The 56460-nt window shown below is 69.0% G+C and carries 50 protein-coding genes (1 of these 50 only partly in view); 21 read left to right on the top strand and 29 right to left on the bottom strand.

The genetic code is table 11. The annotated features are described in order from the left end of the window. The 8 genes from ACTHK2_RS02940 to ACTHK2_RS02975 all read right to left on the bottom strand — a co-directional run. Positions 1 to 911: CgeB family protein (locus ACTHK2_RS02940; RefSeq protein ID WP_440244200.1), on the bottom strand; the 911-nt coding region annotated here is incomplete at its 3' end. After that, a complete protein-coding gene (locus ACTHK2_RS02945; RefSeq protein ID WP_440244201.1) occupies positions 868 to 1482 on the bottom strand; it encodes a 5-oxoproline transporter, DUF969 family subunit in 615 nt (204 codons plus the stop codon). The genes ACTHK2_RS02940 and ACTHK2_RS02945, both read right to left, overlap by 44 nt. Before the next feature lie 13 nt (positions 1483 to 1495). Further along, on the bottom strand, positions 1496 to 2302 hold the full coding sequence (locus ACTHK2_RS02950; RefSeq protein ID WP_440244202.1) for a LamB/YcsF family protein: 807 nt from the start codon (positions 2300 to 2302) through the stop codon (positions 1496 to 1498). After that, a complete protein-coding gene (locus tag ACTHK2_RS02955) occupies positions 2299 to 3309 on the bottom strand; it encodes a biotin-dependent carboxyltransferase family protein (RefSeq protein WP_440244203.1) in 1011 nt (336 codons plus the stop codon). Before ACTHK2_RS02955 ends, ACTHK2_RS02950 begins: the two co-directional genes overlap by 4 nt. Further along, the gene (gene pxpB / locus ACTHK2_RS02960; RefSeq protein WP_440244204.1) at positions 3306 to 4037 is read right to left on the bottom strand and encodes a 5-oxoprolinase subunit PxpB; all 732 of its coding nucleotides are present in this window, start codon (positions 4035 to 4037) and stop codon (positions 3306 to 3308) included. Before pxpB ends, ACTHK2_RS02955 begins: the two co-directional genes overlap by 4 nt. Continuing rightward, a complete protein-coding gene (locus ACTHK2_RS02965; protein ID WP_440244205.1) occupies positions 4034 to 4450 on the bottom strand; it encodes an HIT domain-containing protein in 417 nt (138 codons plus the stop codon). The genes pxpB and ACTHK2_RS02965 overlap by 4 nt, the downstream gene beginning before the upstream one ends. Continuing rightward, entirely contained in the window at positions 4447 to 5121 is a 675-nt protein-coding gene (locus tag ACTHK2_RS02970) for a dienelactone hydrolase family protein (RefSeq protein WP_440244206.1), read from the bottom strand. Before ACTHK2_RS02970 ends, ACTHK2_RS02965 begins: the two co-directional genes overlap by 4 nt. 77 nt (positions 5122 to 5198) lie before the next feature. After that, on the bottom strand, positions 5199 to 7316 hold the full coding sequence (locus ACTHK2_RS02975) for a diguanylate cyclase (RefSeq protein WP_440244207.1): 2118 nt from the start codon (positions 7314 to 7316) through the stop codon (positions 5199 to 5201). Positions 7317 to 7525: 209 nt separating this feature from the next. On the opposite strand from ACTHK2_RS02975, the gene rimO reads away from it, so the two are divergent. The 7 genes from rimO (at position 7526) to ACTHK2_RS03010 (ending at position 15141) form a co-directional block, all read left to right on the top strand. After that, positions 7526 to 8845: a 30S ribosomal protein S12 methylthiotransferase RimO gene (rimO, locus tag ACTHK2_RS02980; RefSeq protein WP_440244208.1), complete on the top strand. Its 1320-nt coding sequence runs from the start codon at positions 7526 to 7528 to the stop codon at positions 8843 to 8845. An 86-nt stretch (positions 8846 to 8931) separates the two neighbouring features. Next, positions 8932 to 9720 (top strand): DUF3025 domain-containing protein, encoded by a 789-nt coding sequence (locus tag ACTHK2_RS02985; RefSeq protein ID WP_440244209.1) that lies wholly within the window; start codon positions 8932 to 8934, stop codon positions 9718 to 9720. Between the two features lie 196 nt (positions 9721 to 9916). Further along, positions 9917 to 10858 (top strand): ABC transporter ATP-binding protein, encoded by a 942-nt coding sequence (locus tag ACTHK2_RS02990; RefSeq protein ID WP_440244210.1) that lies wholly within the window; start codon positions 9917 to 9919, stop codon positions 10856 to 10858. Continuing rightward, positions 10855 to 11589, top strand: a complete 735-nt coding sequence (locus ACTHK2_RS02995) for an ABC transporter permease (protein WP_440244211.1) — start codon at positions 10855 to 10857, stop codon at positions 11587 to 11589. The genes ACTHK2_RS02990 and ACTHK2_RS02995 overlap by 4 nt, the downstream gene beginning before the upstream one ends. Positions 11590 to 11603: 14 nt before the next feature. Continuing rightward, entirely contained in the window at positions 11604 to 13484 is a 1881-nt protein-coding gene (locus ACTHK2_RS03000; RefSeq protein WP_440244212.1) for a Gldg family protein, read from the top strand. Next, positions 13481 to 14722 carry a DUF4340 domain-containing protein gene (locus ACTHK2_RS03005; protein ID WP_440244213.1) on the top strand — a complete coding sequence of 414 codons (1242 nt, stop codon included), beginning with the start codon at positions 13481 to 13483 and terminating at the stop codon, positions 14720 to 14722. Before ACTHK2_RS03000 ends, ACTHK2_RS03005 begins: the two co-directional genes overlap by 4 nt. A 38-nt stretch (positions 14723 to 14760) precedes the next feature. Beyond that, complete coding sequence (locus ACTHK2_RS03010) at positions 14761 to 15141, top strand: DUF423 domain-containing protein (RefSeq protein ID WP_440244214.1); 381 nt, start codon at positions 14761 to 14763, stop codon at positions 15139 to 15141. A 387-nt stretch (positions 15142 to 15528) separates the two neighbouring features. On the opposite strand, the gene ACTHK2_RS03015 is transcribed toward ACTHK2_RS03010, so the two are convergent. The 4 genes from ACTHK2_RS03015 to ACTHK2_RS03030 all read right to left on the bottom strand — a co-directional run bounded on the left by ACTHK2_RS03015 (position 15529) and on the right by ACTHK2_RS03030 (position 18378). Further along, positions 15529 to 16128 carry a M15 family metallopeptidase gene (locus ACTHK2_RS03015; protein WP_440244215.1) on the bottom strand — a complete coding sequence of 200 codons (600 nt, stop codon included), beginning with the start codon at positions 16126 to 16128 and terminating at the stop codon, positions 15529 to 15531. A 10-nt stretch (positions 16129 to 16138) separates the two neighbouring features. Beyond that, the gene (locus ACTHK2_RS03020; RefSeq protein ID WP_440244216.1) at positions 16139 to 16924 is read right to left on the bottom strand and encodes a DUF3887 domain-containing protein; all 786 of its coding nucleotides are present in this window, start codon (positions 16922 to 16924) and stop codon (positions 16139 to 16141) included. 304 nt (positions 16925 to 17228) lie between these two features. Continuing rightward, positions 17229 to 17417 (bottom strand): Arc family DNA binding domain-containing protein, encoded by a 189-nt coding sequence (locus ACTHK2_RS03025; RefSeq protein WP_440244217.1) that lies wholly within the window; start codon positions 17415 to 17417, stop codon positions 17229 to 17231. An 82-nt stretch (positions 17418 to 17499) separates the two neighbouring features. Continuing rightward, the gene (locus ACTHK2_RS03030; protein WP_440244218.1) at positions 17500 to 18378 is read right to left on the bottom strand and encodes an SPFH domain-containing protein; all 879 of its coding nucleotides are present in this window, start codon (positions 18376 to 18378) and stop codon (positions 17500 to 17502) included. 109 nt (positions 18379 to 18487) lie between these two features. Between ACTHK2_RS03030 and ACTHK2_RS03035 the strand changes: the two genes are divergently transcribed. Beyond that, complete coding sequence (locus tag ACTHK2_RS03035) at positions 18488 to 20173, top strand: M64 family metallopeptidase (RefSeq protein WP_440244219.1); 1686 nt, start codon at positions 18488 to 18490, stop codon at positions 20171 to 20173. 101 nt (positions 20174 to 20274) lie between these two features. On the opposite strand, the gene ACTHK2_RS03040 is transcribed toward ACTHK2_RS03035, so the two are convergent. Together ACTHK2_RS03040 and ACTHK2_RS03045 are read right to left on the bottom strand one after the other, a co-directional pair. After that, complete coding sequence (locus tag ACTHK2_RS03040) at positions 20275 to 21141, bottom strand: NAD(P)-dependent oxidoreductase (RefSeq protein ID WP_440244220.1); 867 nt, start codon at positions 21139 to 21141, stop codon at positions 20275 to 20277. Beyond that, on the bottom strand, positions 21138 to 21983 hold the full coding sequence (locus ACTHK2_RS03045; RefSeq protein WP_440244221.1) for a dienelactone hydrolase family protein: 846 nt from the start codon (positions 21981 to 21983) through the stop codon (positions 21138 to 21140). The genes ACTHK2_RS03040 and ACTHK2_RS03045 overlap by 4 nt, the downstream gene beginning before the upstream one ends. Positions 21984 to 22074: 91 nt before the next feature. On the opposite strand from ACTHK2_RS03045, the gene ACTHK2_RS03050 reads away from it, so the two are divergent. Beyond that, positions 22075 to 23097, top strand: a complete 1023-nt coding sequence (locus ACTHK2_RS03050) for a GlxA family transcriptional regulator (protein WP_440244222.1) — start codon at positions 22075 to 22077, stop codon at positions 23095 to 23097. 1 nt (position 23098) lies between these two features. Here ACTHK2_RS03050 and ACTHK2_RS03055 read toward each other — a convergent pair whose 3' ends face one another. Then, positions 23099 to 24538 carry a transglutaminase-like domain-containing protein gene (locus ACTHK2_RS03055; RefSeq protein WP_440244223.1) on the bottom strand — a complete coding sequence of 480 codons (1440 nt, stop codon included), beginning with the start codon at positions 24536 to 24538 and terminating at the stop codon, positions 23099 to 23101. A gap of 185 nt (positions 24539 to 24723) precedes the next feature. Here ACTHK2_RS03055 and purT point away from each other — a divergent pair, with 185 nt between their 5' ends. Together purT and ACTHK2_RS03065 are read left to right on the top strand one after the other, a co-directional pair. Further along, the gene (gene purT, locus ACTHK2_RS03060) at positions 24724 to 25905 is read left to right on the top strand and encodes a formate-dependent phosphoribosylglycinamide formyltransferase (RefSeq protein WP_440244224.1); all 1182 of its coding nucleotides are present in this window, start codon (positions 24724 to 24726) and stop codon (positions 25903 to 25905) included. Positions 25906 to 25980: 75 nt separating this feature from the next. Next, positions 25981 to 26247, top strand: a complete 267-nt coding sequence (locus ACTHK2_RS03065) for a hypothetical protein (RefSeq protein ID WP_440244225.1) — start codon at positions 25981 to 25983, stop codon at positions 26245 to 26247. A gap of 10 nt (positions 26248 to 26257) precedes the next feature. On the opposite strand, the gene ACTHK2_RS03070 is transcribed toward ACTHK2_RS03065, so the two are convergent. The 4 genes from ACTHK2_RS03070 to ACTHK2_RS03085 all read right to left on the bottom strand — a co-directional run bounded on the left by ACTHK2_RS03070 (position 26258) and on the right by ACTHK2_RS03085 (position 29260). Continuing rightward, positions 26258 to 26959, bottom strand: coding sequence for an arginyltransferase (locus ACTHK2_RS03070; RefSeq protein ID WP_440244226.1), 702 nt, complete (start codon positions 26957 to 26959; stop codon positions 26258 to 26260). Positions 26960 to 27099: 140 nt separating this feature from the next. Beyond that, positions 27100 to 27486, bottom strand: a complete 387-nt coding sequence (locus ACTHK2_RS03075) for a hypothetical protein (RefSeq protein ID WP_440244227.1) — start codon at positions 27484 to 27486, stop codon at positions 27100 to 27102. 53 nt (positions 27487 to 27539) lie between these two features. Next, complete coding sequence (gene tesB, locus ACTHK2_RS03080) at positions 27540 to 28409, bottom strand: acyl-CoA thioesterase II (RefSeq protein ID WP_440244228.1); 870 nt, start codon at positions 28407 to 28409, stop codon at positions 27540 to 27542. Positions 28410 to 28696: 287 nt separating this feature from the next. Beyond that, on the bottom strand, positions 28697 to 29260 hold the full coding sequence (locus tag ACTHK2_RS03085) for an N-acetylmuramoyl-L-alanine amidase (protein ID WP_440244229.1): 564 nt from the start codon (positions 29258 to 29260) through the stop codon (positions 28697 to 28699). A 125-nt stretch (positions 29261 to 29385) separates the two neighbouring features. Between ACTHK2_RS03085 and ACTHK2_RS03090 the strand changes: the two genes are divergently transcribed. The 7 genes from ACTHK2_RS03090 to ACTHK2_RS03120 all read left to right on the top strand — a co-directional run bounded on the left by ACTHK2_RS03090 (position 29386) and on the right by ACTHK2_RS03120 (position 36581). Beyond that, positions 29386 to 29898 (top strand): hypothetical protein, encoded by a 513-nt coding sequence (locus ACTHK2_RS03090; protein ID WP_440244230.1) that lies wholly within the window; start codon positions 29386 to 29388, stop codon positions 29896 to 29898. After that, the gene (rlmKL, locus tag ACTHK2_RS03095; RefSeq protein WP_440244231.1) at positions 29898 to 32090 is read left to right on the top strand and encodes a bifunctional 23S rRNA (guanine(2069)-N(7))-methyltransferase RlmK/23S rRNA (guanine(2445)-N(2))-methyltransferase RlmL; all 2193 of its coding nucleotides are present in this window, start codon (positions 29898 to 29900) and stop codon (positions 32088 to 32090) included. The genes ACTHK2_RS03090 and rlmKL overlap by 1 nt, the downstream gene beginning before the upstream one ends. A 75-nt stretch (positions 32091 to 32165) precedes the next feature. Further along, positions 32166 to 32615 carry a hypothetical protein gene (locus ACTHK2_RS03100; RefSeq protein WP_440244232.1) on the top strand — a complete coding sequence of 150 codons (450 nt, stop codon included), beginning with the start codon at positions 32166 to 32168 and terminating at the stop codon, positions 32613 to 32615. 385 nt (positions 32616 to 33000) lie between these two features. Beyond that, a complete protein-coding gene (locus ACTHK2_RS03105) occupies positions 33001 to 33609 on the top strand; it encodes a class I SAM-dependent methyltransferase (RefSeq protein WP_440244233.1) in 609 nt (202 codons plus the stop codon). A gap of 87 nt (positions 33610 to 33696) precedes the next feature. After that, positions 33697 to 34980: a class III poly(R)-hydroxyalkanoic acid synthase subunit PhaE gene (phaE, locus tag ACTHK2_RS03110; protein ID WP_440244234.1), complete on the top strand. Its 1284-nt coding sequence runs from the start codon at positions 33697 to 33699 to the stop codon at positions 34978 to 34980. A gap of 14 nt (positions 34981 to 34994) precedes the next feature. Further along, positions 34995 to 36062 carry a class III poly(R)-hydroxyalkanoic acid synthase subunit PhaC gene (locus ACTHK2_RS03115; protein ID WP_440244235.1) on the top strand — a complete coding sequence of 356 codons (1068 nt, stop codon included), beginning with the start codon at positions 34995 to 34997 and terminating at the stop codon, positions 36060 to 36062. A gap of 189 nt (positions 36063 to 36251) precedes the next feature. Further along, complete coding sequence (locus tag ACTHK2_RS03120) at positions 36252 to 36581, top strand: lipid-A-disaccharide synthase N-terminal domain-containing protein (RefSeq protein WP_440244236.1); 330 nt, start codon at positions 36252 to 36254, stop codon at positions 36579 to 36581. Between the two features lie 214 nt (positions 36582 to 36795). Here the strand turns inward: ACTHK2_RS03120 and metH are convergent, their stop codons facing one another. The 3 genes from metH to ACTHK2_RS03135 form a co-directional block, all read right to left on the bottom strand. Beyond that, positions 36796 to 39486, bottom strand: a complete 2691-nt coding sequence (metH, locus tag ACTHK2_RS03125) for a methionine synthase (RefSeq protein WP_440244237.1) — start codon at positions 39484 to 39486, stop codon at positions 36796 to 36798. 97 nt (positions 39487 to 39583) lie between these two features. Then, positions 39584 to 40675, bottom strand: coding sequence for a homocysteine S-methyltransferase family protein (locus tag ACTHK2_RS03130; RefSeq protein WP_440244238.1), 1092 nt, complete (start codon positions 40673 to 40675; stop codon positions 39584 to 39586). After that, positions 40672 to 41598, bottom strand: coding sequence for an ArsR/SmtB family transcription factor (locus tag ACTHK2_RS03135; RefSeq protein ID WP_440244239.1), 927 nt, complete (start codon positions 41596 to 41598; stop codon positions 40672 to 40674). Before ACTHK2_RS03135 ends, ACTHK2_RS03130 begins: the two co-directional genes overlap by 4 nt. Positions 41599 to 41707: 109 nt before the next feature. On the opposite strand from ACTHK2_RS03135, the gene ACTHK2_RS03140 reads away from it, so the two are divergent. Then, positions 41708 to 42538, top strand: coding sequence for a hypothetical protein (locus ACTHK2_RS03140; RefSeq protein ID WP_440244240.1), 831 nt, complete (start codon positions 41708 to 41710; stop codon positions 42536 to 42538). Between the two features lie 141 nt (positions 42539 to 42679). Continuing rightward, the gene (locus ACTHK2_RS03145; protein ID WP_440244241.1) at positions 42680 to 43840 is read left to right on the top strand and encodes an acyl-CoA dehydrogenase family protein; all 1161 of its coding nucleotides are present in this window, start codon (positions 42680 to 42682) and stop codon (positions 43838 to 43840) included. 312 nt (positions 43841 to 44152) lie between these two features. Here ACTHK2_RS03145 and ACTHK2_RS03150 read toward each other — a convergent pair whose 3' ends face one another. From ACTHK2_RS03150 to ACTHK2_RS03180, 7 genes are all read right to left on the bottom strand, one after another. Then, positions 44153 to 45952 carry a hypothetical protein gene (locus tag ACTHK2_RS03150; protein ID WP_440244242.1) on the bottom strand — a complete coding sequence of 600 codons (1800 nt, stop codon included), beginning with the start codon at positions 45950 to 45952 and terminating at the stop codon, positions 44153 to 44155. A 796-nt stretch (positions 45953 to 46748) separates the two neighbouring features. Further along, the gene (locus ACTHK2_RS03155; RefSeq protein WP_440244243.1) at positions 46749 to 47099 is read right to left on the bottom strand and encodes a GFA family protein; all 351 of its coding nucleotides are present in this window, start codon (positions 47097 to 47099) and stop codon (positions 46749 to 46751) included. A 112-nt stretch (positions 47100 to 47211) separates the two neighbouring features. After that, positions 47212 to 47967, bottom strand: a complete 756-nt coding sequence (locus ACTHK2_RS03160) for a class I SAM-dependent methyltransferase (RefSeq protein ID WP_440244244.1) — start codon at positions 47965 to 47967, stop codon at positions 47212 to 47214. Between the two features lie 161 nt (positions 47968 to 48128). Continuing rightward, entirely contained in the window at positions 48129 to 48914 is a 786-nt protein-coding gene (locus ACTHK2_RS03165) for a lytic transglycosylase domain-containing protein (RefSeq protein ID WP_440244245.1), read from the bottom strand. Positions 48915 to 49038: 124 nt separating this feature from the next. Further along, positions 49039 to 50040 (bottom strand): DUF3187 family protein, encoded by a 1002-nt coding sequence (locus ACTHK2_RS03170; RefSeq protein ID WP_440244246.1) that lies wholly within the window; start codon positions 50038 to 50040, stop codon positions 49039 to 49041. Further along, on the bottom strand, positions 50033 to 53212 hold the full coding sequence (locus ACTHK2_RS03175) for an efflux RND transporter permease subunit (RefSeq protein ID WP_440244247.1): 3180 nt from the start codon (positions 53210 to 53212) through the stop codon (positions 50033 to 50035). The genes ACTHK2_RS03170 and ACTHK2_RS03175 overlap by 8 nt, the downstream gene beginning before the upstream one ends. A gap of 110 nt (positions 53213 to 53322) precedes the next feature. Further along, positions 53323 to 54513: an efflux RND transporter periplasmic adaptor subunit gene (locus ACTHK2_RS03180; RefSeq protein ID WP_440244248.1), complete on the bottom strand. Its 1191-nt coding sequence runs from the start codon at positions 54511 to 54513 to the stop codon at positions 53323 to 53325. 434 nt (positions 54514 to 54947) lie between these two features. On the opposite strand from ACTHK2_RS03180, the gene ACTHK2_RS03185 reads away from it, so the two are divergent. Next, positions 54948 to 56460, top strand: partial view of an NAD-glutamate dehydrogenase gene (locus ACTHK2_RS03185; protein WP_440244249.1) — the 5' end (the start) only. It continues 3431 nt past the right edge of the window; only the first 1513 of its 4944 coding nucleotides appear in the window; it begins with the start codon at positions 54948 to 54950; its stop codon lies beyond the right edge, outside the window.

Raw genomic sequence — 56460 nt, forward strand, 5'->3', positions numbered from 1 at the left:
CGCGCTTCGAGCAGTGCTTCGAGCTGCGCGGCACGGTGCGCGTACGTGTGCTCCGCCAGGATGTGCCGGTACGCGGCATCCCCCACCGCGCGTGCCCGCGCGGGCGTGAGCGCCTCGAGCGCGTGCGCGACCGCCTCGCCATCGCGCGCGACGATGATCTCCTCGCCCGGCTCGAGGACGAGCTCGATGCCGACCCACTCGTCGGTGATGATGCATGCGCGAGCGCCAGCAGCTTCGAACACGCGTGTTGGCGGCGAGAAGCCGTAGCGGGCCATGCTCTCGCGGTTCACGTTGAGCACCGCACGCGGCGTGCAGTTGAAGGCGTTGTGCTCGTGCGTGTACACGTGCCCGATCGCCGACACGTTCTCGGGAATCGGCTTGTCGGCCCATCCACTCCCGCCGAGCAGGAAGCGCCTGTCGGGGAGCAGCGACGCCGCGCGAAGGAAGAACTCCTCCACACGCGCCTCGCGATCAGGGAGACGGTTCCCGAGGAAGCCGAGATCGCACTCGAAGCGGGGGTCCGGCGCTACCGGGTGATGGGTGGACGGATCGAGCGCGTTGTAGATCGGCACGCATTGCCGCGCGCCGAGCGCTTCGTACGCCTCCACCACCGGCGGCCCACCGCCGTATGTGAGAACGAGATCGTAGCGCGGGATGTGGTCGAGGAACGGGTCGTCCGGGTTCGAATGCACGCGATCGAGCGTCGCGGGCGCGTCGACGTCCCAGAAGGCGACGAGCGTGTCTGGGCACTGCAGCGACAGCACCTCGCGCTCGAGCAGCTCGTCGTACACGCCGACGCCGCTCGCCTTGACGACGAGATCCGCGCCGCGCGCCTGCTCCAGCACGCGCAGCGCCGCGTCGTCATCGTCACCCGGGTACACGACGACGCGTGCCCAGTCGGGATCGTCCATGTCGCGGTGCTGCTGCCGCCCGTACGCATCCGGCTCGTAGAACGTCACGCGGTGCCCACGCTCCTGCGAGGAACACGTCCTCGCCGAAGAAGCGACCGACGTTGTCGGTCGCCGCCGCGAGCGCGCGCACGCGCTCGCGTGAAGCCTCATCGAGCGCCGTTCCTTCCTGCGTCGCGGCCGCTTCGCTCATCGGCGCGAGCAGCGGCCGCACCGTCTGCGCATGTCCGGCGAGATCGATGAGGCCGAACATCGACAGCAGCTGGCGCAGGCCGAGGTAGGACACGAGCAGGCGCGCGAGGGTGAGCGAACGGAAGCCGGCGATCCAGCCGCGCGCCCGCTCGCGCAAGCCGTGGCGCTCGAGCAGGCCGATCACCGGCAGCGTGAGCACGAACAGCAGCAGGGTACGGTTGCCGACGAACGCGGTGCCGAGCAATGCGAGCAGTTCGCCGAGTGGCTTGCCAGCGGCGACGCCGCTGACCACGCCGGCCACCACGACGACCAGCGCCGGATTCTTGCGCAATGCGAAGCCGAGCACGACGACGGCGACGCCGAGCAGGGGCCAATGGTTCATCAGGCACGCTCGTTCATCGGGCACGCGCGTTCATTGCGCGGGCTCCTGCGGCGTGCCCGGGCGCCGGGCTCGCGACTGCGATGCCGGCATCGACCAGGGCGCCGTGCAGGCGACGCGCGAACGTGCCGGCATCGGCGCGATCGCCGTGCACGCAGATCGTGTCGGCGCGCACATGCAACGGCGTGCCGCCGCGCGCGCCGATCGCTTCGCCGCGCGCAAGCGCGAGCGCCTGCGCGACCGCGGCGTCGACGTCGTGGATGACCGCGTCCGCTTCGCGGCGCGGCACGAGCGAGCCGTCGGCCGCGTAGCGGCGAGCCGCGAACGCCTCGTTCGCGACCGCGAGGCCGGCGCGTTCCCCAGCGCGCGGCAGCTCGCTGCCGGCGAGTCCGACCAGGCGCAGCGCGCCGTCGAACGCGCGCACGGCCTGTGCGATCGCGTCGGCGTGCGTGGCGGCGCGCGCCGCCATGTTGTAGACCGCGCCGTGCGGCTTGACGTGTGCGAGCCGACCGCCGGCCGCGGTCGCGAACGCGGCGAGCGCGCCGACCTGGTACAGGGTCAGCGTGTACGCCTCGTCGGCCGACACGCGCATTTCGCGTCGCCCGAAGCCGGCGAGATCGGGCAACGACACGTGTGCGCCGATCGCGACTCCCGCATCGCGCGCGAGCGCGACGGTGCGGCACATCGTCCCCGGATCACCCGCGTGGTAGCCGCAGGCGATGTTCGCCGAACTGATGTACGGCATCACGGCGTCGTCGTCGCCCATCGTCCAGGCGCCGAACGATTCGCCGAGGTCGCAATTGAGGTCGATCGTGCGGTTCATCGTGCGACGTGCATTCCTTCCAGCCGTGCGGCGATGCGCGCGCACAGGCGATCGAGTTCGTATTCGCGCGCAAGATAGCGCGTTTGCGCCTCGTCGAGGTCGATCGCGGTGAAGCGCACGCCGTCGCCGGGGCGGCGCTGCGCGAGGCGCGGCAAGTCGATGGCCGCAACCTGGCCGATGCGTGGATAGCCGCCCGTGGTCGGATGCTCGGCCATCAACGCGATCGGTTGCCCGCCAGGCGGCAATTGCAACGTGCCCGCGGCGACCGGTTCGCTGACGAGTTCGAGCGGCGCGCGGAGCGCAAGCCGCGGACCATCGAGGCGCAGGCCCACGCGATTCGAATCCGCCGCGACGCGGAACGGCCCGCCGAGCAGCGCCTCGCGCGACGCCGCATCGAGCTCCGCCGCATGGCTTCCCGGCACGAGGCGGATCGGCCGCGACGGATCGGCATCGAACCAGGCGCGTGGGTCGAGCGAGAACCCGCCGAGTGCGCGCAACGGCGATGCGCGTCGATGTCCCGGCGCGGGTATTGCGAGCGCTTCGTCGAAACCGTCACTGCGGACGCCGATGCGTTCGCCGTCGCGCAGCGGCGCGCGGCCGAGGCGCGCGTTGACGTCGCTCGACGCACTGCCGAGCAGGCGCGGTGCGTCGACCCCGCCGGCCACGGCAATGCAGGCCCATGCGCCGCGCCGCGCGTGGCCGAAGTCGAGCACGGTGCCGGCTTCGATGTGCACGGGACACCACGCAGGCAGCGGCGTCGACGCGGCGTGAGCGTCGAACGGCGCGCCCGCGACGGCGATGATCGCGGCCTCGGTGAAACGCAGCCGAGGGCCGAGCAGTCCGATCTCGAGCACCGCGGCATCGGGCGCGTTGCCGGCGAGCGCGTTGGCGAGGCGCAGTGCGATGGGATCCATCGGCCCCGACGCGCCGATGCCGAGCGCCGCATGGCCGTGGCGGCCGCGGTCTTGCACGGTGGTCAGGAGGCCCGCGCGCAGCACTTCGATCATCGCGCCGCCTCGCGTTCGATCGCATCGGACTCCGCACGCGTGATCGGGCGCAAGCGCACGACGTCGCCGGGCGCGAGCACGCACGCAGGTTCGCGCTGCGGATCGAACAGCACGAGCGGCGTGCGCCCGATCAGCTGCCAGCCGCCCGGGAGTTCGGACGGATAGATCCCGGTCTGCGCGCCGCCGATCGCGACCGAGCCGCGCGGCACGCGCGTGCGCGGACGCGCGCGACGCGCTGCATGCAGCGACGCATCGAGGCCGAGCAGGTACGGAAACCCCGGCGCGAAGCCGAGCATCGCCACGCGGTAGTCGCCGCCGGAGTGGCGGGCGATCACTTCGTCCGCGGTGAGACCGAGCGCGGCGGCGAGCGCATCGAGGTCGGGGCCGTGCTCGCCACCGTAGCACACGGGTATGTCGACCTCACGCGATGGCTGCGCCGGCACGATCGACGTCACCGCGAGTGCGTCGCGCACTGCGTCGGCGAATCGGCGCCAAGGTGCGAGGGTGCCCTCGCGCCAGACGCCCGGCGAATAGTGCAGCGCGAGACTCGCATACGCGGGTACGACGTCGACGACGCCGGGCAGCGCCGCCGCGCGCAAGGTGGCTGCCGCCGCATGCACGCGCGCATTCGAGGCCGCATCGATGCGATCACCGAAGCGCAGCAGCAGCGCAGTATCGCCGAGCGGCTCGACGTCGGGACAGGCCGGTTGCGCGCGACGCGGCGTCAAGCGAGCAATGCACCCATCGCGCCGCGGATCGCGTCGATGCGCGCGGCGAGCATCGTCGGCTCGTAGCGCTGCGCTTGCCCTTCTCCCCATACCGGCCGCGGCCATGCCGCATCGTTCGTGTAGCGCGCGATCACGTGCACGTGCAGTTGCGGAACGACGTTGCCGAGCGCGGCGATGTTCATCTTGTCGGGACGCAGCAGCGCCTCGAACGCACGGCCGACGCCGTCGAGTTCGGCGAGCAGGCTCACGCGGTCGACCGCATCGAGGTCGAACAGTTCGCGCGCGCCGGCAATGCGTGGCACGAGGATCAGCCATGGGAAACGGGCGTCGTCCATCAGCAGCAGGCGCGACAGCGCGCCGTCGCCGATCGCGTGCGTGTCGGCGGCGAGGCGCGGATCGAGGCGGAAGCTCATGCGGCCCCTGCGAGGTGGCGGTCGAAGAAGGCGAGCGTGCGCTCGAGCGCGAGTCCGGCGCTCGGCGCGTCGTACGCGCGCGGGTCGACCGAGCGGTCGAACGCATGCCCGGTCGGGTAGGTGTATACCTCGGCGCCGGGCCAGGCTTCACGCTGGCGCTGCACCGCTTCGGCCGGGATCGAACCGTCGCGTTCGCCGAAATGGAACATCACCGGTGCGCGCAGCGGTTCGTCCAGATGGGCGACATTGCGCGCGCCGTAGTAGCTCACTGCGGGCATCGCCAGGCGCTGGGCCGCGAGCAGGGCGACCGTGCCGCCCCAGCAGTAGCCGACGCAGCCGATGCGGCCGGCGGAGGCGATCGCCTCCATCGCGGTCGCGACATCCTCGACCGCGAGATCGAGCCCGATCTCGCCGACGAGTTCGCGGCCGCGGCGGAATCCCTCCTCGTCGTAGCCGAGCTCGACACCCGTTTCGACGTGGTCGAAGAATGCCGGTGCGATCGCGACGTAACCGTGCGCGGCGAATCGATCCACGACGGCGCGCATGTGCGCGTTGACGCCGAAGATTTCCTGTGCGACGACGAGCCCGCCCTTCGGCGCGCCGTCGGGGCGTGCGAGATAGGCGCCGATGCACTGCATGCGCGAAGTGTTGAGCTGGATCGACTGGCCCATGCGACGCTCCCGCGGTACGGAAAGCGTTACGGTATTTGCAACCGCGCCCCGCGCACAACCGGTCGGCCGTCGTGCATTCAGGCCGCGTAACGGTGCACGCGGTTGCGGCCGTCGTGCTTGGCCGCGTAGAGCGCGCGGTCGGCGGCTTCGAGCAGGGCGGCGACGTCGGCGTCGCCGCCCGTATCGGACAGGAATGCGATGCCGATGCTCACCGTGGCGATCGCCCGCAGCTCCGGCATCAGCCAGGCGAGCTGGCCGGCGACATGCGCGCGCATGCGCTCGCCTGCGGCCATGACGTCGGCCGGCGCACGCGCGCGCATCGCGGCGATGAACTCCTCGCCCCCGAAGCGGCCCAGCACGTCGCCTTCTCCGAGGCAGTCGCGCATCGCGTGCGCGCCGACCGTGAGCGCGCGGTCGCCGAGGAGGTGGCCGCGCAGGTCGTTGATCTGCTTGAAGTGATCGAAGTCGACCAAAAGCACGGCGAATTCCTCGCCCGCAGCGCGCGCCTCGCGCAACGCGCGTTCGATTCGCTCGAGCGCATCGCGGCGGTTCGACACGCCGGTGAGCCAGTCGGTCGTCGCGGCCTGGTAGAGCTCCGCGGCCTGCCGTTCGAGCTGCGTGTTCGCCTCGCCGAGGGCGGCGCGCTGGCGCTCGATCTCGACGTTGCGCAGCTCCAGCGCGCGATTGAGGCGGCGCACGCCGCGGTAGCGCCAGACCAGCGCGAGCAGGGCGAGCGCCAGGCCGGCGAGCGCGATCGCGCCGAAGCGCCGCTGCACTGCCTGCGCCTGCAGCCGGGCCGCCTGCAATTCATTGTCCTTGCCGAGCATGGCCAGGCGCTGGTCGGCGTCGGAACGCGCATGGCGCACCTCGAGTGCGGACAGCTGCCGGCTCGCGCGGATGCCAATGAGTTCCTCCCGCGCGGCCGCGGACTTGTGCGCGTAGCGCAGCGCTTCGGCGTCGTCGTGTTCGGCGCGCGCGAGCTGTTCGCGCAGCGCATAGGCCTGCGCGAGCTGCGAGCGCAGGCGCGTCGCCTCTAGCCCGGCGACCGCTTCGTCGATGAGGCCGCGCGCGCGCAGGTATTCGCGCTGGGCCAGCGCGATCTCGGTCTGGTGCAGCAGCGCACGCGCGACCAGCTCGCGCTGGCCCAGCGTGCGGCCGATCTCGAGCGCGCGGTCCAGGTGCCCGATCGCGGCGGCCGTCTGCTTTTCGCCGAGCAGGGCACGGCCGAGCTCGAGGTGCTCGAAGCCCTGGTGCGGCAGGTCGCCGAGCGCGGTGTCGATGGCGAGTGCTTCGCCGGCGGCCTTGCGCGCGCCAGCATGGTCCTCGATGTCGTTGAGCAGGCTCGCGTACGCGCCGGTCGCGGACGAGTACATCGAAGGCACGCCGCTGTGGATCGCCGCTTCGATCGCGCGGTCGAAATAGGCACGCGAGGCCGCGGTGTCCTCGATCTCGCGGTAGAGCAGGGCGAGGTTGCGATAGACATTGGACAGGCGGTCGCCCGAGCGTCCGCGTTCGGCGACCGCCTGCAGCTGGGCGTCGAGCGCCCGCGCGAAGTCGCCGCGGTCGCGCCAGATCGTGCCGAGGTCGGACAACGCGCGCATCGCCCCGATGCCGTTGCCGGTCGACTTGAACAGGTCGAGCGAGCGTTGCTGGTGCGCGACCGCGTCGTCGAGGCGCCCGCGCCGGCGTTCGAGCACGCCGAGTGCATTTTCGGCCTGCGCTTGTGCACTGACGTCGCCATGGCGACGCGCCAGCACGAGCAGGCGCCCGGCCAGTTCGCGCGAGCGCTGGTAGTCGCCGAGCGCGAGCGAGCTTTGCGCGACGAGGGTGGTGAGCAGCATGATCGCGGCGACGTCGCCGCGCTGCTCCGCCGCGGGCAACGCGCGCGACCACAGGCGATCGGAAACGTCGGAGAGATCGAGCGCAGCGCAGATGTCGCCGGCTGCCGCGAGCAGGTGCTGGCGCGCCCACGCGCCGCCGATCGCGTCGGCGACCTGGACGGTGGTGTCGTCGGCGAGCGTGATGTCGACGGCCGCGGCGATCTGGCGGCTGCCCGTCACGAGGTTGGCGAGGGGATGTTCTTCGGCCGATGCGTTGGCCGCGCTGGTGGCACAAAGCAGGGCGAGCAGTGCGCGGGCGGGCGAGCACGCCCGCCGCCGTCGGCGGTCGGGTGGCAACGGGTTACCCGGGTGCATCGTGCAGCTCTCTCCGGTCGTCCGAACCGGGCCGGCGCAGGTTCCCCCTTCGCGGCCGCGGTGCCATCTTAAGACCGCGCGCGGAAAAAGTCCGGGTGTGCCGCTGCAAATACAGCGAAACTTGTGTGTCGCGACCCGGGCGCACCGATCCGGCGCCGCATCGCGGTGCGGCTGCTAGACTATGCGGCTGCCATTCCGCCGGGTTTCCCATGTCACGCCGCAATCCCAAGGTCGGCTTCGTCAGCCTCGGCTGTCCGAAGGCCCTCGTCGACTCCGAGCGCATCCTGACCCAGTTGCGCATCGAGGGCTACGACATCGTGCCGAGCTACGGCGCGGCGGACGTCGTCGTGGTCAACACGTGCGGATTCATCGACGCCGCGGTGACCGAGTCGCTCGAGGCGATCGGCGAGGCGCTCGAGGAAAACGGCAAGGTGATCGTCACCGGCTGCCTCGGCAAGCGCGCCGAGGTGATCCGCGAGGCACATCCGGACGTGCTGTCGATATCCGGCCCGCAGGACTATGCGAGCGTGATGAATGCGGTGCACGCGGCGCTCCCGCCCAAGCACGACCCGTTCCTCGATCTCGTGCCCCCGCAGGGTGTCAAGCTGACGCCGAAACACTACGCGTACCTCAAGATTTCCGAAGGCTGCAATCACCGCTGCACGTTCTGCATCATCCCATCGATGCGCGGCGACCTCGTTTCGCGGCCTGTCGACGAAGTGCTCGTCGAAGCGGAAAAACTCGTCAAGGGTGGCGTCAAGGAACTCCTCGTCGTGTCGCAGGACACGAGCGCCTACGGCGTCGACCTGCGCTACGCCGAGCGGGAATGGCGCGGCAAGGCGCACGCGACGCGCATGACCGGCTTGTGCGAGGGGCTCGCCGAACTCGGCGCGTGGACGCGCCTGCACTACGTGTATCCCTACCCGCACGTCGACGACGTGATCCCGCTGATGGCGAACGGGCGCATCCTGCCGTACCTCGACATCCCGTTCCAGCACGCGAGCCCGCGCATCTTGAAGCTCATGAAGCGGCCCGGCGCGGTCGACAAGGTGCTCGCGCGCGTGCAGGCGTGGCGCAAGGCGTGCCCGGATCTCACCCTGCGCAGCACGTTCATCGTCGGCTTCCCCGGCGAGACCGAGGCCGAGTTCGAGGAACTGCTCGACTTCCTGCGCGAAGCCGAGCTCGATCGCGTCGGTGCGTTCGCCTATTCGCCGGTCGACGGCGCCAGGGCGAACGAACTGCCCGATCCCGTGCCCGAATCGCTCAAGGAGGAACGCCTCGAGCGCTTCATGGAAGTGCAGGCGGAGATCTCCGCCGCGCGCCTCGCACGCAAGGTCGGTACGCGCCAGCAGGTGATCGTCGATGAAGTCGACGAGGACGGCGCGATCGCGCGCTCGAAGGCCGACGCGCCCGAGATCGACGGCATCGTGCGCATCGACGACGGCCATGCGCTGAAGCCGGGCCAGATCGTCGAAGTCGGCATCATCCATACCGACGAGCACGACCTGATCGGCCGCCTCGCGGCCTGATCGCATCCGGGCGTGCCGCAGGCGTGAATGCCCGGCCCGATCCCCCTTCGCCGCCGCCTTGCGCGGAAGCGACGCGCACACACCCGTTGCTGCGTGCATGGGTCGATCCGGCGGCGCCGCTGCCGGGGCTCGACGAACTCGAGTCGCGCCGGCACCGCGTGCAGGACGAGGACGGCGTCGAGCGTCCCGCCTTCGTCGCGCAGACGCGCGGCCTGCTCGACGACGGCCTGCACTACGAGACGCGCATCGCCGCGAAGCGGGAGGTCGCGACGCGCGAGCACGACGCGCACGATGCGTTCAACGCCCTCGTCTGGCTCCGCCACGCGCCGCTCAAGTGGGCGCTCAATGCGCGCCAGGCGGCCGACGTCGCGCGCGTCGGTACCAAACGGCGCACGCGCGCCCAATGCGCGCTGACCCATTTCGACGAGGCGGGCGCGATCGTCTGGCTCTCGTCGCCGTGCCTGCTCGCCGCGTGGGACGCGCACGACTGGCCGGCATTGTTCGTCGACGGACGCGACGCATGGGGCGACGGGATCGCGGTCACCGTGTTCGGCCACGCGCTGATCGAACACGTCTGGGACGGCCACGCGTTGCCGGTCGCGAAATGCCTCGTGGTCGAGGCCGGGGACGAGGCATTGCGCGCGCATGCACGGGGCGCTCCGCTGCTCGCGTGTTGGCCGCAGGCGGAGGCGGCGCTCGCCGCGGCGATCCGTGCGGGTTCCCTGCTCGTCGATCCGCAGGAGCTGCGGCCGCTGCCGCTCGCCGGCATCCGCGGCTGGCACGAAGGCCGCACGTCGGACTTCGTCGCCCAGGCGCCGTGCTTCCGGCCGTTGCGCGCCGGTCGACGCTATCCGCCCGCCTGGCCGTTCACTTGATCGCTTCGGGAACTTTCGCCGGTCTTTGCGGTATCTTTCCGCGCGCCCTGCGTCCGGGGTCCCTGCGATGCCGGCGGGCTCGGCCCGCTCGCGACGTCGTCGGCCGACGCAGTGCGCCGAAACCATCCGGGGTAGTCGCCCGCGCGGCTCACGCGTGCGTGGGCTGCCATGTCCGTCAACAGGTGCATTGAAGACGATGATCGAAACCCGACAACTCACCAAACGCTACGGCGATTTCACCGCCGTCGATGCGATCAGCTTCAAGGTCGAGCCCGGCCAGGTGCTCGGATTTCTCGGTCCCAATGGTGCCGGCAAGTCGACCACGATGAAGATGGTCGCGGGCTTCCTCGCCCCGACCTCGGGCGGCGCCACGGTCGCCGGCTTCGACGTCGAGCAGCAGCCGCTCGAGGCGAAGCGCGTGCTCGGCTACCTGCCGGAAGGCGCGCCGAGCTACGGCGAGATGACCGTGCGCGAATTCATCGACTTCATCGCCGACGTGCGCGGCCTCGCCGGCGAACGACGCTTCCAGCGCATCGACGACGCGATCGGCCGCCTGCACCTCGAGCGCGTGCTCGAGCAGCCGATCGACACGCTTTCCAAGGGCTTCCGGCGCCGCGTGGGCCTGGCCGGCGCGATCCTGCACGACCCGAAGGTACTCATCCTCGACGAGCCGACCGACGGCCTCGATCCGAACCAGAAGCAGGAAGTGCGCACGCTGATCAACTCGATGGCGCGCGACAAGACCATCATCATCTCGACCCACCTGCTCGAGGAAGTGCATGCGGTGTGCACGCGCGCCATCATCATCGCCGGCGGCCGCGTGCTCGCCGACGCGACGCCGTCCGAGCTCGAAGCCCGCTCGCGCTACCACCAGGCCGTCTCGCTGACCGCGGGCAACCTGCAGGAGGCGAAGGACGCGCTCGCCAGGGTCGCCGACATCGCAGCGATCGAGGTCGACCCGCAGGACAACCGCATCACCGCGTTCCCGAAACCGGGGCGTTCGATCTTCGCCGCCGTCGGCGATGCACTGAAGGCGCAGAACGTCGTCGTGCGCGAACTCGCGCTCGAGGCGGGGCGCCTCGACGAGGTGTTCCGCACGATCACCCAGGGTGCGACGGGCAAGGAGGCGCGCACATGAGCGGTACGATGACGATTTTCCGGCGCGAACTGCGCAGCTACTTCTCGACTCCGGTCGCCTACGTCTTCATCGTGATCTTCCTGCTGCTGTCGGGCGCGTTCACGTTCTACCTCGGCAACTTCTACGAACGCGGCCAAGCCGACCTGCAGGCGTTCTTCACGTTCCATCCGTGGCTGTACCTCTTCCTCGTTCCCGCGGTGTCGATGCGCCTGTGGGCGGAGGAGCGCAAGTCCGGCACGATCGAACTGCTGCTGACCCTGCCGATCACCATGTGGCAGGCGGTCTTCGGCAAGTTCCTCGCCGCGTGGGCATTCATCGCGATCGCACTCGCGTTGACGTTCCCGATCTGGCTCACCGTCAACTACCTCGGCAGTCCCGACAACGGCGTCGTGTTCGCGAGCTACCTCGGCTCGCTGCTGATGGCCGGCGCATTCCTCGCGATCGGCTCGTGCTTGTCGGCGTCGACGCGCAACCAGGTCGTCGCGTTCATCCTCACCGTGGTCATCTGCTTCCTGCTGCTGCTCGCCGGTTACCCGCTCGTGCTCGACGCGATCCGCGCGATCGCCGGGCAGGGCCTTGCCGACGCGATCTCGGGCCTGAGCTTCCTGACCCACTTCGCGTCGATCAGCAAGGGCGTGATCGACCTGCGCGACCTCATCTATTTCGTCCTGATGATCGGCGTCTGGCTGTACGCGACCGCGGTCGTCATCGACATGAAGAAAGCGGCCTGAGGAGGGAACCGACGATGCAACTCAATCGCAAGGCCCTTTCGGGTACCGCACTCGCCGTGCTCGCCGCGCTGTTCGTCGCGGTGATGCTGCTGGTCAACGTCGCGTTCCGCGGCGCACGCGCCGACCTCACGCAGAACCACCTGTACACGTTGTCCGACGGAACGCGCAACATCCTCAAATCGATCGACGAGCCGATCGACCTGTACCTGTTCTTCTCCGACAAGGCGAGCGAAGGCATCCCGCAGCTGCGCAGCTATTTCACGACCGTGCGCGAGATGCTGCAGGAAATGGCGGCGCGCTCCGGCGGCAAGCTGCGCCTGCAGGTGATCGACCCGCTGCCGTTCTCCGAGGACGAGGATCGCGCAGCGAGCCTCGGCCTGCAGGCCGTGCCGGTGTCCGCGTCCGGCGACAAGGTGTTCCTCGGCATCGCCGGCACCAACTCGACCAACGGCCACGCTTCGATCCCGTTCCTGCAGCCGGACAAGGAAGCGTTCCTCGAGTACGACATCGCCAAGCTCATCCATGAACTGGAGACGCCGAAGAAGCCAGTCGTGGGTCTGCTCTCGGGCCTGCCGATCTCCGCAGGCTTCGATCCGCAGACGCAGCAGATGCGCCAGCCGTGGGCGATCTACCAGCAGTGGACGCAGCTGTTCGACGTCAAGCCGGTGGATGCGGCGACCCTCAAGGCGGTCGACCAGGACATGGACGTGCTCATCGTCGTGCAGCCGAAGAACCTGTCCGACGATGCGCAGTACGCGATCGACCAGTTCGTGCTGCGCGGCGGCCACCTGCTCGTGTTCGTCGACCCGAGCGCCGAACTCGACAGCAGTGGCGCCGATCCGTCCAACCCGATGGCCGGCATGATGGCCGACCGCTCGTCGGACCTGCCGAAGCTGTTCAAGGCGTGGGGCGTCGAATACGACCCGCACAAGGTCGTGATCGACCGCGCGCGCGGCCTGCCGATCAGCCTCGGCGAAGGCACCGCGCCGGTGCGCCATGCGGGCATCCTCGGCCTGTCCCAGGCGGACCTCAACCACGACGACGTGCTGACCGCGAACCTCGACAGCATCAACGTGTCGACCGCTGGCTCGTTCGACCTCGCCAAGGACGCCAAGGACGAGAAGCTCGTGCCGCTGCTGCAGACGACATCGGATGCGATGAGCGTGCCGGCCGATCGCCTGCGCATGCTCGGCGACCCGTCGTCGCTGCTGCAGGGCTACAAGGCGGCCGGTTCGCCGTTCGTTATCGCGGCGCGCCTTTCCGGCAAGTTCAAGACGGCGTTCCCCGAGCGCACCGACGCCGGCGCGCTCAAGGAGTCCAAGGACGACAACGGCCAGATCGTGCTGGTCGCCGATACGGACCTGCTCAGCGACCGCATGTGGGTGCAGGTGCGTCCGTTCCTCGGCCAGCAGATCATGAATCCGTTCGCCAACAACGGCGACTTCGCGGTCAACGCGCTCGACAACATGGCCGGCTCCAGCGACCTCATCTCGATCCGCGGCCGCGCGACGTCGCAGCGTCCGTTCACCACGGTCGAGGCGATCAAGCGCAACGCCGACGAGCGCTTCCGCGCGAAGGAGCAGGACCTGCAGCGCGAACTGTCCGAAACCGAGCGCAAGCTGACCGAACTGCAGAGCGCGAAGAGCCAGGACCAGGCGCAGATCCTCTCCGCCGAACAGAAGGCCGAGCTCGAGAAGTTCCTCGACCGCAAGCTCGAGATCCGCAAGGAGTTGCGCCAGGTGCGGCGCCAGCTCGACGCGGAGATCGAATCGCTCGGCACGCGCCTGAAGATCGTCAACATCGTGCTGATGCCGCTGCTCGTCACGCTCGCTGCGCTCGCGTTCGCGTGGTGGCGCCTGCAGCGTCGTCGCGCCGCCCAGGGAGCCCACGCATGAACCAGAAGACCCTGATCGGACTCGCGATCGCGGCGCTCGTCGCGATCGGCGCCGCGATCGCGCTGAACCATTCCAGCCGTCCGCAGAGCGGGCAGGCGGAAACCTCCGCATACCTAGTGCCGGAGCTGCGCGATCACGTCAACGACATTGCCAAGGTCGTCGTCACCGGTGCCGAGGGCAAGGTCGCGGCGACGCTCGAGCGGGGCCCGAACGGCTGGACGCTCACGGAGAAGGGCGGCTATCCGGCCGACACCGGCAAGCTGCGTGCGTTCCTGCTCAAGCTCGCCGATGCCCGGCGCGTCGAGCAGAAGACGTCGAACAAGGACAAGTACGCGCTGCTCGGCGTGGAGGACGTGACCGCGAAGGACGCCAAGGGCGTGCAGGTCGAACTCGACGGCCTGGCCAAGCCCGTCGTGCTCGTCGTCGGCAACAGCGATCCGCGCGGCGGCACCTACGTGCGCGTCGTCGGCCAGCCGGAAAGCTGGCTCGTATCCGGCTCGCTCAATGTCGACCGGAACGGATCGGACTGGTTGCGCAAGGACCTCGCCGACATCGCGGCGACGCGCATCGAGTCGGTCGCGATCACGCATGCCGATGGCGGCAAGGTGTCGATCGCGAAGAACGCCGAGGGCGACCCCAACTACGTGCTCGCCGGCGTGCCGAAAGGGCGCGAGGCGGGCTCGGAGTTCGCGATCAACGGCCTCGCTTCCACGCTGGCGGGCTTGCGCTTCGACGATGTCGTCGCGGCGAAGGACGCCGCGCCCCCGGAACAGGTGCTGAAGGCGCGCTACGCGACGTTCGACGGCGTCGTGATCGACGTGACCGCGTGGGAGAAGGACGGCAAGCACCATGCGCAGTTCGCGGCGTCGCTCGATGCGGCGCAGGCGGACAAGGGCATCGCAGCCGCGCAGGCGAAGGCGAAAGCCGACTACGATGCGGCGACTGCGACCGCGGACGCGGCGAAGAAGGACGGCAAGACCGACGAGGCCGTGCCGCCGGTGAAGCCGGCATCGGTCGAGGATCCGGCCAAGGATCGCCAGACGCGCCTCGCCGCATTGAACAAGGAAGTCGCCGACCTCGAGGCGCGCTTCTCCGGCTGGACCTACGTGCTGCCCGCGTACAAGTACGCGAACATCAACAAGTCGATGTCGGACCTGCTCAAGCCGGTCGAGGACAAGAAAGCGGCGGCCGCGGCGAAAATGCCCGCGAAGCCGGCGAAAGCCGCGGCAGCGCACTGAGCGCAGGGCTCCGGTTCCGGCCGGAGCCTGCGACAACGATGGCGAACCGCCTCACACGCGTATCGATCGGCGGCGGCGCGATCGCCGGCGCCGCCGCGGTCGCGCTGGGCGCGTTCGGCGCGCACGCGTTGCGCGGCGTGCTCGATGCCGCCGCGCTCGCGACCTGGCGCACGGCGGTCGAGTACCAGTTCTGGCACGCGCTCGCGCTGCTCGCCTGCGGCATGCTCGCGCACCAGCAGGAAGGCCGTTCGCTGCGCATCGCGACGTTCGCATTCGCCACGGGCACCGTCCTGTTCTGCGCGAGCCTCTACCTGCTCGCGCTCGGCGCGCCGCGGTGGCTCGGTGCGATCACGCCGCTCGGCGGCGTCGCGTTCATCGTCGGCTGGATCGCGCTCGCGATGGAGGCCCGGCGAATCTAGGGCTGGTTGCGACCCACTGCGCCAAGAGGTGCGGGCCGCCCCGTACGCGCGAAGCGCGTGGCGCTGAGGCGCTCGGCGTACCGCGGCGGGACTCGCGCTTCGCGCTCGACCCGCCCTACACGGTTCCCTATGCGCGCTTGCTCGTGCAGGGCGGTCCGCGCAAAGCGAGTGCTGCCGAGGCGCTTGGCGTACCGCGGCGGGACTCGCGCTTCGCGCTCGACCCGCCCTACACCGTTCCTTATGCGCGCATGCTCGTGTAGGGCGGTACGCGCAAAGCGCGTGCCGCCGCGGGTACACGATGCGTTCCAAGATCGCGGCGGGACTCGCCGCTGCGCGGCTCGACCCGCCCTGCGCGGTCGTCGCGGACGACCGCGATGCCCCGGCCGTTCAGTCCTCGGCCCCGGTCCTCGGTCCTCGGCGCGTGCGACGCCAACACCAGTGCCACGGCTCGTACGCGATGCCGTGCAGGTTGTCGCGCGGGTAGGAGAGGGCGAAGCCGAAGCGCGCCGCATTGGCGACGAGCCAGGCGAAGGCGGCGGAGTGCTCGAACTCCTCTTCGAGCGGCACGAACCCCGGCGCGGTGAGATCGACGGCGCGCCCGCTATGGTGTTCGCTGTAGCCTGGCGCGGCGCTCACGCGCAGGATCTCGTCGATCGACTGGCCGCGTGCGAGCTTGCGTTCGAGGATCCCGAGCTGGTACTCGGCGGAGCGGAATGCCGAGACGAGCTGCAGCTCCACGCCGTCCGCGGCGGCGGCGGCGGAAAGGCGCGCGTACGCGCGTGCTGCGCGCGGCGCGAGCCATTGCCGGCGCTGGTGGATGTCTTCACCGATGCAGAAGAGCTCGCGCGGTTCGCGCACGATCGCGAGGCGGCGGACGCGCCCGTAATCACGCGGCACGCCGAGCGCATGCGCCTGCGCGACGAGCGCGCGCCGCCGCGCGGCGTCGCAGCGCACGGGCGCGGAACCCTCCTCGGCGTGGTTGTTCACGATCGCGAACTCAGAGCGGCTTCACATAGAAGCCGGCGATGCGGCCGTCGCTGCCGCAGGCGACCTGTGCGTACAGGTTGGCCGTGTCGAAGATGAGCGGAATGGTGATCGCGATATAGCCGTCGCCCTTCATCGGATGCGACTGGCCGCGTGCCTGCAGTTGGCCGAACTGGAGGAGCGATTCCCACGCCTGCTGGAACTTCGGCGGCGGTAATGCGCTGCGCATTTTCGCGTCGAAATCGCGCGTCGCGCTCGCGTAGTCGGCCTTCTGCGCGGCATCGAGCAGGGCGGCCGCACGCGCCTCGCAGGCGGCGACGAGGCTCTTCTCGTTCGCGTTCGCGGGCGGTGGCGGAGCGAGCGGCGAAGGACGGATGGCCGCCGCGTCTTCCGCGGTTTTCGGCGTCGCCTGCGGTGCTGGCTCGATCGTTGCCGCCGCTTCGCCGGGTGGCGCTGCAGGCTCGGTCGTGTCGGCGGCGACGGGGGGTTCGGCCGCGGCTTCGGCAGGTGACGCTGCCTCTGCTGGCGTGGCGTCATCAGCGGCGGATGCTTCCGCTTGCGCGTGCGCGGCCTCGCCGTCCGCGGCCGGTGGCTGCGCAGCGACGGGCGCGACCAGCGGTTCGGTCGGCTTGCCATCCTTCGCGCGCGCCATCGCGTCGACGTCGATGGCCTGCGGAGCGTCTTCCTGCGTCGCCGCATCCTTCGCCGGGGGAGGCGCACGCTTGTTCTTCGGCGCCGCCTGTGCGGACACGCACGCGAGCAGGGCGAGGACGAGCGGCACGAGGAATCGTTTCGTCATGAACGGGTCTCCGGCGGATGACGCACGCTACCACGGTCGCCTGTATTGGGGCTGAGTCGCGCAGGGTGCCCGGCCCCGAACACCAGCGTGGCGATCGCGACGAGCATGATCCATGCTTTGACTGGCGCGCCGCGCGTGCCTGCGAGCGCTCGCGCAACCAGGCCCGTCACGAACAGCCGGACGAGGACTTCCTCGGTGATGGCGCCGGCGCGGGGCGAGCCGGCCCTTCATCGCGAACGCGAACGAAGCCGTGGGCGCCGCCATGGGATTCGAGCACGAGCGCGATGCGCCGTTGCGGCGTGCATCACGAGGCGTCGTCCGGGATCGCGCGCGGCTTCGCAGCGGGCTGGAGGCGTCCGGCTTCGCGCAAGTCTTCGCGCAGCACGTGTTCGATCTGCGCGTGGAGCGTGCGCTGGTCGTCATTGGCCCAGCGGTGCATCGCGTCGAGCACGGGCGGCGCGATGCGCAACGGATACGCCTTCTTCTCGCTCATGCCGTGCTCTCCTGCGCGGCCGACGGCACGCAACGCGACGGCGCGGGTACGCATGGCTGCATGGCGCGGATGGGCGGCATCGTCAACCCGTGTACAGCGTTCCGGTGTTGACGACCGGCTGCGTGCCGCGCTCGCCGCACAGCACGACGAGAAGATTGCTCACCATCGCCGCGCGCCGTTCGTTGTCGAGCTCGACGACGCCGCGCTTGCCGAGTTCGGCGAGCGCCATCTCGACCATGCTGACCGCGCCTTCGACGATGCGCCCGCGCGCGGCGACGATGGCGCCGGCCTGCTGGCGCTGCAGCATCGCCTGCGCGATCTCCTGCGCGTAGGCGAGGTGGCTGATGCGTGCTTCGACCACGTCGACGCCGGCCTTGCCGAGGCGCTGGTGTATCTCCTTGCGCAGGTGCGTGTTGACCACGTCGCCATGGCTGCGCAGCGAAGGCGAGTCGCTGTCGTGCCCGTCGTACGGATAGCTTTGCGCCATCTGGCGCAATGCCGACTCGCTCTGGATCTGCACGAAATTCTCGTAGTCGTCGACGCAGAACACGGCTTCGGCGGTGTCGACGACCTGCCACACGACCACCGCGGCGATCTCGATCGGGTTGCCGTCGGCATCGTTGACCTTGAGCCGGCCCGATTCGAAGTTGCGCACGCGCAGACTCACCGCGCGCTTCGAATAGAACGGGTTGGTCCAGCGCAGGCCTTCCTCGCGTACGGTGCCCGCGTAGTGGCCGAACAGCTGCAACACCTGGCCCTGGTTCGGTTGCACCTGGAAGAAGCCGCCGGTGGCGAACAGCAGCACGGCCAGAACCAAGGCCGCCGGCACGAGGACCGATGCGGGGGAGGGCGGATTCGCATCCATGGCGAAGACGGTCGCGGCGATGGTCGCCGGTATCGCGACGACGAGGAAAAGCACGACCGGAATGCCGGCCAGCGAAAAGGCGCTGCGTTCGTTCATGGCTCGATTCTCCCGTTGTCCCGACCGTATGATATCAATTGGATATCATATTGCAAGCTGCGTCCGCGGACCCTCGTGCTAGGCTTGGGTACTTCGGAGGGAGAACGTCATGCGATGCATCGTCGGCCGCATCGGCCTGTTGCTGCTCGGCCTCGCAAGCGGAATCGTGCAGGCCGCGCCAGCGCACTACATCGTGTTCTCGCGCAGCGCCGACGGCGTCGTCGAGCCGGTCTACTACACGAAGGTGGAACTCGCGGGCGGGCGCGACGACGCGAGCGCGGTCGCATCGGACGCGGTGCGCGGCGAGCAGGTCCAATGGCACGCCTGGAAGGATGGCGTGGATCTGGGCGAGCGCAGCGTTGCAGTCCCCGACCTGCGCGGCGAGTTCGCGCGCGATCCGCAGCGGGGCGACGGCACGATCGTGGCGGTGCGGCCGGTCGCGGATCTTCGCCACTTCGTGCTGCGCATCCCGCTCGACGCCGCCGATACGGTCGAGTTCGGCGGTGCGCAGGCGAGTCAACGATTCGATCTCGCCGCAGTGGCTGCGCGCGCGGACGACCTGCGCCTCGCCGCGCGCGTGCCGCAGGCCTGGATCGATCGGGTGCAAGGTGGTGGCAGTCCGGCCAACCGCGTCGACATGCTCGTGGTCGGCGACGGCTACACCGCGGGACAGCACTCGCTGTTCGACGCCGATGCGGCGATCCTGCACGACGCGTTCTTCGGACTCACGCCGTACAAGCAGTACCAGAGCTTCGTGAACTGGACGACCGCATTCGTCGCCTCGAACCAGGCGGGTGCGGACCACCCGCCGTACCAGGTCGGCTGCACGCAGGCCAGCTGCTGCTCCGATCACGACGCGATCGGCGATCCGCACGCGGGCCAGTTCGTCGACACCGCGTTCGACGCGACCTTCTGTGCGTTCCAGATCCAGCGCCTGCTCGTCGTCGACGACGGCTCCGTACTCGCGGCGGCGGCCGCGTATCCGGACTGGGACAAGATCGTCGTGGTCGTCAATGACGACACCTACGGCGGTTCCGGCGGCGACATCTCGGTGACATCGACGCACGCGCAGGCGCCGCAGATCGTGCTGCACGAATACGGCCACAGCTTCACCGGGCTCGCCGACGAATACAGCACGCCCTATCCCGGCTTTCCCGCGTGCAGCGATACCGGCGGCACGCCGTGCGAGGCCAACGTGACGAACCAGGCCGTCGCGGCGCAGGTGAAGTGGAACAGCTGGTTCTCGCCCGGCAATCCGATCCCGACGCCACCGGGAACCTCGGGTGTCGGCCTGTTCGAGGGCGCGCGGTATCTCGCGAGCGGCATGTACCGCCCCGTCGATACCCAATGCCTCATGCAGTTCCTCGGCGTGCCATTCTGTCCGGTCTGCCGGCAGGAGTACGTCCGGACGCTGTATCGCGGAGGCTGGGGTGACCCCGCGACAGGCATCGACCTCATCGAGCCGGGCAGCGAATCACCATCGACCGCCACGCCCGTACACTACGTGCCCGGCACGAACCAGCCGTTCAGCGTGGCCCTGCTGCAGCCGACGATCGGCACGCTCGATGTGCACTGGTATCTCGACGGCAATCCGATCGGTGGCGCGACCGCGCCGACGTACGTGTTCAGCCAGGCGGGCGGGACGCCGTCGTCGCACACGCTCGAGGTGCGCGTGAAGGACACGACGAACTTCGTCTCGGCGGCGATGGCCGGGAGCCTGCTCGACCACCAGCGTAGCTGGACGATCGAGGTCGACGGCGACGTGATCTTCCGCAATGGGTTCGACGGCGCGTAAGGGGTACGGCATCGCGGCCCGTCCCGCAGAAACCGCGTGTAGGCCGACAACGTCCTTCTGCAGGAGCGGCTCGAGCCGCGATGCTATTGAACCCTCAACCCTCAGCTCGATCCTGCCAGCACCCGGATCACCCCCGCCATGTCCAACCCGCCGAGGCCTTCGTCGCAGGCGCGCCGGTAGAGTGACGCGCATGCGCGCATGAGTGGCGCCTGTGCGCCCGCGTCGTCGGCCTGGGCGAGCACGCGTTCGGCGATCGTCGCGACGTCGCGAACGGCCGCTTGCGGCGAGAATTCGTCATGCACGAGTTTGTCGAGCTTGATGCGCGAGACCTCGCTCGCCATCGGGCCGGCGTCGAGTACCTCGCGCAGCAACGCGACGTCGACGCCGGCGGCGCGCCCGGCGTGCACGGTCTCGGCGAGCGCGGCGACGATCGCGATGAGGTAGTGGTTGACCGCGAGTTTCATGCGCAGCGCGCCCGGTACCGCGCCGCAGCGGAACAGGCGCCGGCACAGCGGCGCGAGCAGCGGCTGCACCGCGTCCAGCGCATCATCGTCGCCCGACAGCATGCCGACGAGTTCGCCGCGCTCGGCCTGCACGCGCGAACCGGATACGGGCGCTTCGACGTAGCGGGCCCCGCATGCGCGGAGATCGCGTGCGAGTGCCGCCGAATACACCGGCGCCGTCGTGCCGAGGTGCACGATCGTGCGCCCGCGCACGCGCGAGCCGAATGCAGGCGCATGTCGACCGAGCACGGCATCGAGCGCGGCTTCGTCGAACAGCATGAACATGACGACGTCGCATTCGCGGCACAGCGCGTCGATCGAACCGGCGCGCGCCGCGCCGAGCTCGAGCAGCGGTGCGCAGCGTCCGGCAGTGCGGTTCCAGACATGCAGCGGTCGGCCTGCACGCAACAGGTTGGCCGCCATCGGCAGCCCCATCGTGCCGAGCCCGGCGAAGCCGATGTTCATATCACCGTTTCCGGGGCGAACGGCGCCGGCCCCCACAGGCGCTCGCGCAGGAAAGCGATCACCTCGACGAACGCGCGCCGCGTCGGCGAGCCCTCGACGTCGACGAGGTGCGCCGTGAAGACGCTGTGCGCGCAACCGACGACCTCGGAGAAGAACGGCGGCGGGTCGCGCCGGGCGGCGTCGTCGGGCAGCACGCGCGCGACGAAGCGCGGGCCGAGCGCGGTCGCGTAGGCGGCGAAGCGCTCGGCGCGGCAATGCCGATCGCCATCGAAGCGGTATGCGAGTACGGCGAGGTCGTCGCGCTCGAGTCGTTCGCGCACGGCGGCGAGCTCGCCGGCGTCGCTTTCGAGCGCCGCGGGATCGTCGAGCGGCAGCGACGGCTGCGCGAGCACCGGTGCGAGCACGGCCGGTTCCAACATCATCGCGAGCGCGAAATTGCCGGTGAAGCACATGCCGACCGCACCGACGCCGGCACCGCCGCACTCGCGATGGGCGAAACGCGCGAGCGCGCGCAGCCAGCGCGTGACAGGGCTCGAGCCGCGCCCGGCGAGCGCATGGAACTCGGCGCTGATGCACGCGCGGCGCATGATCGCGAGGCCCTCTTCGGCGCGCGGATGGGCGCCGTCGCGGCCGAACAGCGAAGGCATGTAGACGGTGAAACCGGCCTGGCGCACCCAGCGCGCGAAGCGCGCGACATCGGGACTGATGCCGGGCATCTCCGCCATGACGATCACGCCCGGTCCCTGGCCGGATACGTAAACGCGGCGGGCAACGCCGTCGAGTTCGATCGTGCGCGCGTCGAAGTCGTCGAGCGGGTCCTCGGCGCGGTCGTCGTTGGCCATCGGTCGGCTCCGTCGGTGAAGGCGACCATTTGAGCCGTGCACGATTCGGCGTGGTAGTGTCTGAAATGACCTCTTCCGGGCGGATTCGGACATGAAGGATTTCGAGCTGCTGCTGCTCGACGGCACCAACCCGAGCGGTGTGTCGATGACGCGGGACATCCTTGCCGCGGCGGCACTGCTCGCCGGGCGCAGCGGCGAGGCGGCGCCGCGCTGGGGCCTGTACTCGATCGCGGGCGGGCGGGTGGACCTGCAGGGCGGCATCGGAGCGCAGACGACGCGACTGCCCGCGCGGCGCGCACCGGCGCGCTCGGTGCTGCTCGTGCCCGGCATCTGGGTGGCCGATGCACGCGAATTGCGCGCGCGCCTCGCCGCCGACGATTGCCGTCGCGCGATCCGCCATGTGGCGGCGCATGTCGCTGCGGGTGGCCAGGTCGCGGCGTCCTGTTCGGCGGTGTTCCTGCTGCAGGCGGCGGGCGTGCTTGCGGGTCGTCATGCGACGACGACGTGGTGGCTCGCGCCCGAACTCGCGCGCCTCGCCCCGGACGTGCGCGTGGAAGCGAACCGCATTCTCTGCATCGACGGCCCGGTGCTCACGGCGGGCGCCGCGTTCGCTCAGTCGGATCTCGTGTTGCACCTCCTGCGCGCGCGTTTCGGCGCGCGCATCGCCGACGGCGTATCGCGCGTGCTGCTGCTGCACGAGCGCGGCGAGCAGGCGCAGTTCGTCGTGCCGGCGATGCTCGCGAGCGGCGACGCGCTGGTCGCGCGCCTGACCCGGCGCGTCGAGACCGCGCTGCCACAGGTGCCGTCGGTCGCCGAACTCGCCGCGGAGTTGTGCGTGTCCGAGCGCACGCTCGGGCGTCGCGTGCAGCGGGCGACCGGCATGGGCACGATCGCGCTGATCCGCAGCATCCGGTTGCATCGTGCGCGCAGCCTGCTGCAGGCGAGCCGGCTCAGCATCGAACGCGTCGCCGCCGCGGTCGGTTACCAGGATGCGACGGCGCTCAGGCGCCTCATGCGCAAGGCCGCGGGCACGACGCCCGCGGGGTTGCGCGCGACGCTCGCGGTCGTGCCGCCGCGCAAAGCCGGTGTGAGCGCGCGCGCGAAGCGCGCCTGAGTCACTGCGTGGCGGTCGTCTGCGCTTCGCGCAGTTCGATCCTGCCGAGCAGGTCGAGGCCGGCGGAGAAGCGCCACGGGTCGCCGTCGCCGAAGCCGAGCGCGATGTGCCCGGCGTCGAAACCGGGCAGGGCCGCATCGAAACTCTGCCAGCGCCCGTCCACCCAGGCCTGTGCCCACGCGTGCGGCACGAACACCTGGTCCCTGCCGGCGAATCCGGGGGCGTAGGCGAGGCCGTCGACGACGCGCGTCGCGATGCCGAGCGCCCGACCGAGCGCGGCGACGAGCAGCGCATGTTCCGTGCAGTCGCCTTCCGGCTTGCGCGCGACCTCGAGCGCGGACGCGTAGCCCACGTCGAGCGTCTTGCTGTGGATGTAGCTGCGCACGAATGTCTCGACCCGGCGCATGCGCTCGAGCGGCGTCGACGCGTCGCCGGCCGCCTTCCTGGCCAGCGCCACGATCTCGGGCGCTTCGCTCTGCAGCCAGTCGTTCGGTTTGTAGTCGGACGGGTCGGGCTTCTCGCCCTTGCGCGCGCGCGCGTCGCTGTGGATCGTGACGATGCGCTCGCTGCCGCGCGCGACGACGCTCTGCTCGTCGGTGTCGGGCAAAGCGAGCGCGGAATCGTTGCGGGGCGAGGCGAGCGTGTAGCGCATCGTGCCGGCGAGTTCATCCACGTGCAGTGCGCGCGGCGAGGGCATCAGCGTGCGCGAGAACACGTCACTGCCCTGGTTCGGTGCCGTCGCGCAGGCGCGGTCGCAGGCGAGCAGGACGAGTTCGACGCCCATCATCGGCAAGGTCAGCTTGTGCACGGTCTGTTCGGCATCGATCCACGCGCGCGTCTTCATCGGCGCGCCGGGGAAGGCGAGCACCTGGTCGACTCGATGCAGCACGCGCCCGCCTCCGGGGAGGTCGATGCGTTCGGCAGCCCCGACCGTACTGGTGATTTCGGCCGCGTCGACGCTGGACGGCTGGAACGCGAGTTCGCTGTAGCGCGTGCCCGAGGCGAGTCCGGCGCGCACGCCCGCAAGGCGCAGGCCTTCGGGCAGCAACGCCTTGTCCGGCCAGGGCATCTGCCGGTGCTGGGTCGCGCCGCCGGTGGTGGTGTCGAGTTCGACCATGCCGTCGCGGACGCGCCCGACGATGCGTGTCTCGCTGCCGGACAAGCGCGAGGTACTCGCGAACGCGAGAGGCTGGCCGTCGAGGGTCTCGGTCGCGCTTTCGCTGCTGCCGAGCGCGACCTTGACGCCGGCGCGCTCGAGTTCGATCTCGAGCGTCTGCGTCGTGTGCACTTCGCGCCCGCGCACCTCGCGCTTCGCTTCGAACGAGCCGATCTTGCGACCGTCGAGCAGCACGGTGAACCATTGGTCCTCGGGCGGCGTGGCCGACGCGGCGAGCGACAGCGGGGCGAGGAGCAGGGCGAGCAAGGGGGGCAGGCGACGCATCGGGGGTTCCGTCCTGGGCAGGCCGCTAGTGTGCACGAACCAAGCGCGCTGCTCGAATGGCACCCGCAATGCTCCGTAGGTGGATGATGACCGCGCGTGATCCCGTCGCGCCCTAGCCCGTCGGCCGGGATGGACTTGTCCGGCCCAATCCCTAGAATCGGCGCGCCGCCGCCCCGATCCTGCCCATGAAGCCTTTCGGTACACCGCACACCGATACCGCCGTCCGCGTCGTCCTGCTCGGCTCCGGTGAACTCGGCAAGGAAGTCGCGATCGAACTGCAGCGCTTCGCGGTCGAGGTGATCGCGGTCGACCGCTACGCGAACGCGCCCGCGATGCAGGTCGCGCATCGCTCCCACGTCATCGACATGCTCGATGGTGCCGAGCTGCGGCGCGTGGTCGAACTGGAGCGCCCCGATCTCGTCGTGCCCGAGATCGAGGCGATCCACACGCCGACCCTCATCGAGCTGGAGCAGGCGGGCCTGCGGGTGATCCCGACCGCGCGTGCGGCCTGGCTCACGATGGATCGCGAAGGCATACGCCGCCTCGCCGCCGAGGAGCTCGGCCTGCCGACGTCGCGCTACCGCTTCGTCGACTCACGCGAGGAATATCGCGACGCCGTCGCGGCGATCGGCCTGCCGTTCGTGATCAAGCCGGTCATGAGCAGTTCCGGCAAGGGGCAGAGCACCGTGCGCGACGAGGCCGGGGTCGCTGCCGCGTGGGACTACGCCCAGTCGGGTGGTCGCGCGGGCAAGGGCCGCTGCATCGTCGAGGGGTTCGTCGACTTCGACTACGAGATCACCCAGCTCACGGTGCGCCACGCGGGCGGCACGAGTTTCTGTGCGCCGATCGGCCATCGCCAGGAACACGGCGACTATCGCGAGTCGTGGCAGCCGCAAGCGATGAGCGACAAGGCACTGGCCGAGGCACAGCGCCAGGCGGGCGCGATCACCAGCGCGCTCGGTGGCCATGGCGTGTTCGGCGTCGAGTTCTTCGTGAAGGGCGACGACGTGATCTTCTCCGAGGTGAGCCCGCGGCCGCACGACACCGGCCTCGTCACGCTCATCTCGCAGGACCTCTCCGAATTCGCGCTGCATGCGCGAGCGATCCTCGGCCTGCCGATCCCGGCGATCCGCCAGCTCGGTCCCTCGGCTTCGTGCGCGGTGCTGTGCAGCGGCGATGGCGACCGGCCGCGCTACCACGGCGTCGCCGAGGCGCTCGCCGAACCTGACACCATGCTGCGCCTGTTCGGCAAACCGCAGGTGCGCAGCCAGCGCCGCATGGCGGTCACGCTCGCGCGCGACACCGATGTCGGCGCCGCCATCGCCAAGGCCGTGCGCGCCGCCTCCCACCTCCGCATCGACCCCTGAAGACCCCTCGTCCTCACCGTAGGGCGGAACGAGCCGTGCAGCGGCGAGTTCCGTCGCGTCCGCCCGGAAATCTCCATGACCGACCCGAAAAACTACGCCGTCTTCCTCTACCCCCAGGCGATCGAAGCGCTCGGCGAGCCGATCAAGCCGTACCTGCGCGACGCGCCCGGCGGTCCGCACATCGTCTGCAGCGAGATCGATGCATCGGGTGCGCTGTTCGAGATGACGCTCGCGGGCAGGGGCCCGAACGGCGAATCGCTCGAACTCGAGATCATGGTGCCGTCGTCGATGGTGAGGCTCGTCATGTCGATGCATGGCGAACACGAGATCGGCTTCGTCTGAAGGCCGCCGTTCAGAGGTCGGTCCAGATGCCTTCGCGCAGCACTTCGAGCGGGCGGAATCGCGCCTTGTAGTGCATCTTCGGATGGTCCTCGATCCAGAAGCCGAGGTACACGTGCGGCAGACCCTGTTCGCGCGCCATCCGCAGCTGGCTGAGGATCGCGAACGTGCCGAGGCTGCGCACATCGCATTCCGGGTCGAAGAACGTGTAGACCGCCGACAGGCCGGCCGCGCAGAAGTCGGTGACCGCTATGCCGAGCAGGCGTTCGCGCTCGCGCAGCTCGATGAAGCGGGTCGGGCTCCATGCGGTGTAGAGGAAGCGCGCGAAGTCTTCCGGGCGTGCGTCGTCCATGCCGCCATCGGGATGGCGCGCGCACAGGTAGCGCCGGTAAAGCGCGAAGTATTCGTCGGTGTAGTTGGCGGACGCCACGCGCACGTCGAGGTCCGCGTTGCGCGCCAGGCAGCGGCGCTGCGAGCGGTCGGGCCGGAAGCGATCGACCGGCACGCGGCAGGCGATGCAGGCGCGGCAGCCGTTGCACTGCGGGTGGTAGACATGGCCGCCGGCGCGGCGATAGCCGCGCTGCACTGCGATGTCGTAGATCTGCGGCAGTTGCGGGGCGCTTGGGTCGATGACGATGTTCTGCGCCGTGCGCGAGGCGTAGTACCCGCACGGGTGTGGCAGGGTCTGGAACAGGCGGACGACGTCCGAGCGCATGGCCCATTCTAGCCCGTCCCGGGCCGCTTGCCTGTTGCGTCGCGAGCGCAGGAGACCGGGCAGGGCATATCCACCCGCGCAGCGGCGGATCCACCGATTACCAGTGGTGTTCCCGCGCCCGCGGACCGCGGACACGCAGGTCAGTGCCGCAGCACGCTCAGCGCGATCAGCACCGACACGCCCGCGATCAGCGCGAGTACGACGAGCTTGATGCGCATCGAGGCGCGATTGTGTTGGGCCGGGCTGCCGACGCCGCGCGCGGCGGCGAGTTCGTCGGCGAAGCGCGTCGCCGGCTCCAGGCCCGCGTCACGCAACACCTGGCGCGCGAGCGTCTGGTCCTCGGAGCGGACGACCGACACCTGCGGCCAGCTGTCGCGATCCGCCTTCGCGGTGTAGCTGAAGCGTTTCCAGTCGGCGCCCTGGTAGGCACGGCGATTGGCGATCGTCGTCTTGATGCCGTGCTCGGCCATCAGCGCGACGACGCGCTCGATGTTCTCCATCCGCGGTGAGGTGTAGATCTGGCGCATGGGTCGAGTGTAGCAGGGGGCATCGAAGCGGACTGCGTGCGGGATCGCGGGCGTCAGCCCTCGTTGCGGATGCGCACGAGGCCTTCCTGCGCGGTCGATGCGACGAGGCGGCCGTCCTCACTGTAGATCATGCCGCGCGCGAGCCCACGCGCGCCTTGCGCGGTCGGGCTGTCGCACGAATAGAGCAGCCATTCGTCGGCGCGGAACGGGCGGTGGAACCACATGGCGTGATCGAGGCTCGCGACCTGCACGTTGCGCTGCAGGAAGGAAATCCCGTGCGGGAACATCGTCGTGCCGATCAGGTGGAAGTCCGATGCGTACGCGAGCAGCGCGCGGTGCAGCGGTGGGCTCGCCTCCGGCACGCGCCCGGTCAGGCGGAACCACACCTGCTGGAACGGCGGGCGCTTGGGCGGGTTGAGTTCGTCGCGCGGGTAGACGTGGCGGAATTCGAAGGGGCCGGAGCGGCCGAACCAGCGCTGCAATTTCGGCGGAAGCTTGGCGAGTTCGTCCGCGGGCAGCGGCTCGACCGGTTCGAGGTCGTCCGGCTTGGGCACCGCCGGCATCGGCAACTGGTGCTCGACACCGGCTTCCTCGGCCTGGAAGGAGGCCGAGAAGTTGAAGATCGGCTGGCCGTGCTGGATCGCGGTCACGCGGCGCACCGAGAAGCTGCCGCCATCGCGCGTGCGCTCGACGTTGTAGACGATCGGGTGCTCGATGTCGCCCGCGCGCAGGAAGTACGCGTGCAGCGAATGCGCATTGCGGTCGGCCTCGACGGTCTGCTGCGCGGCGGAGAGCGCCTGGCCGAGCACCTGCCCACCGAACACGTAGCGCGTGCCGATGTCGCGGCTCTCGCCACGGAACAGGTTGTCCTCGAGGCGTTCGAGCTGGAGCAGGGAGAGCAGTTCTTCGACGGCGGACGTCATACGGTGCGCAGCGGGTGGCAGGGCGGCGAAGTATAGGGTAGGTCGGTTCGCAGGCAAGCGCGCGGTACCGGGGGGCTGCGGCGGTGGAAGGCGAAAGCCTGACGCACGCCGCACGCACGCAGGAGAAGCACAAGAGATCGAAACTCGAAGGACACGCAGCACCCGAAGGAGAAGGACGCTGGGGCTCGATGGTTTTCCCCTGTCCCTGTGTGCTCTCATGCTTCTGTTTCAATCTCCTCCACTCGTCCCCGGCGACATCGCGGCGCACGCGCGTTGCGCGTACTGCCCTACGGGGCTGGGAGGCGCTCGAGGCCGCTGTCGGCGACGACCTCGTCCCATGGGAAGAGCGGACCGGGGTCCTGCCGCCGGCGCAGCAGGATCGAGGGATCGTCCTTCGCGGGCTCGAGGCGGCGGTCGAGGTCTTCGTGGCCGGCGATCCACTGCAGCGTCGGATGGTCGTTGCGCAGTTGTGCGAGCAGCGCGCGCAACGCGGCGATCTGTTCGGCCGTATACGGCACCGTGAACGCCTGGTGGCGGCTGTCGCCCCAGTTCGGGTAGCGGCCGATGTTGACGAGCTCGATGCCGATCGAGCGCGGGTTGTAGCCGTAGGTGTGGTTCGCGACGCGGGTGTCGGCAACGAAGCGGAATACCTTGCCGTCGCGATCGACGTAGTAGTGCCCGCTGTTGCCGGTCTGCGTGCCCGCATAGTGGATGCGTTCGCCGAACTCGCGCGCCATCGCCATGTCCGGCAACTCGGTGCAATGGATGACGACGAGGTCGATCGCGGAGGACGGCCGCGACGCGAGCCGTTCCTCGTAGGGCAGGGGCCAGGCATCGATGGACAGGGGCATGGAAATCCGGTCGAAGGTGAGTTGCCGCGCAGGTTACAGGCTTTCCGTCACGGCGCGGGCTCCGACCACCCACGCACACGCCGCGCCCGCTATGCTTCCCCATTCCCCATTCCCATTGCCCTTCAATGAAAGGCACCGTCATCCTCTCGCACGGCCTCGAAAGCGGTCCGCAGGCGACCAAGGTCAGCGCGCTCGCGCGAGAGTGCGAGGCGCTCGGCTGGGCCAGCGTGCGTCCCGATTACCGTGATCTCGATGCGACGCGCGATCCGCTCGCAATCGGCGCGCGCATCGAGCGTGCGCTCGGGCATGCGCCGGGCGAGGGGCGCGTGGTGTTCGCGGGCTCGAGCATGGGCGCGTTCACGTCAGGCCTCGCTTCGTTGCGGCGAGTGAGCGCGGGGCTGTTCCTGCTCGCATTGCCGACCGCGATCCCGGGCTATCCGCGTGCGTTCGACGCGGCCGACGTGCCGACCGCGCTCGTGCACGGCTGGGACGACGAAGTCTGCCCGGTCGACGCGGCAATCGGTTTCGCGCGTGCACGCGGCGCGACCTTGCACCTCGTGCGCGACGGGCATCGCTTTGCTGCGCATGTCGACTGGTGCGCCGGCGTGTTCCGCGATTTCCTCGCCGGACTCGGCTGATGGCGGCCTTGTTCGCGACTTGCCCGAAGGGGCTCGAATACCTGCTGCGCGACGAACTGCGTGCGCTCGGCGCCGACGACGCGCGCGAGGCGCTCGCGGGCGTGCATTTCTCCGGGCCGCTCGAACTCGCCTATCGCGCCTGCCTGTGGTCGCGTCTTGCCAGCCGCATCCTGCTGCAGGTCGCGGAGTTCGACGCGCCGGATGCGGATGCGCTCTATGCCGGAGCGCAGGCGGTCGACTGGTCCGCCCATCTCGCGCCGGACGGCACGTTCGCGATCGACGCCGTCGGTGGCGGTGGCGCGCTGCGCCACACGCAGTTCATCGCGTTGCGTACCAAGGATGCGATCGTCGACCAGTTCCGCGAACGCAGCGGCATGCGTCCGGACGTCGACGTCGAACGGCCGTCCATCCGCATCAACGTGCGCGTGCACAAGGCGCGCGCGAGCATCGCTCTCGACCTCGCCGGCCTGCCGCTGCACCGGCGCGGCTGGCGCCAGGGCACGGGCGAGGCGCCGCTGAAGGAGAACCTCGCCTGCGCGATGCTGGTGCGCGCGGGCTGGCCCGCGATCGCCGCCGATGGTGGCGCGCTCATCGATCCGATGTGCGGAGCGGGCACGCTGCTCGTCGAAGGCGCCCTGATGGCGGCCGACGTCGCGCCGGGCCTGCGCCGTGACTACTGGGGTTTCCTCGGCTGGCGCGGCCACGATGCGGCAGCGTGGCAGGCGCTGTGCGGCGAGGCGCAGGCACGCGCGACCGCGGGCCTGCGCGCGCTGCGGCCGGTCTATTTCGGCTACGACCACGACCCCGGCGTACTGCAGGAGGCCAAACGCAATGCGCAGGCCGCCGGTGTCGCCGGCTTCGTGCATCTGGCGCGCCTCCCGGCCGAGCACCTGCGCCGTCCGGAAGGCATCGACCGACCGGGCTTGGTCATTTCGAATCCGCCGTACGGCGAACGCCTCGGCGAACGCACCGCGCTCGGTACCCTGTATCGCGCGTTCGGTTCGCGCCTGCGCGAGGAATTCACCGGCTGGCGTGCCGCCGTCATCGTCGCCGACGATGAACTCGGCCATGCGCTCGGGCTGCGCGCCGACAAGCGCTACGTGCTCTACAACGGCGCACTCGAATGCCGCCTGCTCACGTTCGACCTCGCCGAGGCGGCGCCGCGCGAACGCGTCGAGCGGCCGCTTTCCGAAGGCGCGCTCGCGGTCGCGAACCGCATCGGCAAGAACCTCAGGCACCTGCGCAAGCGCCTCGACCGCGAAGGCATCACGTGCTGGCGCGCGTACGATGCGGACATCCCCGAATATGCGGCCGCGATCGACGTCTATCGCGCGATCGGCGCCGACGACGGGCGCCCGCGCAGCGATGCGTTTCCGCAGACATGGCTGCACGTGCAGGAATACGCGCCGCCGCGCGACATTCCCGAGCACGTCGCGCGCGACCGCCTGCGCGATCTGGTGCACGCGGCCGGGCACGCCTTGGATGTGCCACGCGAACGCATCGCGCTGAAGACGCGCTACAAGGCGAAGGGCGGATCGAAGTACGGGCGTTTCGACCAGCGCGGCGAATTCCTCGTGGTGGAGGAGGGCGGCCTGAAGTTCCGCGTGAACCTGTTCGACTATCTCGACACGGGCCTGTTCCTCGACCATCGGCCGATGCGCCTTCGCCTGCGCGAACTCGCTGGCGGCAAGCATGTGCTCAACCTGTTCTGCTACACGGCGAGCGCGAGCGTGCACGCGGCCGCCGGTGGCGCGGCTTCGACCACGAGCGTCGACCTGTCGGCGACCTACCTCGAGTGGGCAGCGCGCAATTTCACGCTGAACGGGTACTCGGGCTCGCGCCATCAACTCGTGCAGGCCGACGTGATCGCGTGGTTGCGCCACGACCGCGGCCGTTACGACCTCGTCTTCGTCGACCCGCCGACGTTCTCCAATTCAAAGCGCGCCGACGATTTCGACGTGCAACGCGACCACGCCGAACTGCTGCGCCTCGTCGGCGAGCGCCTCGCGCCGGACGGACTCATCGTGTTCTCCAACAACCTCAGGCGATTCGCGCCCGATGCATCGCTCGCGCAACGCTTCCATGTACGCGACATCACGCCCGCGACGATCCCGTTCGACTTCGCGCGGAACCCGCGCATCCACGTTTGTTACGAACTGCGCCGGCGATCCGCGGCGGAAGCGAATTCTTAACGCAGGATGGAGTAGTTTCAGGACCGATTCAGGGGGTGGACTGCAGCATGCGATCCAGCCTCAGGAGGTGTGGAGATGCGCAAGTCCATTCGTACGTTCGTCATGGCTGCCCTGGTCGCCGCGGGTATGGCGCTGGCGCCGGCGGCGTTCGCCCGCAGCCATTGGAACGTCGGCATCGGCATCGGCCTGCCGGGCGTCAGCATCGGTTACTCCGATTGCCGCCATTGCGGCCATGGCTGGGGCGGCAACTATTACTACGGTGGCGGGTACTACAGTTCGTACTACGCGCCGGTGTACTACGGCCCGGCCTACTATGCTCCGTCCTACTACGACGCGGGGTACTACTACAGCCCGTCGTACTACTACCCGAGCTACGGCGTGCGTTACTACGACCGCCCGTCGCATCGCCATTACGGCCATGGCTATCGGGACCGCGGCTACCGCGATGGCGACTATCGCCACCACGACCGCGGCGACTACGGCCATCGAGCGTCCTATTACGATCGGAGCGGATACAGGCACTGACGCCTCTTTCCCGATCACGATCAGCGCCGGCGGCCACCCCTCCCCCTTCCTGCCGCCGGTGTCTCCGCCCCGCGACGATTTCCCCTGATCGTCGCGGGGTTTCTTCTTTTGAACCCGAAAACGCGGCCATCCGGCCTTGTTTCGGGTCGCCTGACCCGAAGTGAATTCGGGTCAGGCTCCGTCGTTCGAGCTCGCGCTCGAACGACGAGCGGCAGATCCATGTGCCGCACACGCCGCGTTGGACGATGCCTCGGGGTTTGCGGAAACGCGGCCGTCCCGGCCTTGTTCCGGGTTTGCCGAGTCCGAAGTGAATTCGGACTCGGGTCCGTCGTGGCCGGGCGGTCCGCGGGTTATGATGCGCGGACATATGACCGACGAAGCGTGCATGAGCGAGCAGAGCAGACGTACCGGAATGCCGGCCGAGCCGCAGGTTCCGGGCGCATGGACGTTCTTCCGTCAGTGGCTGCGCAACCCGCGGGCGATGGCCGCGCTCTCGCCTTCGGGTCGCCAGCTGACCCGCGCGATGATCGCCCAGCTGCCGGCGGATGCGCGGCGCGTCGTCGAGCTCGGCGCGGGGACGGGCGTATTCACGCGTGCGTTGCTCGAGCACGGCATCCGCGCACGCGACCTGCTCGTGGTCGAACTCAACCAGGAACTGCACGGTCTGCTGCAGGCGCAGTTTCCGGACGCGCGCATCGTGCACGGCAACGCCTGTGACCTCGACTCGATCGCGGCCCGCAACGGTTTCGAGCATGCCGACGCCGCAATCAGCGGCCTCGGCTTCCTCGCGATGCCGCGCCAGGTGCAGAAGGGGATTCTTTCGGCGGTCTTTTCCGTGCTGGGCCCGGGTCGGCCGCTGATCCAGTTCACCTACGGACCCGCGAGCCCGATCCCGCGCGACCTGATCGCCGAACTCGGCCTGTCCGTCCGCCGCGGCGGCATCGCGCCGCTCAACCTGCCTCCCGCATTCGTCTTCGTCTACACGCGCGACTGAGCGCGCAGACACGGCGCGAAGCGCGCGCCGCCATTTCGCAACGACGCTCGCGCTATCATGGCGGCCCCAGACTTGCGAGGCGGCGCCGTGGGTGATTCGTCGATTCCCGATTGGATGAAGCAGTGGCAGGCCCTGTCGCAGCAGTCGGTCAACGCCTGGACCGAGGTCGCGCGCGACGCGATGAGCCAGGCCGGCAGCGGGCGTGTCGACGGCTTCGAACAATGGTCGCGCGCGTTTGCCGCCGGGCCGGGCACGGGTGGGCAGGCCGAGACGATCGAGCGGCTCGTCGACGGCGCCAGGAACTACGTCTCCTTCATGCAGTCGCTGATCGCCGCCGCGGGTGCGAACGCGCCGAACGGCGTCCCTTCCTGGGGCGATGCGCTGCGCCAGGCATTCACGATGCCGGGCGGCCCGGCACTGTTCGAGCACCCGCTCGCGCGGCTGTGGAAGGAACATGCGACGGCCGGCAATGCGCAGGCTGCCTTCGCCAGACTGTTCGGTGCGCTGCCGGGCGCCGGCAATCCTGCCGACGAACTCAAGGCCTGGCTGCAGCTGCCCGCGTTCGGTTACCTGCGCGAACATCAGGAACACCAGCAGAAGAGCGCGGTCGCGTGGGTCGATTACCAGGAGCAACTCGCGCGCTACAACGCGAAGATGCTCGAGGCCGCACGCCGCGGCTTCGAGCTGTTCGAAGGCAAGCTGACCGAGCGCGAGCAGCCCGGGCGGCAGATCGAATCCTTGCGCGCACTGTACGACCTGTGGGTCGATGCCGCCGAGGAAGGTTACGCGGAAATCGCGCTCTCGCAGGAATTCCGCGAGGTCTACGGCGAACTCACCAACGCGCAGATGCGCCTGCGCTCGCAGGTCCAGCAGGAGATCGAGCGCCTCAGCGTCGATCTCGGCATGCCCACGCGCAGCGAGCTCAACAACATCGGCGAACGCCTGCAGGCGTTGCGGCGTGAAGTACGGGCACAGCGCGGCGGTGACGCGCTCATCGACGAGATCGCCGCACTGCGCGGTGAGTTCGAGGAACTGAAGGCGGCGGTCGGCGGAGCGCGCAAGGCGGGTCGGGAAACACCGGCCAAGGGCGTTGCTGCCGAAGCACCGCCTGCCCGCAGTGCCTCCAACGCCAAGCCCGCGCGCAAGACCGGACGAACGGCGGCGGCACCCGCGCCGGAGCCTGCGAAAGCGTCCAAGCGCCGCGCGCGCAAGGCGCGTCCGGGACGCGCGGTGGCCGCGGTAGCGCCGGGCAATTTCGCCTCGCGCATCGCGAAGTTCGCCGACGCCTCGCTCGGTTCGCGCAGCCCGCGCAAGGCGGACGCATCCGGCAAGGCCGGCAAGCGTGACCACACCGACAAGAAGAAGCGCTGAGGGAAGGAAGCGACATGGGCCCGATCAAGATCGAACCGACCAAGGCGCTCGACGAGGCGCTCACCACCCAACGCAAGCTCGCCGCGGCGATCGATACCCTGCGCAAGGTCGACGACGTCGACTTCGGCGTGACCTCGAAGGAAGCGATCTACCGCGAGGACAAGCTCGTCGTCTATCGTTTCCGCGGCGACCGCCCGCCGACGGCGAAGGTGCCCATCCTCATCGTCTACGCGCTCGTCAACCGCCCCTACATGGTCGACTTGCAGGACGATCGCTCGCTCGTCAAGAACCTGCTCGCCAAGGGCGAGGACGTCTATCTCATCGACTGGGGCTATCCGGACCTCGCCGACCGCTGGCTCACGCTCGACGACTACATCAACGGCTACATCGCGCGCTCGGTCGACGCGGTCGCGCGCCATGCGCGCGTGCGCAAGGTGAACCTGCTCGGCATCTGCCAGGGCGGCGCCTTCTCGCTGTGCTTCGCGGCGATGCATCCGCACAAGGTGCAGAACCTCATCACCATGGTCACGCCGGTCGATTTCCAGACCCCGGAGAACATGCTGTCGAACTGGGTGCAGAACCTCGACGTCGACCTGTTCGTCGACACGCTCGGCAACGTTCCAGCCGACCTCATGAACCTCTGCTACCTCATGCTCAAGCCGGTGCGTCTCAACCAGCAGAAGTACATCGGGCTCGTCGACATCCTCGACGACAAGGGCGAACTGGAGAACTTCCTGCGCATGGAAAAATGGATCTTCGACTCGCCCGACCAGGCCGGCGAGGCATTCCGCCAGTTCATCAAGGACTTCTACCAGGGCAACAAGCTGGTCAAGGGCGGCCTCAGGATCGGCGAGCGCGAGGTCAGCCTCGGCAACGTGACCATGCCCGTGCTCAATGTATTCGCCGAACAGGACCACCTCGTGCCGCCGTCCGCATCGCGCGTGCTCGGCGAGCACGTCGGTACCGACGACTACACGCAGATCGCGTTCCGCGGCGGCCACATCGGCATCTACGTCTCCGGTCGCGCCCAGCGGGAAGTGCCGGCTGCGATCCACGACTGGCTGGCGCAGCGCGCACGCTGACGCTCGACCGTATCGGAAGAGACGGATCCGCCGCGCGGGGCTAGATCCGCCCTGCGACCATCGCACCGTAGTGCTTGGGCGCGCCGCGCCGCCGACGACTCGGGGAATCGGCCGCCTCTCGCGAAACCACGCCGAAAGCCCATTTGCGGCATGCTGTCGGCTCTCCGAACCGATCCGCGCGAGCCTGCCATGAGCGACGTCCTGTTCAACCTGTACGGTCTCACGATCACGCCGTGGAAACTCGTCGGCCTGCTCGGCACGTTCCTGTTCACCGCGCGCTGGTTCGTGCAGTTCTACGCGACGAGGAAATCCAAGCGCGTGGTCATGCCGATGTCGTTCTGGTATCTCTCGATCGTCGGCAGCGTCATGACGCTCGCGTATTTCATCTGGGGCAAGAACGATTCGGTCGGCATCCTGCAGAACGCGTTCCCGATGTTCGTGTCGGTCTACAACGTCTACGTGCACGTGCGGCATCACCAGCCCGAAGTAGTGAGTCCGGGCGGTTCCGAAGAAAACTGACCCGCGCGTAGGGCGGTACGCGCGGAGCGCGTGCCGCCGCCCGATCACGCATCGCGTTAACCGTTCGCCTCGAGCGCGCGCCTCCGGTCGGAGCGCAGGGCCCTCGCCCAGGTAATACCTGCCTGCCGGCGCTTGGATCCGCCCGCCTCGCGGGCTGCGCTCAGCGCGAACGGTGTTGTCGCGTGGCGTTGCTGGGTGTGCTCGCCCGCCGTCGCTACTCCGGATCGTAATCGAGGTTCGGTGCGAGCCAGCGCTCGGCTTCCGCGAGCGACCAGCCCTTGCGCTTCGCGTAATCCTCGACCTGCTCCCTGGTAAGGCGGCCGACGACGAAGTACTGGCTCTGCGGGTGCGCGAAATACCACCCCGAGACGGCGGCGGTCGGGAACATCGCGTAGCCTTCGGTGAGTTCGATGCCGGCGTTGTTCGTCGCGTCGAGCAGGCGGAACAACGTCGCCTTCTCGGTGTGGTCCGGGCAGGCGGGATAGCCCGGCGCCGGGCGGATGCCGCGGTATTTCTCGGCGATGAGATCGTCGTTGCCGAGTGCCTCGTCCGGCGCGTACCCCCAGAACTCGCGCCGTACGCGTTCGTGCAGGCGTTCGGCGAACGCCTCGGCGAGACGGTCGGCGAGCGCCTTGAGCATGATCGACGAATAGTCGTCGTGGTCGCGTTCGAAGCGTTCGAGATGCGCCTCGATGCCGATGCCTGCCGTCACGGCGAAGGCACCCACCCAGTCGGCGCGCCCGGACGAACTCGGCGCGACGAAGTCGGCGAGGCAGAAATCCGGGCGTTCGACCGGCTTGTCGGCCTGCTGGCGCAGGTGGTGCAGGGTCGCGACGCGGCCCGTATCGTCGTGCAGTTCGATGTCGTCACCGACCGATTGCGCGCGCCAGAAGCCGATCACGCCGCGCGCGGTCAGCCATTTTTCGGCGACGATGCGCTCGAGCATCGCGCGCGCGTCGCGGTACAGCTCCTTCGCCTGCATGCCGACCACCGCGTCGTCGAAGATCGCCGGATGACGGCCCGCGAGTTCCCACGCGTTGAAGAACGGCGACCAGTCGATCCGCTCGACCAGTTCCGCGAGCGGGTAGTCGTCGAACACGTGGATGCCCGGCTTCTTCGGCGCCGGCGGCTCGTAGTTGGCCCAGTCGCCGTCGAAACGCTGGGCTCGCGCCTTGTCGAGTGGCACGAGGCGCTTGGCGCCGCTGCGATCCTTGTGTCGCTCGCGGATCTCGGCGTAGTCGGCCCGCACCTTGTCCATGAACGCGTCGACGAGCTCCTTCGACACGAGCGACTGCGCGACGCCGACCGCGCGCGAGGCGTCCTTCACCCATACCGTCGGCGACTTGTAATGCGGTTCGATCTTCAGCGCGGTATGCGCGCGCGAGGTGGTCGCTCCCCCGATCAGCAGCGGGATGCGCAGGTCCTGCCGCTGCATCTCCTTGGCGACATGGCTCATTTCCTCGAGCGAGGGCGTGATGAGGCCGGAGAGGCCGATCATGTCGGCCCGTTCGGCGATCGCGGTGTCGAGGATCCTCTGCGCCGGCACCATCACGCCGAGGTCGATCACGTCGAAGTTGTTGCAGCGGAGCACGACGCCGACGATGTTCTTGCCGATGTCGTGCACGTCTCCCTTGACCGTCGCCATCACGATCTTGCCGTTCGACTTTCCGGTGTCGCCGGTGCGTGCCTTCTCCGCTTCGATGTACGGCAGCAGGTAGGCGACCGCCTTCTTCATCACGCGCGCCGACTTCACCACCTGCGGCAGGAACATCTTGCCGGCGCCGAACAGGTCGCCGACGACGTTCATGCCGTCCATCAGCGGGCCTTCGATGACGTCGAGCGGCCGCGTACTCTGCGCCCGAACCTCCTCCGTATCGGCTTCCACGAAGGCATCGATGCCGTGCACGAGCGCGTGCGAGAGGCGTTCGCGCACGGGCAGGGAACGCCAGGCGAGGTTCTCGACGACGACGTCGCCCTTCTTCGCCTTGTAGCGTTCGGCGATCTCGAGCAGGCGCTCGGTCGCATCCTTGCGCCGGTTCAGCACGACGTCTTCGACGCGTTCGCGCAGCTCGGGGTCGAGGTCGTCGACGATCGGGAGCGCGCCCGCGTTGACGATGCCCATGTCCATGCCCGCCGCGATCGCGTGGTACAGGAACACCGCGTGGATCGCCTGGCGCACGGGCTCGTTGCCGCGGAACGAGAACGACACGTTCGAGACGCCGCCGGAGACGTGGCAGCCGGGCAGGGTCGCCTTGATCGCGCGCGTCGCCTCGATGAAGTCGACCGCGTAGTTGTCGTGCTCCTCGATGCCGGTCGCGATCGCGAAGATGTTCGGGTCGAAGATGATGTCTTCCGGCGGGAAGCCGACCTGCTCGGTGAGGATGCGGTAGGCGCGCGTGCAGATCTCGACCTTGCGCGCGCAGGTATCGGCCTGGCCCTGCTCGTCGAACGCCATCACGACGGCGGCGGCGCCGTAGCGCAGCACCTTGCGCGCATGCTCGATGAAGGCTTCCTCGCCCTCCTTGAGCGAGATCGAGTTGACCACGCCCTTGCCCTGCAGGCAGCGCAGGCCCGCTTCGATGACGCTCCACTTCGACGAGTCGACCATCACCGGCACGCGCGCGATGTCCGGCTCGGACGCGATGAGGTTGAGGAAGCGCACCATCGCCGATTCCGAATCGATCAGGCCCTCGTCCATGTTGACGTCGATGATCTGCGCGCCGCTCTCGACCTGCTGGCGCGCGACCTCGACCGCCTCGGCATAGCGTTCTTCCTTGATCAGCTTGCGGAACTGCGCGCTGCCGGTGACGTTGGTGCGCTCGCCGACGTTGACGAACAGCAGCTCGGGCGTGATGACGAGCGGTTCCAGGCCGGAGAGGCGTGTGGGGCGGGGTGTAGCTGGCATCGTTGCGGATTCTCGCTTCGTCGCCCCGGCGCACGCCGGGGATCGAATGTGTGATCGGTGGCGCGGGTGCGCGGCCGGGTCCGTCGGGACGACGGCGTCACGCAGCCTGCGCGTGCATGGCCGGCAGCGCGCGCGGCGCGACGCCCTCGACCGCCTTCGCGATCGCCTCGATGTGCGCCGGCGTCGTGCCGCAGCAGCCGCCGACGAGATTGAGCAGGCCACTGCGTGCGAATTCACCGATCAGCATGGCCATGTCGGCCGGCGTCTCGTCGTTTTCGCCGAACGCGTTCGGCAGGCCCGCGTTCGGATGCGCGCTCACGCAACAGCCGGCGACCTGTGCGAGGACGTCGACGTACTGGCGCAGTTCCTTCGCGCCGAGCGCGCAGTTGAGGCCGACCGACAGTGGTCGCGCATGCGCGACCGAGGCGTAGAACGCCTCCGCGGTCTGCCCCGAGAGCGTGCGGCCGGAGAGATCGGTGATCGTGCCCGAGATCATCACGGGCAGGCGGCCGCCGCGTGCGTCGAATTCCTCTTCGATGGCGAACAATGCGGCTTTCGCATTGAGCGTGTCGAAGATCGTCTCGACCATGAGCGTGTCCGCGCCGCCGTCGATGAGGCCGCGCGTCGCTTCGCGGTATGCCGCGCGCAGTTCCTCGAAGCTCGTGTTGCGAAAGCCGGGGTCGTTCACGTCGGGGCTGATCGAGGCGGTACGGCTGGTCGGCCCGAGCACGCCGATCACGAAACGCGGGCGCGACCGATCCTTCGCCTCGGCCGCGTCGCAGCAGGCGCGCGCGAGGCGCGCGCCTTCGCGATTGAGTTCGTGGACGAGATGCTCCAGGTGGGAGTCGGCCTGGCTGACCGAGGTCGCGTTGAATGTGTTCGTCTCGATGAGGTCCGCGCCCGCGTCGAGGTAGGCCGTGTGGATCGCACCGATCACGTCCGGGCGTGTGAGCACGAGGAGATCGTTGTTGCCTTTGAGGTCGTGGCCGGGATGCGAGACCGGGTCGCGCGTCGGCTCGTGCTGCGCGTCGAAACCCGCGGCGAAACGCGCGCCGCGGTAGTCGGCCTCGTCGAGCCTGTAGCCTTGCACCATCGTGCCCATCGCGCCGTCGATGACGAGGATGCGGCGCGCGAGCGCGTTTTCGAGCGCGCGCACGCGCGCGGGATTGAGATAGGGCAGGCGGCTCATGGTTTCCTCGCGAGCAGGCTCATGACTTCGAAATGCGGCGGGCGGCGTTCGCGGGTGAGGCGCTCGCAGGTGACCACCTCGAGGCCGGCCGCGCGTGCGAAGCCGGCGAGTTCGTCGGCGATGAAGCCGAGGTTGCGATGCTCGAATGGTTCGACCGCGGTGCGGTGCGCATGGCGGCCGAGCGTCGCCGCGAGCAGGCGGCCGCCCTTGCGCAGCACGCGGGCGCCCTCGGCGACGACCTGGGCGGGGCGGTCGCTGTAGGTGAGCGCGTGCATGAGCAGGACGAGGTCGAAACGGGCCGCCGGGAAATCCAGTGCGTGCCTGTCGCCGATGCATACGTCCACGTTCGCGAAGCCCCTGAGGCGCTGGCGCGCCGCCTCGACCACGCGTGCGCCGGCGTCGACGCAGACGATCGAGCGTGCGCGCGGCGCGAGCAGTTCGGCGAGCACGCCATCGCCGGAGGCGACGTCGAGCACGTCGCCGGTTTCGACCAGCTGGGTCATGCCGCGCGCAAGCGTCTCCCAGGTGCGACCCGGCGAGTAATGGCGCTCCATGTCGCCGGCGACACTGTCGGCCCAGCCCTCGGCGCGCGCGCGCTTGGCGAGCACGCCGGGCAGGCGCCGCTCGTCGTCGCGCAGCAGGGCGTCGTCGACGCTGTCCTTGAGCGCGCGCAGCAGCGCGCCTTCGCGCACGTCGAGTTCGCCGTTGTAACGGTAGTAGGAAGACACGCCGGCGCGGCGGTCGCGCACGAGGTCGGCTTCCTTGAGCTTGGCCAGATGCGTCGACACGCGCGGCTGCGCTAGCCGCAGCACCGCGGAGAGTTCCGCGACGGTGAGCTCCTCGCGCTCGAGCAGGGCGAGCAGCCGCACGCGCGTCGGATCGGACAAGAGCCGCAACAGCGCGGAAGTGGCGGCCAGATCCACTATCTATCCTTTCATCTTGATTGAAAGATGGAAGGCCGAAGGGTAGCCGCTGGGGCATGCAGCGTCAATGGGACGGCGCACGCGGGCGATGCCGCGCTATGCTCGAGGGATGCGTTCACATGATCGTGCGAGGCGGTTCGCCCTCGCGTTGCAAGCCGGCTGCTGGGTCGCGTTAGCCGTCGGCGCCCGCGCGAGCGGGCTGGAAGACGACGAACTCGGCAAGTACTGGAGCGCGGATGCGGCGCACGTGCCGTACCGCGCGGTCGTCACCGACGGGCGCCGCGACGGCGAGAAGCTGCCGCTGATCGTATTCCTGCACGGCGACTGGCAGGACGGCACCGACAACGAATCGCAGCTCGCGGGCCGGGGCAACGGCTCGTTCGAACTCGTCGACGCGGCGCGCGAGGGTGGCATCCCGCTCGTCTTCGTCGCGCCGCAGACGACGGGTGCCTACTGGCCGCCCGCGCGTGTCGCCGCAGTCGTGCGCGACGCGCTGCAGCGCTGGCCGATCGATCCGCGCCGCATCTATCTCACCGGCATTTCCGACGGCGCGACCGGCGTGTGGGATGCGCTCAAGGCCTGGCCGCGCTGCTTCGCCGCCGGCGTGCCGATGTCGGGCATGACCGAACTCGCCGGCCTCGGGCCCATCCGCGACGTACCGCAATGGATCTTCCATGGCCGTGACGACGACGACACCGATGTCGAGAAGGGTTACGACGGCGCGATGGTCGGATCGCGCGCGGTCGTGCGCGCATTGCGCGCGATGGGCGGGCGGCCGCGCTACACCGAGTACGCGAGCGGGAAGCACGTGATCTGGCCGCGCGCCTATGCCGAGGACGCATTGCTGCCGTGGATCCTCGACCAGGCGCTGCCCGGCAGGCCCTGCGATTTCACTGTCCCGCGCATCGACGCGGCGGAAACGTTAAAATCCCGCCCCTGACCCTTCGCATCGCCGTTTCCGCGCTCGTGCGGGACTCCTCTGCCAGGCCGGCTCGGTGCCGATCGCCGCAAACGCGTCAACGGCTCCCGCCTTCGCGGGATACATGCACGGGTGCCTCATACGACCATCCCAGGAGCTCCCATGGACTTCCGCTACACCGACGACCAGTTGTCGATCCAGGCCATCGCGCGCGACTTCGCGCACAAGCGCATCGCGCCGGTCGCTGCCGAACTCGACAAGTCCGGCGAGTTCCCGCTCGACAACGTCCGCGAGATGGGCCAGCTCGGCCTCATGGGCATCGAGGTGCCGCACGAGTACGGCGGTGCCGGCATGGACACGATCGCCTACGCGCTGGCGATGATCGAGATCGCCGCGGCCGACTGCGCGCACTCGACCATCATGTCGGTCAACAATTCGCTGTACTGCAACGGCATCCTCAAGTACGGCACGGAAGAACAGAAGCAGAAGTACGTGCGCGCGATCGCCACGGGTGAAGCGATCGGCGCCTACGCGCTGACCGAACCGCAGTCCGGCTCCGACGCATCGGCGATGCACACGCGCGCGACGAAGAACGCGGATGGCGACTGGGTCATCAACGGCAAGAAGAGCTGGATCACGTCCGGTCCCGTGGCGAAGTACATCGTGCTGTTCGCGATCACCACGCCGGGTGTCGGCGCCAAGGGCGTCTCCGCCTTCATCGTCGACACGACGCGCCGGGGCTTCCATGCCGGCAAGACCGAACCGAAGCTCGGCATCCGCGCGTCGGCGACCTGCGAGATCGAGTTCACCGATTACGTGTGCCCGAAGGAGGACATGCTCGGTCCGGAAGGCAAGGGTTTCGCGATCGCGATGGGCGTGCTCGACGCCGGCCGCATCGGCATCGCCTCGCAGGCGGTCGGCCTGTCGCGCGCGGCGTACGAAGCGAGCCTCGCCTGGGCACGCGAGCGCAAGGCGTTCGGCAGCCCGATCGGCTCGTTCCAGATGATCCAGGCGAAGATCGCCGACATGAAGTGCCGCCTCGACGCGGCGACCCTGCTCGTGCTGCGCGCGGCGTTCGCGAAGACGCAGACCGAGGCGAATGGTGGCCGCTTCAGCACCGAAGCGTCGGTCGCGAAGCTGTACGCGTCGGAGGCGGCGATGTTCATCACCCACCAGGCGGTACAGATCCACGGTGGCATGGGCTACTCGAAGGAAATGCCGCTCGAGCGCTACTTCCGCGACGCCAAGATCACCGAAATCTACGAAGGCACGAGCGAGATCCAGCGCCTCGTCATCGCGCGCAACGAAACCGGCGTGCGCTAGCAGGATGTTAAAAAAGGCGCTATCCAGCGCTTTTTCAACTCAGCGAGTCCGGCGCATGTCCGGACTCGCTTCCGCGATTCAACGACGTGCGTCGTCGACTCGCGAGCGATCCATCCCTGGATCGCGTCCGCAGGCCGTTTTTCAACAGCCTGCCAGTCGGCGCTGCGCACCCGGAGTTCTGCGGGCGCTTGGAGGCACACCGCACAGCGGAACACACGGAGAAGCCGGAAAGAGACCTCCTTCCCGCGCTTCTGCGTGCTCCCGGTCAGTGCTGCGACCCGCCCTCGTCCGTGTCTTCGTGCCGTTCGTGTTTCACTCTTTTCGCTTCGGCTGCGGCTTCCCGGTCCAGTCGACCTCGCCGGAGCTTGCAGCGCGGGAAGGCAGCTCGTAGCCGTCCGCGAAGATCACGTCGGTCGTACTGAATTCGACCACGTAAGCATTCGTGCCGCCGCCGATGTCGAGGCGCCAGCCGCGGTTGTACGTCTCGTTGCCGTCACTGAGCGTGGTCCAGTCGAGCGCGCTCAGGGTCGCGGTGGCGGGCGAGATCACGCGGATCTTCAGCCGGCCGGCGGTCGCCGTTGAGCCGATGATCTGCGGTTGCACCGGCGTGTTGACCTGGAACGTCGCCGTCGTGCCCGCGCCGAGCGCGAATGCGTCGGTGACGGTGAGCGTGCGATCGGCGAAATCGACCGTGCGTTGCCACGACGTGACGGCGCTGTTGCCGTCATAGGCGGGCGTAAGGTCGGCAACGGCATGCACCGCGCCGCCCGCGCCCGGCGTCACGCTCATCGTCGAGGTCGTGCCTTCGCGCTGCGGCACGACCGAACCCGCACGCTCGAAACGCACGACGTTGTTCGTGTCGGTGCCTTGCTGGATGCCGCTGTGCGTCCAGATGTTTTCGGTCACCGCGAGCCAGTCGCCCTCGAACAGCGTGAACGCGCCCTGGTCCTGGTGCGCATGGCTCTGCAGGTAGGGACCCGCGGAGAAGCCGAACCACATGGCGCCGGTGTCCCAGCCCGTGCGCGCGAACAGCTGACCGGTGCCGGTTGCGTGATGGACGAGCGCCGACGGCGGCGCGCCCGCAGGTCCCGCGGGCATGAGGTTGTGGCGGTAGTTGAAGCTGCTTTCCATTGCCTGGTCGGAGATCGAATGCAGCCACCACGACGCGTTTGCGCGCGCGGTCGCGTCATTGGACACGTCGAGTGCCTCGAGCATGAGGTGCCGGTGGTAGTCGTAGATGACCGGCTCGGACACGCGGGCCTGGTCGCCGATCGCGGCGACGCGGTCGCGCGTCGGTACCGTCGCGTGGATCCACCAGAGGATGCTGTCGTCGACGTGGTCGTTCGCATTGCCGATGTCCGACGCGGTGGAATCGCGCCAGACGCGGTAGAGCTGGAACAGCGTGCCGTGCGAAAGGCCGTACGCGGTGCCTTCCTGGCTGCCGCCGCCGGGGATCGTCGCGGTGTAGGCGAGTTGCTCGGGCCAGCGCACGTCCTGCAGCAGGTTCTTCCACGTCGTGCTGTCCGAGGCGAGGCCCCAGTACATCGTCGCGCGCAGGAAGCTGTAGTGGTAGTTGTTGGCCGGATCGTCCACGCCCCAGCCGGGCCATGGATGCGGATGCCCGCCCCATTGCGCGCTGGCGTGATGCCAGACATTCCATACGGCTTGCTCGGCGTAGTTGCCCCAGCGCGTGCGCTGCGTCGGGGTCATGTGGCTCGCGCACCAGTCGTAGGCGAGCGCGAGGTCCTCGATCATCGGCCCGACCTCGAGGTACTGGTCGCCTGCGATGTCCGGCACGCCGCCACCGGCGATGTCGCTCTCCGCCGCGGCGACCTGCGCTTCGACCGTCGCGACCGCGAGCGCCGCGTACTGCGCCTGTCCGGTCAGCTTGTACATGTACGCCGCGTCGGCGCCGGAAAAGCCGTAGTCGGGATTCCCGGCCACGGCGCGGTCGACATAGGCCTTGAAGCGCTGGAATTCCGCCGAGCCCTGGTCGACCCACGACAGGTCGATCACGACCGCGGCGTCGGCACAGGGCGTGGCAAACAGGCCCGCGAGCGCGATCGCGCGCCAACACCGGATTCCGGGCATGGTGCGTACCTCCTTGGACATGCGGATGCATCCTACGTCGGTAAACGCTTTTGGAATGCGAACCGCGCCATGCCGCGGCGCGCGCGTGCGAAAAACAAGCCGCATCTGCCGCGCGCGGTAGCGCGCCGAGGCCGGCGTGCTCGGACCAGTGGCGTCATTCCCGCGAAAGCGGGAAACCGGTTTTTCCGGCGCCTTCGAATCGGCAGCGGCCGTTTCCGGAAATTGCTCGGCAGGAGCCCGACACGAACCGCGACCGCTTCGCGGCTGCGGCCTAGCAGGCTGTTGAAAAGCAGCCTGCTAACGCGATCCAGGGATGGATCGCTCGCGAATCGACGACGCACGTCGTTGAATCGCGGAAGCGAGTCTGGACATGCGCCGGGCTCGCTGAGTTGAAAAAGCGCTGGATAGCGCCTTTTTCAACATCCTGCTAGGGCGCGTCCGTACCCTCGGCGTTCGTGCCGGACGGCCGTGGGGCAAGCGGCGCTCCGCAATGCAGGCAGCGACCGGTCGGCCAGGCCACGCCGAAGAAACCAGCTGAACCGCATCCAGCAGAGGCGATTGCAACGCGGGCAGGGCCAGAAGAGAAGATGCAGCGTGAGAACGATCTAGATCGCCACCAGGACAACGAGCAGCACCGTGCTTTGCACGATCATCGCGGCTGCAAGAGCGCAAAACACGATCGGCCGGGCCAGGCCGCCTTGCCGGAACCTGCGGCTTTCCCCGTGCGTGATTCCGCGATCGTCCAGGCAAGGCACCTGCTACTGCTGCTGATCCAGCTCGGCGCCGGGCAGCATCGACGCACCCGGATTAACGCGAATCAGAGCGCGCGTCCGTCGAAATGGTGCACGGGGATCGTCGAAAGATCGAGACCTTCGATGCAACGCAGGTTTATCGCGGCCATCGGCTGGCCCTGCGGATTCGTCGCCTCCGCGTACGGATGGATGCCGCATTCGGGACAGAAGCGGTGGCGGATCGCGTGCTTGTTGAACGTGTACGTCTTCGCGGCGTCCTCGGGCGTCCTGAGCTTCAGGTTCTCGCGCGGCACGAACCAGAGCAGCGAAGCCTTGCGCGCGCAGATCGAGCAGTTGCAGGCGAGGCCGCTGTCGATTTCGCCTTCGACGTCGAAGGCGACGTTTCCGCAGTGGCAGCTTCCGGTGTAGGTGGTCATGGGATTTGTCCGCTCCGTTTTGACGGCGATCCGCCGAGTGACGCCACTCTAGTACACGCGCGCAGGGCGTGTGAGCAACATTCGCGTCGCGAATTTCCGCACGCGCGCGGATTCAGTCGACGTAACCGGCGACCATCACGCGCTTGCCGTGCACGAGCTGTTCGTAACCGTCGGCAGGTGGCGGCACGAGTTCGACACGGCTGAAGCCGACCTTGCGCATGATCCAGAACAGCGCTTCGAGACTGGGCACGAGGCAGATGCCGGTCGTGCTCGCTTCCGGGCCGTGCGTGTCGTCCGTTTCGTCGATGATGCCGAACGAGCCTTTGAGCGGTCGCACGAAACGGTAGCTGCCGTAGTCGACCATGCCACTCAGGCCGGGCACGACCTGCGTCTCGACCACGCACATGTGGCGCGTGAGCGCACGCGCCTGGCGCAGCGCGCCGATCGGGTTCTCGAGATGGTAGATGAGGCCGAGCATGAGCACGAGATCGAACGGGCCGAGGCCACGCTGGTCTAGCGCGTGCACGTCCGACTGCAGCACCGCGAGTTTCGACAGGCCGAGCGCGTCACGAATCGTCGTCGTATCGGCGACGTGCTCGGCACGTGCGTCGACGGCGAGCACGCGGTCGGCCCCCCATTCGAGCAGCTTGGTCGAGAACCAGCCCTGGTGGCACGCAATGTCGATCGCGTCGTGACCCGCGAGCGAACCGCCGAAGCGCGCGCCGACGACCCGCCGCAGCATCTCGAGGCGGCTTTCGTGGATCTGGTCGAGTGCGCCGTCGTCGTAGGTGTTCGTCATGCGTCCGCTCGGCAGCGTGAAGCGGTAGAACCAGGTCTTGTCGAGGATGCGTTGTTCGTCGGCGCTCATCGGAATCGTCGTGGACAGGCAGGGCGGCGATTCTATCAGGCGGCCGCGTGCGCCTCGCCTGGCATGTTTTGCGTGGGAGCGACTTCCAGTCGCGATGCTTTCGGGGTACGGGCAGGAGCATCGCGGCAGGAGCCGCTCCTACGGCGTAGCCGCCCGAACCTTCATTGGGCGGGGGCGAGCTGGTCCGGGAGCGGTGGCAGCTTCATCGCCTTGCGGTAGCGAGCGTGCAGGGCCTGCACCTTGGCGACGTATTCCCGGGTCTCGACGTACGGCGGTACGCCGTTGTATTGCGCCACCGCGCCGGCGCCGGCGTTGTAGGCTGCGGCGGCGAGCACGCGGTCGCCTTCGTAACGTGTCCACAGCGATTTCAGCAGTTTCGCGCCCGCGAGGATCGACTGCTTCGCGTCGAACGGGTCTTTCACGCCGTAGTCGGCGATCGTCTCCGGCATCAGCTGCATGACGCCGCGCGCGCCCTTGTCGGACGCGGCCCGGGGGTCGAAATAACTTTCCGCGTGCGCGATCGCCCGCAACCACGCTTCATCGACGCCGGTCTTCTTCGCGGCCGCTTTGAACTCGCGCGGAAACGCGTCCATGCGCGGCGTGCCGACCTTGCCGAGCCCTGCATGCGCCGGCGATCCCGGCGGAGTCGCCACGGTGAAGCCGAGCACGGGCGTGGAGCCGGGCAGGTTGCGCGTGCTGTAGACGGTTCTCCCGTCCTGCTCGCGCTTGTACAGCGTGCCATGGAACACGCCCATCTGGCCCCAGAGGTTCGGCAGCGCTGCCGCGTCGTCGTCGAGTTCCTTCGCGAAGCATTGCGAACCGGGCTCGGGCGCGGTCGCGAGGCTCACCGTGCCGTCACGGATGCAACGGTAGACCGTGCGTGCGCTCGCCGGCGCGATCGGCAGCAGGGCGATCGCGAGCGCGATGAAGGATCGCAAGGGACTCATCCGGGAGGATTGTAGGGCGAGGGCGTGAATGATGGCGGTATCGGCCGCCGCACGCCTTCCCGCGAGTTCGCAGGGTGGGACGCAGCGGCGCGACGACCCGCATGGATGCGGGGCCAGAGCGCCGTCAAAGCGTCAGCGAGAGGAAAAACGTGACGTCTTGCGCGTGTCTCGCTATCGCGTCCTCGACCAGCCCGGCGCGCAGGGTCCATCCGCCCTTCGCATGCCATGCGGACGACACCGCGAGGGTCGCCACGTCATCGAGCAGCGGGATTGCGCTGTCGTAGAGCGCGCCGTGCCATTGCAACTGCGCGGCGACGTCCCAGCCCGGGCGCAGCGCGACGCCGAGCGTCGCGTCGGCGAACGGGACGACGTCGTTGGCGCGCGCGGGCAGCAGTTCGGTGTCGCCGCGGCGCATCGCGCCGACGCGGATGCCCCATGGCAGGCGCGTGGTCGCGTCGGTCGACTGCGCGGCGAGCCAGAGGCTCGCGTCGACGGCGCGGTCGTCGACGAGCGGGTTCGCGTGCGTGGTCGGCAGCTTGACCGTCGCGCCGAGCTGCCATTCGTGCGCACCGGCGGGCATGCGCCAGGCGAGGTCGACGAGCAGCGGCGCTGCGGCATGCAGGCGGCGATCGAGCGCGATGCGATCACCGGCGTCGTCTTCGTACGCGATCGCATGGCCGTCGCCCCCGAGGCGGCCGCGATCGCCGTTGTCGAGGCCGAACGCGCGGTGCCAGTCCTCGATGAAGCCGTCGAGGAACCCGTCGCCGAACGACACCGCACCGATCGTCGCGCGCGCGATCCAGCGCTCGCCGAACGCGTGCGTCAACGCGAGCTGGGCCTCGTGGAATTCGCCGTCGTAGAAAAGGTGTTCGCTGCCGCGATCGAATGCGAGTTCGGTGTTGCTCGCGCTCGCGACGAGGTCGACGCGCCACGCGTCCGGCGCGGCGGAGGGCGGCGCGAACGGCAGCCCGCTCGCGGCGACGAACGGATTCGCGTCGCGGTAGAGCAGCCACGGCGCAGCACCGTCGGCCGATGCGAGCCCGGGCAGCAGCGCGGCCGCGAATGCACCGAGCCAGGCGCGACGGGCCGCGACGCGGCGGCCCGGGCGCGACGCCGCATCAGCCATGCTGGTGCGGCGAGGAGGTCGCGGCGAGCGTTTCCTCGGGTGGTTCCATCGTGTCGCCGAGCAGGCGCCGCACGATCACGTAGAAGATCGGGATGAACAGCACGCCGAGGAAGGTCGCGAAGATCATGCCGCCGATCACGCCGGTGCCGATCGCGTGGCGTGCGTTGGCGCCGGCGCCGCTCGAGATCGCGAGCGGCAGCACGCCGAGGATGAAGCAGAACGAAGTCATGAGGATCGGCCGCAGTCGCAGGCGCGCGGCGTCGACCACCGCGGTGGCGAGCTTGCGCCCGGCGCGCTGTTCCTCGACCGCGAACTCGACGATCAGGATCGCATTCTTCGCGGCGAGGCCGATGATCGTGATGAGGCCGATCTTGAAGAAGATGTCGTTGTTGAGGTTCGCGTCGAAGGTGTGGCGCATGAGCGTCGCGACCAACGCACCGGTGATGCCGACCGGCACGACCAGCATGACCGCGAACGGAATCGACCAGCTCTCGTACAACGCGGCGAGGCAAAGGAACACGACGAGGATCGACAGCGCGAACAGCAGCGGTGCCTGGTTGCCGGAAATGATCTCCTGCAACGACTGGCCCGACCACTGGTAGCTGAAGCCGCTCGGGAAGTCCTTGCCGCCGATGATGTCCTGCATCGCCTGCATCGCCTCGCCCGAGCTGTGCCCCGGCGACGGACCGCCGTTCATCTGGATCGCCGAATAGCCGTTGTAGCGGGTGAGGCTCGGCGAACCCATGCTCCATTCGGTGCGCACGACGTTCGACAGCGGCACCATCGGCCGCGTGCCGTCGGGCGAGGCCGCGCCGAGGCTGCTCGGCACGTAGAAATGGCTGACTGCATCGGGCGACATGCGGTAAGCCGCATCCGCTTGCATGATCACGCGCTGCACGCGGCCCTGGTGGAAGAAGTCGTCGACGTAGACAGGCGCGAGCATGAGCTGGATCGCCGAGTAGACGTCGGTGAGCGAGACGCCCATCGACTGCGCCTGCACGCGATCGACCGTCATCTTGATCTGGGTGCTGTCCTCGAGCCCGTTCGGGCGCACGCCGGCGAGCAGCGGCGATTTCGCCGCCGCGCCGAGCAGCTGGTTGCGCGCCGCGATGAGTGCGTCGTGGCCGGCGCCGCTGCGGTCCTGCAGGTACATCTCGAAGCCACCGAACTGCGACAGGCCCGGGATCGTCGGCAGGTTCAGCACGAACACCTGCGCGTCCTTGATCTGCATGAAGTTGGCGCCGTTGAGCTGCTGCGCGAGCGCGCTCGACACGTGCGGTCGCTCCTTCCACGGCTTGAGACGGTAGAACACCATGCCGACGTTCTCGCCCTGGCCGACGAAGCTGTAGCCGGATACCGTGACCACGCCCTCGACGTCGGGGTTCTGCCGGCCGATCGAGCGCACCTGTTCCATGACCTTGTTGGTGCGATCGATCGTCGCACCCGGCGGCAGCTGCACGATCGCGAACAGGTAACCCTGGTCTTCCTCCGGCACGAAGCTGCCCGGCAGGCGCGTGAACAGGAAGCCGCAGAGCACCGCGATCGCGATGAACACGACGAACCAGGTCGGCGCATGGCGCACCGCGGTCCGCACGTGGCCGGTGTAGATGCCCTGCGTCCAGTTGAATGTGTCGTTGAACCAGCGGAACACGACGTTCTTCTTCGTGTCGTGGATCGGCTTGAGCATGCTCGCGCACAGCGCCGGCGTGAAGGCGAGGGCGAGGAATGCGGAGAAGCCCATCGACACCGCGATGGTCAGCGCGAACTGGCGGTAGATCGCGCCCGCGCTGCCGCTCTGCATCGCGCTCGGGATGAACACCGCGGCGAGCACGACCGCGATCGCGATGACCGCGCCGGTGATCTGGCCCATCGCCTTGCGCGTCGCTTCCTTCGGCGACAGGCCTTCCTCGGCCATGATGCGCTCGACGTTCTCGATCACGACGATTGCGTCGTCGACGACGATGCCGATCGCGAGCACCATGCCGAACAGGCTCAGCTGGTTGATCGAGAAACCGAGCATCCACATGCCGAGGAAACCGCCCATCAGGGCGACCGGGATCACCAGGGTCGGGATCAGCGTGATGCGGAAGTTCTGCAGGAAGATCAGCATGACGAGGAAGACGAGCACGATCGCCTCGAACAGCGTCTTGACCACTTCCTCGATCGAGATCTGGATGAAGTCGGAGGTGTCGTACGGGATGAACCACGACACGCCCTTCGGGAAACCCGGCTGCAGTTCGGCGAGCTTGGCCTTCACCGCCTTGGCGACCCCGAGCGCGTTCGCACCGGTGAGCAGCTGCACGCCGAAGCCGGCGGTCGAGGTGTCGTTGTACTTGAGCGCGAAGCCGTAGCTGCCCGGGCCAATCTCGATGCGCGCGACGTCCTTGAGGCGCACGGTGGTGCCGTCACTGTTCGCGCGCAGCAGGATGTTGGCGAACTGCTCGGGCTCGCTGAAGCGGCCCTCTGCACGCACGGTCGCGGTGAAGTTCGCACCGCCCGCCGACGGCTCGGCGCCGACCGAACCCGCGGCGACCTGCACGTTCTGGCCGCGCACGGCGGCGAGCACTTCGCTCGCGGACAGGCTGTAGCCGTGCAGCTTGTCCGGGTCGAGCCAGATGCGCATCGCGAATTCGGAACCGAACTGGAACGCACTGCCGACGCCGGGGATGCGCTGGATCTGGTCGAGCACCTGCGTCGCGACGACGTTGTTGAGCGCGTAGGTGTCCATCGAGCCGTCGTCGGACTTGAGCATGCCGACCATGAGGAAGCCCGGGTTCACCTTCGACACGGTGATGCCCTGCTGGATCACCTCGGTCGGCAGGCGCGGCTGCGCGAGCGAGACGCGGTTCTGCGTCTGCACCGCGGCGATGTCCGCGTTGGTGCCAGGCTCGAAGGTGAGCGTGATCGACGCACTTCCGCTCGAGCTCGAGCTCGAACTGAAATAGAGCAGGTGGTCGACGCCGGTGAGCTGCTGCTCGATGACCTGGGTCACGGTCTTCTCGACCGTGCTCGCGTCCGCGCCCGGATAGACCGCGTTGACCGCCACCTGCGGCGGCGCGATCGTCGGGTAGGCCTCGACGCCGAGCTGGCTGATCGCGATCACGCCGCCCAACGTGATGAGGATCGCGATGACCCAGGCGAAGATCGGACGCTCGATGAAGAAACTGGGCATGGTGTGGGTTCCGGAAATGGCTGGAATCGCGGACGCCGGCCACGTGGGCCGTCATACGGGTCGGCGCCCGCGCGCGGTCCCGAGGGCCGCCGCACAGGCGCGCGCGAACCTCAGTGCTTTTCGCCTTCGGCGCCGGCCGGTGCACCCTGGGGAGCCTGGCCATTCGCGTCCGGCTGCCACGGCACGGCCTTCGCCGGCGCGTCCGGCTGAACCTTCTGCACGCCGGAGACGACGACCTGGTCGCCGTCGGCGAGACCGCCGGTGACGATCCAGCTGTCGCCCTGGAGCGTATCGGCCTCGATGCGTTTCTGCGCGACCTTGCCGTCCTGGCCGACCACGAACACGTAGGCGCCCTGTCCGTCGCGCTGCACCGCGCGCTGCGAGACGAGCCAGGCGTGCTTGAGCTCGCCGAGGCTCAGGCGCACGTTGACGTACATGCCCGGCAGCAGGCGGTGCTGCGGATTGGGCACGATGCCGCGCAGGGTCACCGCGCCGGTCGCCGCATCCACCGCGGTGTCGGAGAAGTCGAGCGTGCCGGTCTGGTCGTAGGCGCTGCCGTCCGGCATCGTGATCTCGACCTTCGCCTTGCCCTGTTCATAGAGTTGCACGTCGCCCTTGGCGGCGGCGCGCCGCATCTGTTCGAGCGAACCCACCGCCTGGCTGAAATTGACGTACACGGGGTCGATCTGTTCGACAGTCGTGAGCAGGGTCGCTTCGCCCTGGCCGACGAGCGCGCCTTCGGTCACCTGCTGCTTGCCGGCGCGGCCGGCGATCGGGGCGGTGACATTGGCGTAGCCAAGGTTGATCTTCGCCGCTTCGACTTTCGCCTGCGCCTGCTTGACCGCCGCGGCGGAGGTGCGCTCTGCCGCGTTCGCGGCGTCGACGTCTGCCTTCGACAGCAGGCCTTTTTCGGCGACCGAGCGCGCGCGCTCGGCGGCGACGTGGTTGTTCTGGTAGGTCGCCTGCGCCGCGGCGAGGTTGGCGAGCTGCGCGTTCAAGGTCGCGCGCAGCGGGGCCGGATCGATCTCGAACAGCAGCTGGCCTTCCTTGACGTCGGTGCCTTCGGTGTAGGCGCGCTTCTGCAGCACGCCGGCGACGCGCGCGCGCACGTCCGCGGTGCGCACCGCGCTGAGGCGTCCGACCAGTTCCTGCACGAGCGGCACGGTGCCGGCCTTGGCGACGACCACTCCGACTTCCGGCGGCGGCATCTGCTGCTGCTGCGGCGCCGGCTTGCCGCAACCGGCGGTGATGGCGGCGAGCGTAGCGACGGCGACAGGGGTCAATGCGCGATGCAACTTCATCGTGGAGCTTCCTGTTCTCGGATGCGTAGAGGGGCAGGCGGCCGATCGGAGGACGGCGGCGTGCGCGTGCGTCGCGCGAGCCGCGTCGGCAGCGGCGCGACTATACCGCCGGGTACAGGAACATGCATCCTCGCGGTTGCGGATCGTGCACGGGTCCGATGGCACTTTACGAACTGCGCGCCATGTGGACACATCGTGTTGGCACAGCGGTGCGACCGTCGCTTCAGCTGGCGTAAAGCGTCCGCCTTCGTGCCGAACGTCCGCACGCGCCGCGTCGATGCGGAAGAATGCGCGGGCAAAACCCGCGCGGTGCACGTTGCCGTGCGCGCATCTGCCGCGGCGAGGCGAAGTCCGCCGGCGGCGGCCGTATGGATTCGCCGCGGCCCGCGGCGTATCCTTGCGGCCCGCATTTTTCCCCACTTTCGGACCCCTTCATGACCGCACAAGGCGCCGTGTCCGGCACGCACGTCGATCCGATCCTCGCCCATCTTTCGACCCAGCTCAGCGGCACGGCTCTGGCGGACGCGCAGTCCTTCGCGCGCGAGTTCCTGCGCCGCGTCGCCGCGGACGAGATCGCCGAGCGTCCCGCGGCGGAGTGGTCGGCGCTGGCCCGCGATTCGTTCGATTTCCTGCGCGAGCGCCGGGTGGGCACGGCCAAGGTGCGTGTCTCCAATCCGGCCGCGGGCAGCGGGCGTGCGCGCACGATGGTCGATGTCGTCACCGACGACATGCCGTTCCTCGTCGACTCGGTCGGCATGGCGCTGGCGGCCGCGGGCTACTCGATCCACTCGGTGGTGCATCCCGTCTATCGCGTCGAGCGCGACGCGAACGGGCGCCTCGTCGCGCTCGCGGCGGGGGATGCGGACAAGGGCATCGCCGAATCGGTCATGCATTTCGAGATCGACCGGGTCGCCGACAGCACCGCACTCGACCGCTTGCAGCAGGAAGTATCCGCTGCGCTCGAGGACGTGCGGGCGAGCGTCACGGACTGGCAGGCCATGCGCAAGCGCATGCTCGACCTCGCCGATTCGCTCGCGGCCAAGCCGATGCCGGTCGACGCCGCTGGCGTCGCCGAAGCGCAGGACTTCCTGCGCTGGGCCGCCAACGACAACTTCACGTTCCTCGGCTGCCGCGAATACGCGGTGGTCAACACCGGGGACGACGAGGTGTTGCAGGCGGTCGAGGGCTCCGGTCTCGGCATCCTGCACGGTTCGGAACGGTCGCTCGCGCCGCGTTCGCTGCGCACGCTGGTGGCGAAGGAGCTGCCGCAGTCGGGTTCGATGGACGCGATCATCCTGACCAAGACCAATGCACGCTCGCACGTGCACCGTCCGGGCTACATGGACTACATCGGCGTCCTGGGCTTCGACAAGAACGGCGTGCCGGTGGTCGAGCAGCGCTTCCTCGGCCTGTTTACCACCAACGCGTACATGGCGCGTCCGCAGGACGTGCCGCTCGTGCGGCGCAAGGTCGAGACGGTGATGCAGCGCTCGGGCCTGCGCCGGGATTCGCATTCGGGCAAGGCGCTGCGCCACGTGCTCGAACTGCTGCCGCGCGACGAACTGTTCCAGGCCAGCGAGGACGAACTGTTCGCGACCGCGACCGGCATCCTCGCGCTCGGCCAGCGGCCGCGCACGCGCGTGTTCATTCGTCGCGACAAGTACGGTCGTTTCTATTCGTGCCTCGTGTTCCTGCCGCGCGATCGCTTCGACACCGAGGTGCGCGAGCGCGTGGAGGGCACGCTGAAGGCCGCGCTGCGCGGCGAACGCGTCGATTCGTCGATCCAGCTCGGCGAATCGCCGCTCGCACAGCTGCACCTCGTCGTGCGGCCCAGGCCCGGCGACCTCGTCGACTACGACGTCGCCGCGCTCGAAGCCGAGGTCGGCGACATCGTGCGCAACTGGCACGACGAACTGCGCGACGCGCTGGTCGCGCAGCACGGCGAAG

The sequence above is a fragment of the Dokdonella sp. genome, assembly GCF_051958935.1.
In the GTDB taxonomy this organism is placed as follows: Bacteria; Pseudomonadota; Gammaproteobacteria; order Xanthomonadales; family Rhodanobacteraceae; genus Dokdonella_A.

Excerpts from the sequence above, each read along its gene's own strand:
- ACTHK2_RS02945 (WP_440244201.1), bottom strand. The coding sequence starts at position 1,482 with ATGAACCATTGGCCCCTGCTCGGCGTCGCCGTCGTCGTGCTCGGCTTC.
- ACTHK2_RS02950 (WP_440244202.1), bottom strand. The coding sequence starts at position 2,302 with ATGAACCGCACGATCGACCTCAATTGCGACCTCGGCGAATCGTTCGGC.
- ACTHK2_RS02955 (WP_440244203.1), bottom strand. The coding sequence starts at position 3,309 with ATGATCGAAGTGCTGCGCGCGGGCCTCCTGACCACCGTGCAAGACCGC.
- ACTHK2_RS02965 (WP_440244205.1), bottom strand. The coding sequence starts at position 4,450 with ATGAGCTTCCGCCTCGATCCGCGCCTCGCCGCCGACACGCACGCGATC.
- ACTHK2_RS02970 (WP_440244206.1), bottom strand. The coding sequence starts at position 5,121 with ATGGGCCAGTCGATCCAGCTCAACACTTCGCGCATGCAGTGCATCGGC.
- ACTHK2_RS02975 (WP_440244207.1), bottom strand. The coding sequence starts at position 7,316 with ATGCACCCGGGTAACCCGTTGCCACCCGACCGCCGACGGCGGCGGGCG.
- rimO (WP_440244208.1), top strand. The coding sequence starts at position 7,526 with ATGTCACGCCGCAATCCCAAGGTCGGCTTCGTCAGCCTCGGCTGTCCG.
- ACTHK2_RS02990 (WP_440244210.1), top strand. The coding sequence starts at position 9,917 with ATGATCGAAACCCGACAACTCACCAAACGCTACGGCGATTTCACCGCC.
- ACTHK2_RS02995 (WP_440244211.1), top strand. The coding sequence starts at position 10,855 with ATGAGCGGTACGATGACGATTTTCCGGCGCGAACTGCGCAGCTACTTC.
- ACTHK2_RS03000 (WP_440244212.1), top strand. The coding sequence starts at position 11,604 with ATGCAACTCAATCGCAAGGCCCTTTCGGGTACCGCACTCGCCGTGCTC.
- ACTHK2_RS03005 (WP_440244213.1), top strand. The coding sequence starts at position 13,481 with ATGAACCAGAAGACCCTGATCGGACTCGCGATCGCGGCGCTCGTCGCG.
- ACTHK2_RS03010 (WP_440244214.1), top strand. The coding sequence starts at position 14,761 with ATGGCGAACCGCCTCACACGCGTATCGATCGGCGGCGGCGCGATCGCC.
- ACTHK2_RS03020 (WP_440244216.1), bottom strand. The coding sequence starts at position 16,924 with ATGACGAAACGATTCCTCGTGCCGCTCGTCCTCGCCCTGCTCGCGTGC.
- ACTHK2_RS03025 (WP_440244217.1), bottom strand. The coding sequence starts at position 17,417 with ATGAGCGAGAAGAAGGCGTATCCGTTGCGCATCGCGCCGCCCGTGCTC.
- ACTHK2_RS03030 (WP_440244218.1), bottom strand. The coding sequence starts at position 18,378 with ATGAACGAACGCAGCGCCTTTTCGCTGGCCGGCATTCCGGTCGTGCTT.
- ACTHK2_RS03035 (WP_440244219.1), top strand. The coding sequence starts at position 18,488 with ATGCGATGCATCGTCGGCCGCATCGGCCTGTTGCTGCTCGGCCTCGCA.
- ACTHK2_RS03040 (WP_440244220.1), bottom strand. The coding sequence starts at position 21,141 with ATGAACATCGGCTTCGCCGGGCTCGGCACGATGGGGCTGCCGATGGCG.
- ACTHK2_RS03045 (WP_440244221.1), bottom strand. The coding sequence starts at position 21,983 with ATGGCCAACGACGACCGCGCCGAGGACCCGCTCGACGACTTCGACGCG.
- ACTHK2_RS03050 (WP_440244222.1), top strand. The coding sequence starts at position 22,075 with ATGAAGGATTTCGAGCTGCTGCTGCTCGACGGCACCAACCCGAGCGGT.
- ACTHK2_RS03055 (WP_440244223.1), bottom strand. The coding sequence starts at position 24,538 with ATGCGTCGCCTGCCCCCCTTGCTCGCCCTGCTCCTCGCCCCGCTGTCG.
- purT (WP_440244224.1), top strand. The coding sequence starts at position 24,724 with ATGAAGCCTTTCGGTACACCGCACACCGATACCGCCGTCCGCGTCGTC.
- ACTHK2_RS03065 (WP_440244225.1), top strand. The coding sequence starts at position 25,981 with ATGACCGACCCGAAAAACTACGCCGTCTTCCTCTACCCCCAGGCGATC.
- ACTHK2_RS03070 (WP_440244226.1), bottom strand. The coding sequence starts at position 26,959 with ATGCGCTCGGACGTCGTCCGCCTGTTCCAGACCCTGCCACACCCGTGC.
- ACTHK2_RS03075 (WP_440244227.1), bottom strand. The coding sequence starts at position 27,486 with ATGCGCCAGATCTACACCTCACCGCGGATGGAGAACATCGAGCGCGTC.
- tesB (WP_440244228.1), bottom strand. The coding sequence starts at position 28,409 with ATGACGTCCGCCGTCGAAGAACTGCTCTCCCTGCTCCAGCTCGAACGC.
- ACTHK2_RS03085 (WP_440244229.1), bottom strand. The coding sequence starts at position 29,260 with ATGCCCCTGTCCATCGATGCCTGGCCCCTGCCCTACGAGGAACGGCTC.
- ACTHK2_RS03090 (WP_440244230.1), top strand. The coding sequence starts at position 29,386 with ATGAAAGGCACCGTCATCCTCTCGCACGGCCTCGAAAGCGGTCCGCAG.
- rlmKL (WP_440244231.1), top strand. The coding sequence starts at position 29,898 with ATGGCGGCCTTGTTCGCGACTTGCCCGAAGGGGCTCGAATACCTGCTG.
- ACTHK2_RS03100 (WP_440244232.1), top strand. The coding sequence starts at position 32,166 with ATGCGCAAGTCCATTCGTACGTTCGTCATGGCTGCCCTGGTCGCCGCG.
- ACTHK2_RS03105 (WP_440244233.1), top strand. The coding sequence starts at position 33,001 with ATGAGCGAGCAGAGCAGACGTACCGGAATGCCGGCCGAGCCGCAGGTT.
- ACTHK2_RS03115 (WP_440244235.1), top strand. The coding sequence starts at position 34,995 with ATGGGCCCGATCAAGATCGAACCGACCAAGGCGCTCGACGAGGCGCTC.
- ACTHK2_RS03120 (WP_440244236.1), top strand. The coding sequence starts at position 36,252 with ATGAGCGACGTCCTGTTCAACCTGTACGGTCTCACGATCACGCCGTGG.
- metH (WP_440244237.1), bottom strand. The coding sequence starts at position 39,486 with ATGCCAGCTACACCCCGCCCCACACGCCTCTCCGGCCTGGAACCGCTC.
- ACTHK2_RS03130 (WP_440244238.1), bottom strand. The coding sequence starts at position 40,675 with ATGAGCCGCCTGCCCTATCTCAATCCCGCGCGCGTGCGCGCGCTCGAA.
- ACTHK2_RS03140 (WP_440244240.1), top strand. The coding sequence starts at position 41,708 with ATGCGTTCACATGATCGTGCGAGGCGGTTCGCCCTCGCGTTGCAAGCC.
- ACTHK2_RS03145 (WP_440244241.1), top strand. The coding sequence starts at position 42,680 with ATGGACTTCCGCTACACCGACGACCAGTTGTCGATCCAGGCCATCGCG.
- ACTHK2_RS03150 (WP_440244242.1), bottom strand. The coding sequence starts at position 45,952 with ATGTCCAAGGAGGTACGCACCATGCCCGGAATCCGGTGTTGGCGCGCG.
- ACTHK2_RS03155 (WP_440244243.1), bottom strand. The coding sequence starts at position 47,099 with ATGACCACCTACACCGGAAGCTGCCACTGCGGAAACGTCGCCTTCGAC.
- ACTHK2_RS03160 (WP_440244244.1), bottom strand. The coding sequence starts at position 47,967 with ATGAGCGCCGACGAACAACGCATCCTCGACAAGACCTGGTTCTACCGC.
- ACTHK2_RS03165 (WP_440244245.1), bottom strand. The coding sequence starts at position 48,914 with ATGAGTCCCTTGCGATCCTTCATCGCGCTCGCGATCGCCCTGCTGCCG.
- ACTHK2_RS03170 (WP_440244246.1), bottom strand. The coding sequence starts at position 50,040 with ATGGCTGATGCGGCGTCGCGCCCGGGCCGCCGCGTCGCGGCCCGTCGC.
- ACTHK2_RS03175 (WP_440244247.1), bottom strand. The coding sequence starts at position 53,212 with ATGCCCAGTTTCTTCATCGAGCGTCCGATCTTCGCCTGGGTCATCGCG.
- ACTHK2_RS03180 (WP_440244248.1), bottom strand. The coding sequence starts at position 54,513 with ATGAAGTTGCATCGCGCATTGACCCCTGTCGCCGTCGCTACGCTCGCC.